Here is a 57,671-nt window from a genome sequence, read left to right as displayed (position 1 = left end):
AGCGCGGCCCTCGCGCGGCGGCCGCTCTGCCGCAGCGCGAGGGGACGCTCCGGCTACAGCGCGAGCAAGGTCGAGAGCTCGAGCTGGTTCGCCGTGTACGTGTCCGCGCCGGTCACCGTGGCGGTGTCCGTCACGTACCGCGTCGCCTCGAGGCCGAGGCGCCAGCGCGAGGTGAGGTTCACGAGCGCGCCGGCGGAGAGCTGGCTGTTCCGGCGGATCGGGCTCGAGGTCGCGCTCGCGGCCGGGAGGGTCGCGTCGCGCGGGTCCTCCCGCCCGGCGCCGAGGAGGAGGGTGTACCCGGGCACGGGCGTCACGGCCGCCTGCGCCCACAGCCCGCGGGTCTCGACGTTCGACACGCGCGCCAGCGCGACGTCCGCGACGACGCCCTTCGCGTTCACGGCGTAGAGGATGTCGAGGTTCTCGCCCGCGAACGCGCCGCCCACGAGCTGCACGTAGGGGAGGTCGAGCTTCAGGTCGAGCGCGAGCGCGCGGCTCTCGGCGGTGACGTCCTTCGCGGCCCGGTCGGCGGTGGCCGCGAAGGAGTACTTCTCGCGCCCGGCGTGGCCAGACACCCCCAGCTCCGCCGTCGCCTTGCCGCCGCGCCGGTACACGCCCGCGACGCGCGCCTCCACGTTCGGCGTCCCCGAGCGCTCCCCCGCCGGCCCCGGCGCGCCGTTCGCCGCGTCGGCGGTGACGCCGGCCCGGTCGAGCGGCGCGAGCGCGCCCAGCTGGTAGACGACGCCGAGCGTCCGCCCCAGATCGCCGGAGACGCGCACCTGCGGCGCGCGGCGGTAGAGGAAGCCCGCGCCCGCGAAGCGCGGCGTGGCGAGGTGTGAGAGGCTCTGCGCGAAGTACGGCCCGCCCACGATCCCCCAGGTCTGGCCGGCGAGCACGGTGAGGTTCGCGAGCTCGGGCCAGGCGGCGGAGACCCACGCGTGCCTGAGCCGCACGAGCGGCAGCGACGGGTCGTCGGACCCGACGGTGTTTCCTCCCATGAAGTCGAGCTCCACGAGCGCCTTCAGCTTCGCGTTCGCGAGGAGCCCGTCGGAGGGGATGCCGACGTTGAGGCGCAGCCGGCTCTGGCGCACCCCCATGCCGAGCGCCGCCTCGCCGTCCGGACCGCCCCGCGCGAAGCGAGGCAGGTCGTTCGCGTTCAGCGGGCCGGAGCTCGCGTAGGTGTTGAGGAGGAGCCAGCCCGAGGTGTCGAGGGTGAGCTTCTGCGGCTCGTCGGGGCGGGCGGCGAGCGGTGAGGCGAGGAGCAGGGCGGCGGCGAGCAGCGGGGCGGGGCGCGTCATGGGTCCTTCTCCGCGGGGCAGGGGAAAGGATCGATGCTAGCGAGTCCCGAGTGGGACTCACAACCCTCCCGGGCTCGACCCGGGAATCACGCAGCGCGTCGAGTGGGGAGTGAAGTTCGGGCTGCGGTCCTTCGGGGTGATCCACGCGTGGTCTCGGTACCCACGTCACCGGACCGCTAGAGTGACGCGCGGTGTCAGCTCGCGTCGAGCCGGCGTGCTCGACGAAAAGACTCGGTCTCGCTCCCGTCATCGTGCGCGACGCGCCCGAAGACGGGTGTCGAACAAGGAGGGGATCCCGTGACGAAGACCCACCTGCGACGCACCTCCCTCATCGCCGCGGTCGCGCTCGCGCTCTCTGCTCCGCCGAGCGGCGCCCGCGCCTCCGGCTTCCAGCTGGTGGAGCAGAACGGGAGCGGGCTCGGGAACGCCTACGCCGGCCAGGCCGCGGCGGCGGAGGACGCGAGCACCATCTTCTTCAACCCCGCCGGCCTGACCCGGGTGCCGGGCCTGCAGCTCGTGGCGGCGCTGGACTTCGTCCGCCCTTCTCCCGACTTCACGGACAGCGGGAGCACGCGGGCCACGCCGCTGCAGCCTTCGCTGGGCGGCAACGGCGGCGACGGCGGCTCCCTGTCGCTCGTCCCGAGCGGCTACGTCTCGTTCGAGACCGTCCCCGGCCTCATCTGGACGGGCCTCGGCGTGAGCGTCCCGTTCGGCCTCGAGACAAACTGGGACTCGGGGTGGGTGGGCCGCTTCCACGCCCTCAAGTCCTCGGTCGAGACCATCAACCTCAACCCCACGGTGGCGTGGAAGATCGCGCCGTGGCTGTCGGTCGGCGCCGGCGCGAACTACCAGCGGCTCGACGCCGAGCTGACGAACGCCGTGAACTACAGCGCCGCCGCCTTCGCGGCCGGCGGCGCCGCGGCGCTCGCCGCGGTCGCGGCCTCCGGCTGCGGCACCGCCGCGGGCGGCTGCGAGGGCGTCGCCAAGGTCTCGGGCGACACCTGGACCTGGGGCTGGAACGCCGGCGCGATGCTGGAGCTGCCGACGCAGACGCGCGTCGGGGTCTCGTACCGCTCGACGATGAAGCACCACGTGAAGGGAGACGTCTCCTTCAGCAACCGGCCGGCGCTGCTCGCCACCGGGCTGCCGAACGGCCCCGTCAAGACGACCATCGAGATGCCGGACACGGTCTCGGTGGCGGTCGCGCAGAAGGTCCTCCCCGCGCTCGAGCTGCTCGCCGACTTCACCTGGACGGGCTGGTCCTCGATCACGGACCTCTCCATCTACAGAAAGAGCGGCGCGCCGCTCTCGAGCACGCCCCTCGAGTTCGACGACAGCTGGCGCGTCGGGCTCGGCGCGAACTACCAGGCGACCCAGATGCTGAAGGTCCGGCTCGGCACCGCCTTCGACAAGACGCCGGTCCAGGACGAGTTCCGCACGCCGCGTCTGCCCGACGAGGATCGCTGGTGGGCGGCGGCCGGCCTCCAGTGGGCGTTCTCGAGGCAGGCGGCCATCGACGTCGGCGGCGCGTACCTGTTCATCAAGGAGGCGAGCAGCAACCTCCCGAACGTCGACCCGAACCCGCCGACGGGCTTCCAGCCCTCGCCGCGCGGCGCTCTCGTCGGCTCGTACGACGCCAACGTCTGGATTGCGAGCGCGCAGGCGCGTTACTCATTCTGACCGCTCCTCTTGGGTGGCGCGCGTCCTGTCGAAGGGCGCGCGCCACTCGATCACGTGAGCGTCGGAGCCGCTCGCGCTCAGGTCTTTCCTCGCGACCGAGGGCCGAGAGCTCCCGTGCGCGCGCCGCCTCGCGTTCGCGCCGAGGATGACGCGGCGCGCCGGGCGCTCTTTCTTGACTTCACGTAGGCTGACGCGCAAATCGGTCCATTTGTCCCCGTAGCTTTCTCTACTCCCCGTCCGCGTCACGAGGAGACATCGATGTTCCATCGCCGCGCCACGATTCTGGCCGCCGCGGTTCTGGCGGCCGCCTGCACGCAGTCGGTCGAGCAGAACGGACCGCCCGACGTGCTGGTCTTCGCGTCCTTCTCTCCCCCCGCCATCCCGCTTCCCAACGACCTCGCCCTCCAGAGCGCCCCCACGCTGCCGGCAGGGCTCCAGAAGGAGCTGCTCCAGTCGTTCGTGGTGAAAGGCGGCTTCCCGAGCGACCAGGAGGTCGCGATCACCGTCCCGTTCCACACCTCCACCCGGAACGTCGACGACGGGACCTACTCGCGCTCCGCGACCCCCCCGAGCCTGGACCTCAAGACGGTGAACGAGAGCACCGTCGCGGTGCTGAAGATCACCGCCGGCGCCGCCGAGCGGATCCCCGTCGAGGTGGGCGGGTACGCGAACGGCGTGCTCGCCCTCCGCAAGGTCGCGGACGCCGCCGGCAGCCGCCGCTGGGCGCCGGGGCGCTACGTCGCCGCGCTGCGCGGCGGTGAGCACGGCGTGAAGACGACCGACGGCCGCGCCGTGGCGGCCGACACGGCCATCGCCCTCGTCGCCCAGGGGGTCGACCTCACGAGCCACGAGAACCAGCCGCCCGGGCTCACGCCGGCGCAGGTGCAGCAGCTCAGCTCGCTCCAGGCGCTCTACGCGGGCTCCGTGGGGTGGAAGCCCGTCGAGACGCAGACGCCCTCCGGCCTCACCGTCCTGTGGCAGGCGTCGAGCGTGCCGGGCCAGCTCTCCGCGTTCGCCGCGGTGGACACGGTCTTCCCCCACCAGGAGCTCGCGAGCGTCCAGACCTTCGGGACGCAGCCCTCGACGGCGAGCCCGCTGACCGACAGCGGCTCGGGCCAGATCCCCTTCCCGTCCGACTTCCTCCTCGACCCCGCCTCCGGCAAGGTGCGCAACAACCCCGCCTTCGGGCCCGCTGCGGCCGGCCTCGCCACCCTCGACGGCTTCTCGACGACGGGCATGATGCTCGTCCCGCTGACGGCGCCGGTGAAGGCCGCGACCGTGAACGCGAACAGCGTCCTCGTCTTCGAGCTGCCCGCCGGCGGGACCCCCCGCCGCATGCGCGACGTCGCCGCCGCGCTCGGCGCCGGGGCGCCCGGCTCGGCGGAGTACCTCACGCAGCCGCCCGCGCTGAACCGCGACGTGCAGGGGACGAGCGTCACGACGACGCTCGGGCTCCAGCCCGGAATTCCGGTCCCCACGCCGACGCCCGCCGGGATCGTCTACGTCCCGCCGCTCAAGCAGAAGACCCGCTACGCCGTCATCGTCACCGATCGCGTCAAGGACACGCAGGACGCGGCCCTCGTGCGCAGCACGCTCGCCGAGATCGTGTTCGGGTTCCAGAACCCCCTCGTCGTGGACGGCAAGTCGCAGATCCCCGGCGTGAGCGACGCTGACGCCGGCGGCCTGCAGGCGCTCCGGACCGGGCTCGCGCCGCTGCTCGACAACCTCGGCGCGCTCTCCGGCGACGCCTCGCTCACCCGCGACCACGTCGTCCTCGCCTACACGGTCACCACCCAGACCGTGACCGACGTGAGCGTCAAGCTCTCCGCGGCGCCGTACGATCCGAACGGCGACGGCAACATGGCGGACAACGCCGCGTTCACCACGGTGGCGGCGGCGCCCCTCGACCTCGCGAGCTTCGGCATCACGGCCGCGCAGCAGGCGGCGCTGTTCCCGAGCGTGGCCGCGTTCCTCGACGCCCGCTTCGTGAGCCTCGACGCCATCAACCCGGCGAACGGCGCGCTGAATCCCGACCCGAGCGCGTGGACGCCCGTCCAGCTCTCGGCGACGGTGGCCGTGCCGAAGTGCGGCGCGCCGCCCTGCGTCGCGCCCCTCGTCGTGTGGCACCACGGGCTGAACGGCGGGCGGCTGCAGATGCTGGGCGTCGCCGAGTCCCTGGCCGCGAAGGGCTTCGTGGTCATCGCCACGGACGCGCCCTACCACGGCGATCGCGCCTTCTGCTCGCAGAACTCCGACTGCACGACCGACGGCACCGCCGACGGCGTGTGCACGCCCGACGCCGCGCGCGCCGGCCAGGGTGACGCGGTCGCGCCGGGCACCTGCACGACGGGGCACCTGCGTCTCGGCAACGACTTCACCACCGAGGCCTCCGGGAACTACTTCATCTCGGGCAACTTCTTCCGCATCCGGGACGGCATCCGGCAGGACCTCTTCGACCACGCCGCCCTCATCCTCGCCGCCGCCCGGCCACCGCCCGGAAGCGGCTTCCCGCAGCCGCAGGTGAACGCGCTCGCGGCCGCGCTCGCGGGCCACGGCGTCGGGATCGACCCGACGCGCGTCTACCTCGAGGGCCTCTCGCTCGGCGGGATCAACGGCACGGAGATCGCCGCCACGAACCCGCGCGTCTCGCGCGCGGTGCTCTCCTCGCCGGGCGGCACGCTCACCGACATCTTCACGAACGCTCCGGCGTTCAAGGCGGCGGTCGATCAGCTCTTCCTCTCGCTCGGCATCGACCGCTCGAAGATCGCGACCGATCCGGCGGTGGCGGCCCGCTACGTCCAGACGCTCATCCTGGCGAAGTGGATCCTCGACCCGGCCGACCCGATCAACTACGCCCAGCACGTCCAGACGAAGCTCCCGAGCCCGCTCGCCGCGCTCGGGCCGCTCGCCTCCTCGACCACGGCCACCTTCGGTCAGCTCTCGAAGTGCGACCCGGTGGTGCCGAACCGGACCACGGTCGTCGGCGGCGTCCCGCTCGCCTACGGGGACCTGCTCCTCGACCTCGGGGCCATCGACGCGACCCTCTACGACAGCCGCTCCGCCGCGGGCGGCTGCGTCGACCACGGGGTCATCCTCGACACCTTCGCGCCGCTCTTCGGCGGCACGTCCATCGGCGGTCCGGTGCGCGAGGACGCGGCCCGGTTCCTGCTCGACCGCACCCTTCCCGCTCCCGCCGTGACGCTCGACTGACGAGGAGACGCCACCCATGCGCAAGACGATCCTGACGGCCCTCCTCCTCGTCCCGTCGCTCGTGCTCGCGAGCGGCTACGAGGTCATCAACGTCAACCCGCGCGACCTCGCGCTCTCCTCGTCGGCCGTCGGCGCCCAGGTCGACGCCGGCGCCGCGTTCATCAACCCCGCCGCGCTCTCCAAGCTCGACGGGCCCGCCGTCTCGGTGGCGGGCTCGTTCCTCGACATCTGGACCGACTGGACCGCGCCGGCGGGGAGCACGAGCCTCACCGGCAGCTCCACGACGCGCTTCGAGCCGGTCACGCCCGTCAACGTCTACGCGGGCTTCGGCACGAAGCTCGCCGGGCGCGGCCTCGGCGTCGGCGTGGGCTTCGGGAGCCCGTTCGGCGGCAACCAGTTCTGGAAGGACGACTGGCAGGGGCGCGCGCGCATCATCGAGGTGCAGCGGCGCTTCTTCGGCACCTACCTCACCGCCGGCTACGAGGTCATCCCGCAGGTGCGGGTCGGCGGCGGGCTCGTCTGGTACTACGGGTTCGAGTACCTGAAGCAGGGCATCCAGCCCTTCCCGGACGCCTACGGCGAGCTCGACACCAAGGGCGGCGCGCTCACCTACGACGTCTCCGCCGAGATCCAGCCTCTGCTGTCCGTCCCGCTCACCATCGGCGTGGACTACAAGCACAAGGCGCACGCGACGCTGAAGGGCGACGGCAACTTCGAGGTGCCGCCGGCCCTCGAGGGCCCGGAGACGCAGGACCAGGGCGTCACGCACGACGTCACGATCCCGAACCTCCTCAACCTCGGCGTGGGCTACCGCGTGGCGAAGCCGCTCCTCGTCACGCTGCAGTGGTCCTGGTCGCGCTGGGTCGTGTACCGCGACGACACCTTCGTGGGCGACAAGGGGCTCACCCTCTCCGTGCCCCGCGACTACCGCAACGGCAACGTCATCCGCGGCGGCGTGGAGTGGGAGGTGAGCCCCACGCTCGCCCTCCGGCTCGGGCTCATGCGCGATCAGTCGGGCCTCCGCAAGACCACCTACTCGCCGACGCTCCCCGACTCGAACACGACGGGCGCCTCGACCGGCCTCACCTGGGCGTTCGGCAACCGCGGGCTGGCGGCGAACGCGGCGTTCTTCTACGGCCGGCGCGACAAGGTCACGCCGGAGGGGACGACCGCCTTCCCGGGCACGTTCCAGACCGACGTGGTCATCGTGTCCGCGGGCCTGTCGTGGAACACCAACCTGCACCTCGCGGGGCAGACGGCGCCGATGCCCTAGGGCGGCTCGAGGCTCGGCCGAAGACGAAGGGCGGCGGTGGGGACACCGTCGCCCTTCGCTTTTGCAGGTGAGTCGCGGCTAGGCCTGCTCCGGCTCCTCGTTGTAGCGGCGCGCGGCGCGATCGCCGAGCGCGGTCAGGATCGACCGCGCGAGGCCGCGGCGAAAGAGCTCGCCCGGCAGCGCGATCGCCTCGCGGGCGCCCGGCTCGGCCGGCGGGAGGAGCCGGTTCACGACCCCCAGCGTCCGGACCACGGTGCCGGGGAAGAGCGCGTGGGCGATCCGGAGCGCCTTCGCGGGCACGCCCACCACGACGAAGCGCTCGTCGTTCTCGATCGCCCGCACGATCCGGCGCGCGGCGCGATCGGCGCTCGAGGTCAAGAGCGGGAGCGACGCAGCGAGCGTGAACAGGCTCGCCTCCGCGTAGCGCTTCCCCTTCACGAGCGCGTGGCCGAAGGAGCCGGTGCGCATGAGCCCGGGGACGACGGTCACGACCCGCACCCCGTGGCGGATCGACTCCGCCGCGAGCGCCTCCGACCAGCCGCGCAGCGCGAACTTGGCCGCGTCGTAGGGCGCGAGGTGGGGGAGCCCCACCGCGGCGCCGATGGAGGTGACGTTCACGATCGTGCCGCGGCGCCGCTCCCGCATCCCGGGCAGCACCGCCTCGGCGGCGTGGAGCGCGCCCCAGAACATCACGTCCATCGCACGGCGGTAGTCCTCGGTCTTCATCGTCTCGACGGGGCCGACCTGGATGATGCCGGCGTTGTTCACGAGCACGTCGATGGGGCCGAGGTTCTGCTCCACGTCGGCCACGAGCCCCTGGATCCCGTCCTCGTCGGTGACGTCGCAGGGGAGCGCGGTGACGTCGATCCCCTCGGCCGCCAGGCCGCCCCGGGCGCGCTCGAGCTCCTCCTCGTCCCGGGCGCAGATGACGACGCGCATGCCGCGCCGCCCCAGCTCGCGCGCGACGAGGAAGCCGAGCCCTCGCGAGCCGCCGGTGACGAACGCGATCTTCCCGGGCAGCCGGACGCGCCCGATGCGCCGCGAGAGGGCGAGCGCCGTGGCGCCGCCCAGGATGGCCAGCGCGGTCCAGGTCTCGAGTCGCCGCACGTGGAATCTCCTCGGTCCGGCGGAAGCATGCGCACGGCGGGGCGGGGCGGCCGTCATCCCGCCGCCGGAATTGCCGGCCCGCGCGCACGTCGGACAGGCGGCCACCGGGGCCCCCGGTCGAGCGGCGCCGTCCGGCGGGCGGCGATGGCGGAAGCGGGATAGCGTCTGTGGGTGACGCTCGAGCACCTCGTCCGCGCGCCGGCGCCCGCCCGCTCCCACCCGCCGCTCCTGCTCCTCCTGCACGGGCTCGGCTCGGACGAGCGGGACCTCTTCGCGCTCGCGCCGTGGCTCGACCGCCGCTTCCTCGTCGTGTCGGCGCGGGCGCCCTATGCCATGACGCCCTCCGGCTTCGCCTGGTACGTGCTCGACCGGAGCGCGACGCCCACCACGCTCGATCCGGCCGAGGTCGAGGCGAGCCGCGAGGCGCTCGCGGAGGCCGTCCCCGAGCTGTGCGGGGCCTACGGCGCGGATCCGGCGCGGGTGTTCTTGTTCGGGTTCTCGCAGGGCGCGGTGATGAGCTACGCGCTCGCCCTCGCGCGCCCCGAGCTCGTGCGCGGCCTCGTGGCTCACTCCGGCCGCGTGCTGCCGCAGAGCCTCTCCCGCGCCGCGCCCGCGCCCGCGCTCGCTCGGCTCGAGGCGCTCGTGCTGCACGGCAGGGACGACGCAGTCATCCCCGTGGAGCGCGGCCGCGAGGCGAGGGCGCTCCTCGCGCCGCTCCTCGGGACGCGCGTCGAGTACCGGGAGTATCCGATCGGCCACACGATCTCCGAGGAGAGCCTCGCAGACGCGAACGCCTGGCTCGCCGCCCGCGCGGGCGAGTGACGGCGCGGGCCGCCGGAGGGAGGGGCCGCCGGATCGACAGGCAGGCCCGCCCGTGCTCTCCTCCGCGCGTGCCTGCGCTCCCGGCGGCCCTCCGCTCCCGCGACTTCAGGAACCTCCTCTTCGGCCAGGTCGTCTCGACCACGGGCACGCAGATGCAGCACGTCGCCATCGTCTGGCAGCTCTACGTGCTCACCCGCTCGCCGCTCGCGCTCGGGCTCCTCGGCTTCTTCCGCGTCGCTCCGGTCATCGCCTTCGCGCTCGGCGGCGGGGTCGTGGCGGACGCGGTCGACCGCCGCCGGCTCATGCTCGTCACCCAGACGCTGCTCGCCTCGGTGTCCGTCACGCTCGCGGTGACGAGCCACCTCGGCCTCGCGACGCCCGGCCTCCTCTACGGCCTCGTGGCGGTCGGCGCGGCGGCCATCGCCTTCGACAACCCGGCGCGGCAGGCGCTCGTGCCGCTCCTCGTGCCGCCCGAGCACCTCTCCGGCGCGCTCTCGCTCGCGTTCACGGGCTGGCAGGTGGCGAACGTCGTGGGCCCCGCGCTCGGGGGCGTGCTCCTCGCCTGGGGCGGCGTGGTCACGCTGTACGCGCTCGACGCGGCCTCGTTCCTCGCCGTGATCGGCGCGCTCCTCGTCATGCGCCACCGCGCGCCGCCGCGCGCGACTCCGCTCGGGCTCGGCGCCGTGAAGGAGGGCCTCGCCTTCCTGCGCCGCGCCCCGGTCATCCGCACGACGATGCTGCTCGACTTCTTCGCGACGTTCTTCGGCGGCTCGATGCTGCTCATGCCCATCTTCGCGGACCAGCTCCTCCGCGTCGGCCCTCGCGGCCTCGGGGTCCTCTACGCCGCGCAGCCCGCCGGCGCGGCCCTCGCGGGCGCGTTCCTCGCCACCCGCTCGCTCCCGCGGCGCGAGGGGCGCGCGGTGCTGTGGGCGGTCGGCGCCTACGGCGGCGCCATCGCGGTGTTCGGCGCCTCGCGCTCCTTCCCGCTCTCGCTCGCTGCGCTGGCGGCGGCGGGCGCCGCCGACACGGTGAGCACCGTCATCCGCCAGACGCTTCGCCAGCTCCTCACCCCGGACGCGCTCCGCGGGCGGATGGGCTCCATCAACATGATCTTCTTCATGGGCGGGCCGCAGCTCGGCGAGGTGGAGGCGGGCGCGGTCGCGCGCGCGTTCGGGCCGCGCCTCTCGGTCGCCTCGGGCGGCCTCCTCTGCATCGCCGCCGCGCTCGTCACCGCGCTCGTGGCACCGGCACTGCGCCGCTACGAGCGCGGCTGAAGTGGCGCGGGCGCTCGGGCCAAGGGGCTGCGGCCCATGGAGCGCCCCACGTCGCGCGTCCGCTGCGCGCTCCCGCGCTTGAGGCCACTCGACGCGGCGCGGCCCGCCGAAGCCCGGCCCCCGGCGCTGCGCCGCCTTAAGGTTCGCGGGGTGCGGGAGACGGTGCGCTACGGCAGCCGGGCGGGGAGGGGCGTGCTCCTCGTGGCGATCCTCGGCTCGGGGCTCGCGTTCCTCGACTCGACCGTGGTGAACGTGATCCTTTCGGTCCTCGGCCGGGAGCTCGGCGCGGGCCTCTCGGCGCTGCAGTGGACGCTCGACGGCTACCTGCTCACCCTCTCCGCGCTCCTCCTCCCCGGCGGCGCCCTCGGCGATCGCTACGGGCGCCGCCGCGTGTTCACCATCGGGCTCGCCTGGTTCGCGGTCGCCTCGCTCCTCTGCGGCGTCGCCCCGAACGCCGGCGCGCTCGTCTTGTTCCGGGCGGTGCAGGGGGTGGGCGCGGCGCTGCTCGTGCCCGGGAGCCTCGCCCTGCTGCGGAGCTGCTTCGCGCCGGAGGAGCAGGGGCGCGCCATCGGGGCCTGGGCGGGCCTCTCCGGCGTGACGACCGCGTTCGGGCCGCTCCTCGGCGGCTGGCTCGCCGAGGCCGTGTCCTGGCGCGCCGTCTTCCTCGTGAACCTCCCGATCGCCGCGCTCGGCATCTGGGCGGCGGTGCGCTTCGTCCCGGAGTCCCGCGCGCCCGTGGCGCGCCGGCTCGACGTCGCGGGCGCGGTCCTCGCCGCCCTCGGGCTCGGCGCGGTCACCTACGCGCTCATCGAGGCGACCGGCGAGGGCGGCGGCGGACGGGTGACGGTGGCTGCGCTCGCGGGATCCCTCGCGCTCGTCGCGTTCGTCCTCGTGGAGCGCCGTCCGTCGGCCATGCTCCCCCTGTCGCTCTTCCGCTCCCTCCAGTTCACCGGGGCGAACGCGGCCACGCTCGCGCTCTACTTCGGGCTCGGCGGCGCGACCTTCCTCCTCATGCTCCAGCTCCAGCGGAGCCTGGGCTGGTCGCCGCTCGCCTCCGGCGCGGCGCTCCTCCCGCTCACCGCCTGCCTCCTCGTGCTCTCGCCGTGGTCGGGCCGGCTCGCGGGGCGCGTCGGGAACCGCCCGCTCATGGCGTCGGGCGCGCTCGTCGCGGGGCTCGGTCTCGCGCTCCTCGCCCGGGCCGTGCCGGGCGTGAGCTACCTCGGGGGCGTCCTCCCGGGCGTGGCGACGCTCGGCGTGGGGCTCGGCCTCGCGGTCGCCCCGCTCACCGCGGCGGCGCTCTCCGCCGTCGAGGCGGAGCGGGCTGGCGTCGCCTCGGGCGTGAACAACGCCGTCGCGCGCGCGGCCGGTCTCCTCGCCGTGGCGGTGCTGCCCCTCGCCGCCGGCATCGCCCCGGCGGACGTCGCCTCCGGCCAGCTCACAGAGGGTTTCCAGCGCGCCATGGCGATCTCCGCGGCCCTCTGCGGCGTGGGCGGCGCGCTCGCCTGGGCCACCGTCGAGCGCGGCCGGGGAGGAGCGCGCCCCCGCGCGCGGCGGGCCGCCGTGGTCCCGCGCGTCGCGGCCGGACGGCCGAGGTGAGCGCCGAGGAGGGCGCGCAGTATCCCGCCCGGCTCGCGCCGGCGCCCGCCCCCCTGTCCGGCGAGGGCCAGCGCCGCCGCACGAGGAGCCGGGCCGCACCCACGGGTCGGTCGATGACGTTCGGTGAAGCCTCCACGGAGGGTGTCGTGTTGTCCTCCGCGCGCGTTATCTCCACCCTTGGCGAGGCTCGAACGCTGGAGGGTTCATGCGCAGGCAGCTCCTCGTGTCGCGCGGCTGGCTGCAGGCCGCGCTGCTCGTCATGCTCGTCGGCTTCGGCATCCTCGGGGTGCTCGCCTACCGGACCTACACGGCGACGCCGCCCATCCCGGAGCGGGTCGTCGGCCCGGCGGGGCGGGTGGTCTTCACGCGGGACGACGTCCTCTCGGGGCAGGAGCTCTTCCTGGGACGGGGCCTCATGTCGTACGGCTCGGTCTTCGGCCACGGCGGCTACCTCGGGCCGGACTTCACCGCCGACTACCTCCGGCGCACCGCCCGCTTCATGGCGCGCCGCAACGGCGAGCCGGAGCGGGCGGGCGGCCCGAAGACCTGGGCCGAGCTGCAGACGAACCGCTACGACCCGGCGAGCGACACGCTCCGCTTCACCGAGGGTCAGGCGCTCGCCTTCGAGCACTACCGCGAAGAGCTCGCGGCGTTCTTCGCCCAGCCGAGCGCGCGGACCGGGCTCGCGCGAGACGTCGTCTCGGGGCCGGAGGACGTCCGGCTGCTCACCGCGTTCTTCGCCTGGAGCGCCTGGGCGGCCGCCGCCCGGCGCCCCGGCCAGGACTATTCGTACACCAACAACTGGCCTCCCGAGCCCCTCGTCCAGAACGTGCCGACCGGCCCGATGGTGGTGTGGAGCGTGCTCTCGCTCATCGCCCTCCTCGCGGGGACCGGGCTCCTCTTCGCCGCCTTCGGCCGCTGGCGGTTCCTCGGCTGGCAGGGGCGCGAGTCGCAGACGCTCACCTTCCGCCGCCCCGAGGAGGTGCCGCTCACGCCCTCGCAGCGCGCGACCGGCTGGTTCTTCCTCGTCATGGCGCTGCTCTTCCTCCTGCAGACGCTGGTGGGCGGGGCGACGCAGCACTACCGCGCCGAGCTCTCGAACTTCTTCGGCGTGGACCTCGCCGCGCTGCTCCCCTTCAACGTCGTGCGGAGCTGGCACCTGCAGCTCGCGATCTTCTGGGTGGCGACGAGCTACCTCGCCGCCGGCATCTTCCTCGCGCCCATGATCGCCGGGCGCGAGCCGCCCGGGCAGCGCGCGCTCGCCTTCGCGCTGCTCGGCGCGCTGGCGGTGGTGGTGGTGGGGAGCATGATCGGCGAGCTCGCCGGGATCCACGGCTGGACGCGGAGCATCTGGTTCGGGAACCAGGGCTTCGAGTACCTGGAGCTCGGCCGCTTCTGGCAGGTGCTGCTCATCCTCGGGCTCTTCGCCTGGGTGGCGATCCTGTTCCGGGCGCTGCGCCCTCGCCTCGCGCGCGAGCACCTCGGCAACATGCCCTGGCTGTTCTTCTTCGCCGCGCTCGCGATCCCCGCTTTCTATGCGGTCGGGCTGCTCGCCCACCCGCGCGGCCACTTCACGGTCACCGACTACTGGCGCTTCTGGGTGGTGCACCTGTGGGTCGAGGACTTCCTCGAGCTCTTCACCACGGTCGTCGTCGCCTACCTGTTCGTGCTGCTCGGGGTGGTCGCCGAGCGGATCGCGCTCCGGCTCATCTACCTCGAGATCATCCTCTACTCGGTGGGGGGCGTGGTCGGCACCATGCACCACGTCTACTTCTCGGGCGAGCCCGCGGAGCACATGGCGCTCGGCGCGTTCTTCTCCGCGGCGGAGGTCATCCCGCTCACCCTCCTCACCTTCGAGGCGTGGAGCTTCCTCTCCCTGGGCCGCGAGCAGCAGGCGGGCGCCGTGCGGTTCCCGCATCGCTGGGCCGTCGCGTTCCTCGCCTCGGTGGGGTTCTGGAACTTCGTCGGCGCCGGGATCTTCGGCTTCCTCATCAACCTGCCCATCGTGAGCTACTACCAGATCGGCACGGCCCTCACCGCGAACCACGGCCACGCGGCGATGATGGGCGTCTACGGCATGCTCGCGGTGGGGCTCGCGCTGTTCGGGCTCCGCTACCTCGTCCCGCCGGAGCGCTGGTCGGACCGGCTCGCGGCGGTGAGCTTCTGGTCGCTCAACGTCGGCCTGGGCTGGATGGTGTTCGCGACGCTCTTCCCCATCGGCGTCCTGCAGCTTCACCGCTCGGTCACGGTGGGCTACTGGGAGGCGCGCGCGCTCGAGTTCCTCACCGCGCGGCCGCTGACGTGGTTCGAGTGGGCGCGCCTCCCCGGCGATGCGCTCTTCATCGTGGGCGGCGTGCTCCCGGTCGTCATCCTCGCCTGGCGCGGCGTGCGCGCCCGGACGCGGCCGCTCCCCGCCGCGCTCCCCGAGAGCCCCCTCTTCACCGACGTCGCGGGGGGCCCGCCCGGCGGCGCGCCCGCGCCGGGGCACCCCGCGCCGGAGCGGCTCTAGCGAGCGACCCGCCTGGGAGGAGGCGACGTGGGGCGAAGACGCACCCCGTCGCCTCCCCGTATGAGAGGGAAGAGCCCGCCCGCTCGCCGGGTTGCCTAGCTGCGTGCCCGCTCGTCCGGTGACCGGCTTCGTCGCCGCCATCCTCGCCATCGTCGTGGCGGTGGGGGTGTACCTGGCGGTCGCGAAGTCGCGTCAGGAGAACGCCGCGCGCGCCGCCGAGTCGACCGACGCGGTGCTCGCCCTCGAGCGGCTGGACGCCGCCGTCCGCGAGGCCGAGAGCAGCCACCGCGGCTATCTGCTCGTGCGCGGCCCCGCCGAGCTCGCCCGGCACGAGCGGGCGGTGGCCGCGATCCGCGTCGAGCTCGCGTCGCTCACCCAGCGGGCGTCACGGGAGCCGCAGCGGCGCGCGCCCACCGACGCGCTCGTCGGGCGGGTCGACGCCGCGCTCGCGGCCATGGCCGAGGAGCGGCGCGCCCACGACGCCGCGCTCCTCACCGGCGCCTCCTGGCACCCCACCACCGACCCTCACCTCCTCGACGACATGGAGCACGCCCGCGGCGAGCTCGTGGCGCTCGAGGTCGGCGCGCTCGAGCAGCGCGAGCGCGCCTGGTCGGGCAAGACCGCCCTCGGCGACGCGGTGTTCCTCGTCGCGAACCTCGCGCTCGCCGCGGTGCTCCTGCTCGCCGCGCGGAGCGTCCGCCAGGCCCTGCGCGCGCACGAGGAGCGCGAGCGCGAGCGGCGCGTCGCCCTCGAGGTGCAGGCGCGGATCCTCGGCATCGTCGGCCACGACCTGCGCACGCCGCTGTCCGCCATCGAGGCCGGCGCGACGCTGCTCTCGCAGCGGACGCTGCCGCCGGCGGAGGCGCGCACGCTCGCCCGCATCCTGTCGAGCTCGCGCCGCATGGCCCGGATGATCGGCGACCTGCTCGACTTCACGCGCGTGCGCGACGCCGGCGGCATCCCGCTCGCCCCGCGCGCGATGGACCTGCGCGAGGTCTGCCGCCCGGTGGTGGACGAGGCGGCGCTCCGGCACGGACCCGACGCGGTCGCGCTCTCCCTCGACGGGAACCTCTCCGGCGCGTGGGACCCCGACCGGCTCCAGCAGGCGATCGCGAACCTCGTCTCGAACGCGCTCCAGTACCAGCCGGCGGGCACGCCGGTGCGCCTGCGCGCCGCCGGCGAGGCCGACGCGGTGCGCGTGGAGGTCGAGAACGACGGCCCGCCCATCCCGCCCGAGGCGACGCGCGCCATCTTCGAGCCGTTCCGGCGCGGCGACGTCCGCCAGGCCGGCGCCGACGGGCTCGGCCTGGGGCTCTTCATCGTCCGGACCATCGTCGAGGCGCACGGCGGCCGGGTGGACGTCGCGTCGGGCCCGGGCCGCCCGACCCGCTTCACCGTCCGGCTGCCGCGCACCGGCGGGCTTCGCCCGGCGGTGTACAGCGCCGGCGCCCGGTGAAGCGGTCCCGCAGAGACGCCGGACGCCTTTCGCCACGCAGCGCCGGGGCGACCTCGGAGACGGCGCTCGCGAGGCCACCGCGGCGGGCGCGAGGGCTCACCCCGCTCGCCGGCGCGTCGGAGCGTGGAGGGACGGTCCGGCCCGCAGCGGACCCGCCCGCGAGTCGGACGCGCGCGGATCGATTTCGAGCACCTCGGCGAGGGGACGGCGGAGCGCCCGCGCGGCGGGGGGTGGCGCGACGGCGAGGCGGAACAGCATCGGCTCTCCCCGGCCCGAGGCCTCCGGGAAGACCGAGGCGAGGCGACCCCGCAGCGCGCGCAGCGTGGCGACCTCCGGCGGCGCGAGGCCCTCGCCGTCGCCGAGCTCGAGCCGCGCGAAGAGGTACGTGAGCGGCGTCATGGGCTGGAACGCGAGCCCGAGGGCAGTCGCCTGGAGCCACACGCGCTGCATGGCGCGGCCGCCCGCGAAGTAGGCCTCGCGCGTGCGGCCCGCCACGGACACGAGCCCCGCGGCGCTCGCCGCCGCCATGGCCTTCGCCGCCGGCTTCTCGAGCGCGCGCCCCCCGCCGAGCCGGCCGACGAGCTCCATGGCGGGCCAGGAGGACATCACGCGGAGACCGGCCAGGTCCGCGCCGGAGAGCTCGAGCGTGGCGACGTCCAGCCCGTCGCCCCTGCGCACCTCGTCGGCGCTCCAGCGCAGCTCGCCCATCATCTCGCGGTGCATGGTGCGGGAGAGGAAGCGGAGCCGGTCCCCGCGCCCCAGCACCTCGCCGAGCTCGCTGAGCCGCTCCGAGTCCTCGACGAGGTGCAGCGCCGCGCCGGAGACGTCCGCCGCGGCGCGGAGGAGCAGGTCGCGCGCCTCCCGGGCGAGCGGCGCGCGCGGGCCGAGCTTCCGGTTCGTGGCGCGGTCCGGGATCGCCGCCGCGAGGGAGAGGACGCTCGCCGGGGCCGGCGCGCGCGAGGCCGCGAAGCGGAGGTCGCACACGAGCGCGGGCTCGCGCGGATCCGGGGCGAGGTCGACCGCCATGTCGAGCCCCATCGCCGCCGAGGCGAGCGCGATGTTCTCCACGGCGGCGCCGAAGGCGAGCCAGCTCGCGAGGTCGCGGTAATCGAGGAAGGACCGGGAGCGGGCGGCGTCGTGGAGGAGGCGGAGGCGCTTGCCGTCCCACGAGAACCGCCACGGCTGGCAGTTCCCGCCCGAGGGCGCGAGCGTGGCGAGCTCCACGAGCGCCCGGATTCGCTGCGTGTCGAGCGCCGCGCCCGCCCGGACCGCCGCCGGGGCGACGGCCGCGGCCGGGGGCGCCGCACGCGCCTCCTCGAGCGTCGCGGCCGGAGCGGGCACAGGCTCCGCCAGGAGGGGCTGCACCGCCCCCGCCCCGTCGCGCACGAGCTCGCCGAGGTCCACGTAGAACCGCCCCGACGACCTGAGCTCGCCGAGCGCGATCCGGCGGGCGGTGTCGGTGACGACCGCCGCGCCGAGCGACACGGCCGAGGCGAGCTGCGGCCAGGTCTTGAGCGTCGCCTTCACCTCGACGAGCGAGGCCGCGAGGCGCGGCGAGATGGACCGCTCGCCGAGGATGCGGAGCACGATCGGCACCTTCTCGGAGGTGTCGAGCCCGCGGAGCTCCTCGGCGTCGAGCGCGCCGACGAGGCCGTGGAGGATGGGACGCTCGGGCTCGAGGTCGAAGCGCTCGACGTCGAGGAGGCCGCGGTCGCTCGTCTCCATGAGCACGGGGATGCGCAGCGCCCGCGCCGCCTCCCGGACCCGCACCTTCACGTAGAGGTCGTCGCACTCCTCCACGAGGAGGTCGAGCGGACGCCCGTCGGGCCGGAGGAACCGGTCCATGTTCGCATCGGTGATCCCGTCCAGGAACGGCCACACGCGCAGGTACGGGTCGAGCTCGGCGATGGCGCGCGCGGTGAGGACCGCCTTCGGGACCCCGAGCTCGTGGACGCCCGCGCGCAGCCGGTTCAAGTTCGAGAGGCTGAGCCGGTCGTGGTCCGCGAGGTAGAGCTCCCCGCCGACCTGCTCCATGGCGAGGGCGATGGCGCTCGCGCTCCCCACCGACAGGCCGACGACCCCGAGCCGGACCGCGCGGAGCCGCTCCTGCTCCTCGGAGGAGATCTTGTTCCGGTTCCGGCTCGAGCGTAGCTCCCGGAACTCGGGCTCCGGGAGCACACGCACCACCCGCCTGGACCACGGGTAGAGGAACCAGGTGCCGTGGTACGCGAGCGGCAGCCCCTGGAGATGGGCGCCCATCCGCTCGGAGAGCGCCTCCGGCCCGAGCTCGAGCGCCGGCTCGCGCGTCTCGAGGAGCTCGACGAGCTGCTCGCGGAGGGTGTCGTGGACCGTGAGGCCTTCCTCCACCACGCGCGCGGCGAGCCGCAGGCGCGCCGCCGGATCGCCGGCGGGGAACGCCTCCGGCCGCCAGGAGTCCGCCTCGGCGCCCGGGCGCAGGACCTCGTCCGGCTCGGGCGGCGGGCCTCCGGCGGCGGGCGCGGGGGGCGGGCGTCCTCGCAGTGAATGCACGCGGTCCAGAAGCTCGAACTGATGGTGGCTGGGCATGCGCTGTGCCTCCCGTTGGGTGTGCGAGCCAGTGTACGGCCGCGGCAGACGATTGGACGCCGTCACCGGGGACGGGACGTGGTAGACGAGGCGCGATGTGCGCGATCCGCAGGGATCTTCCCGACGCGTTCGACGACGTGCTCCTGCTCGTAGCCCCCGACGATGCGCACCGCCGCATGATCCGCGAGCGGCTCGCAGAGGTCAGGGGGAGCCCGCGACCGGGCCAGCCCGGCGCTCACCCGCGGTTCAAGCTCCTCACGGCCTCGAGCGGCGCCGAGTCGCTGAAGCGCGCTGCCGGGGCCACCATCGCCATGGTGAACCTCGAGCTGCCCAAGGGACCGGGGCTCGAGACGATCCGCGAGCTGCGCGAATCCCACGAGCGCCTCGCGATCCTGGCGTACGCGACGGCGGCGGGGGCCTCGGATGCCATGGCCGCCGTGATGGCGGGCGCGGACTTCTTCTTCGACTGCCACGACGAGTCGAGCGCCGCGCTCGGCCACGCCGTGGATCTCGCGGTCGAGCGCCGGCGGCTCACGCACACGATCGAGCAGAACGAGGCGGACGTGGAGGAGGCGCGTGGCAGGCTGGCGCAGCTCGCGGGGGAGCTCGTCGGCACGATGCCCGGGCTGTGGCCGCTCCGCTCGCGCGAGGACGTCCTGCCGTTCCGCGAGGCCGCGCGCCGCTATCTGCTCGCCGCGACCCGCTTCTTCGCCCGCGACCCCCGCGGCCTCGCGAAGGCGCTCGGGGTCTCCTACTTCTCGCTGCGCCGCCTCCTCGCGCGGTACGACGTCCCGTTCCCCGCCGCGCGGTCCCGCAAGTAACGTACACGCACGGTCTGGTGAAGCCGCACGCTGAGTGGTAGTGTGGGATCGTGCCGTTCTCGCAACCCATGTTGCGGTTTCCGCAACTTCAACTCAGGAGCTCCTCATGCCGCGTCTCGCCGACAAGTTCGCCCTGAACCTCAAGAGCGAACGTCTCCGCCGCAAGCTCTCGCAGGAGGCCCTGGCCGGGAAGGCGCGGCTCTCGGTGTCCTACATCTCGATGCTCGAGCGCGGGCAGCGGACGCCGCCGCTCGAGACGCTCGAGAGCCTCGCCAAGGCCCTGGCCGTCTCGCCGACGTCGCTGCTCGAGTAGTCGACCGCTCGCGCGCGGGCGGCGCGACCGCTTCAGCGGTCGACGCGCATCACGAACTCGGGGAAGAGGGCCGTGAGCGAGCTCGCGAGCTTCTTCTGCCACGGGACCGCGGCGCTCCCGAAGAGCGTGACCTGACAGCGCTTCTCGCGCGCGAGCAGCAGCACGTCTGCGAGCGCGCGGATGCCGGAGCTGTTCAGGAACACCACCTGCGAGAGATCGAGGGAGATCGCGGGGAGCTTCGTGAGCGAGGCGACGATGGGCTCGAACGCCCGCGCGTAGGCCTCGGGCGACTCGAGGCGCATCACCCCGCGCAAGAGCCAGGTCCCGGGCGACTGCCCCGCGTCCACCGAGTAGTCCGGGCGTGGCGCCTTCATCGCTGCTCCACCTCCGCCGCGCTCATGGCCACCCGCAGGCAGACCGTGGCTTTCCCTCCGGCGTCGGCGGGCTCCACGGTGGCCCCGACGGTCGCCCGGTAGTCTCGCGCGAGCAGCGCGAGGCCGAGGCCCCGCCGGTCCTGCAGCCGCTGCCGGAACACGGCGGTCGCGTCGTCGTGCGCGAGCACCGGGAGCAGCTCCTTCAGGCTCGCGACGTGCTTGTCGCTCGCCTCGTTCCGGATCTCGAGCAGCACGACCTCGCCGTGATTGCGGATCGAGGCGCGCGCCGGCGTCCGCGCGTCGGCGCTGAACTTGGCGGCGTTCTCGACGAGCTCGTTCATGACGGTCGAGAGGACGCTGCGTGCCGTCTCGCGCCGCTCGAACCCGTACACCATGTAGTCGGCCATGAAGTCGGCGATCATGCCGCATCGTCTCCACTCGGTCACCAGGTCTATCGGCACCACCTCCATCTCGATGGCGCTGAGCGGCTGGGCGGGGGCCTCGTGGAACGCGCCGAGGACGGTGAGGTTGCTCATCGCTCGTCTCCCAGCCACGGGCCGAGCGCGTGCTCGCCCGGAATGCGCAGGTCGCGGAAGGCGGCCGGTACGTCGAGGTGCGGGATGACGAGGTAGCTGTCCATCGGGTTCCGCTCCGACCGGTAGTGTTCGTGGACCTTGTAGTGGGGAAACGGCTTCAGGTGTCGCGTGCGGATCCCGTGCCGCTCGACCAGGCGCTTCATCGATCGCACGACGCAGAAGGTGACGAGCGGCGGTCGCGGGGCGTCGAGCTCTACGAACGCCCGCGCGTGGGCGAACGCGATGAACAGCGGGCCGAGCCCCGAGTTGAGCAGCCGCGGGGCGATGACGAGCTTCGTCAGCTCGCGCCGCTCGGCGGGCTCGTACTCTCCGTCCACGCCCGCCTCGCGCAGCCGGGCGCGGACCTCGTCGTCGTCCACCAGCCCGAAGCGCTCGACGTAGGTGTTCCGCACGTACAGCCCGGACACGGCCGCGAGCTCGTCGCGGACGAACCCCATCAGGAAGCGGTGCGGCCAGGGCTCGATCTTCCGGTCGAGGTCGTAGGTGTCGCTCGAGAACACCACGCCGTAGCGGCGGTGGTACACCTCGCCCACGAGCTGCCTGCAGCGCAGCACGTCGGCGGAGCGCGCGGCGATCTCGAGCCTCAGCTTCACGCCAGCGCTCCCTCGGGGCGCGCGCGCAGCATGAAGAACGCCACGTCGTCGGCGTAGCGCCGGCCCGTGAAGTCGTCGAGCTGCTCCACCAGCCGCCGGCGAATCTCGGACAGCGGCTCGGCGCCGCACGCGGACAAGAGCTCGCCCACGCGCTCGGCGCCGAACAGCCCGAGCTCGTGCCGGCCGAGGCGCGGCGCCTCGAACACCCCGTCGGTGGCGACGAACACCAGGTCTCCCGGCCTGAGCTCGAGGGTGGCGTCGCCGATGGTCTCGAGGGCCAGGTCCGGCGTGAAGCCGACGCCCAGCGGGAAGTGCTCGAGGGCGAGCGTCTGCACCTCGCGCGAGCGGGCGCGGTAAACGAGCAGGTCCGCGTGACACCCGCTCACCACGAGCCGCCCGTCCCGGTCGTCGCGCCGCATCGCCACGATCGTCATGTAGCGGCGGTCCTCGAGCTGGGCGAGGTTCCGCCACAGCACCCGGTTCACGAGCTGGTTCAGCTCGCGGGGGGTGATCTCGGGGCGGGCCTCGATGATCGACGAGAGCGCGCTGTGGGCCATGAGCGCGAGCAGCCCCGCGTGGAAGCCGTGGCCGACGACGTCCGCCGCGAAGAACCACTCGCTGCTCCCCGTCTTGAAGTGCTGCAGGTAGTCCCCGCCGACCGAGTCGGCCTGCCGCATGTGGCAGGCGAACTCCAGGCGATCGAGCCGGGCGTCCGTGGGCGCGAGCCGCGCCTGGAGGGTGCGCGCGATCTCGAGCTGGGCGGCGAGGCGCGCCTGGCGCTTCGTGACCATCTCGAGCAGCGCCGCGGGCGCGCTGATCGAGATCGCGAAGATCACCAGGAACGCCAGGGTGAACCCGACCGGCGCGAGCGCCTCCCGCTCGCGCAGGAAGACGAAGTCGAGGTTGTGGACCGAGAAGAGGATGCAGGAGAGCGCGAGCGCGCGCCCCTGCGCGTGGAGCGTGGACCAGCGGTCGCGGAAGACCTTGAAGCCGACCGCCACGGTGGGCGCGGCGACCGCGAGCGCTGTGGGCGCCGAGACGAGGACGAACGATCCTCCCGCCGCCGCGACGAGGGCCGAGGCGGCGAGTCCCGCCGCCAGCAGCAGGACGAGCCTGCGCCACGGCACCGTCACCTCGGCCACCGCGGCGAGGAGCTGGGCGAACGCCGCGTTGTTGATGAAGACCGAGGCGAAGCCGATGGTGACGATGAGGTGGTTGTGGGTGAGCGCGCTCTGGAGCAGCGCCGACAGGATGACCGTCGCCCACGCGACGAAGAGCATCCGGAACAGCGCGTCGCGCGTGCTCCGCCACAGCGCCGCCGCGAACACGGCGTTGAGGAGGGCCGCTCCCGCCAGGAGGACGAGGAGGTTCTGCACGACTTCGGAGCGCATTCCGGACTCGCGCAGTATGCCTCACCGACGGCGAACGCGGCAGGGGCTCACACCGGCTCTCGCCGGGCCCGGCGGCGAGGCAGGCGGGCCGACCGCCGCGCGGCGGTCGCCACGCAGGCTCGGCAGGTTCCGGTCGCACGCGGCAGGGAGGCGTCGACTCGTGGTCCGCGTGCGCAGCGCGCTCGCGGCAGCTCGCGCGATCCGCCGCGAGGGACGCCGCACCAACGGTCAAGGCCGGGAGGAGCCCACGCGTGCGACTCGCGCCGGGCAGAGCACGGCCTCACGCTCGTGCGTCTTCCACCAGGCTGCGCGCCGATCGCAGTCGCCCGAAAAGACTCACACTCGTCGTCAACGCCTGATCGCCTGTCTCGTGCGGTGAAGTTTCGCGCCCTGACGAACGAACCCTCGCGGGCTGATCCCGAATTCGGGTGAGGCGCTCTCCGGCAGAGTGGTCTGTCATCCGACCCCACTACAGCCATCCGAGCAGGCGCATGGAGGGGTACACGATGAGGCTACGCGTCGCGCTGTGTCTTTCGCTGCTGGCGGTCGTCTCCTGCGGTCGGCGAGCCGAGCCCGAGCGCTCCCACGAGGTCACCCGTCCTGTGGAGGGGGCCGTCCAGGTGAACGGCTACGCGCTCGACGTGAAGGGGAAGCCGCCCGCGCTCCCGGCCGAGCTCACGGCCGAGGAGGAGCGGGACCTCCCCGCCGTGGCCGGGATGACGCTCGACCCCGCCGCCGAGGTCGTAGAGGTCTCCGCTCCGGCCGCGTCGCCGGCCTCGCGCGGCGATCGCCACGCGGCCGCCGCCGCGAAGCGGAGGAAGTGGATCGTCCAGCTGGACGGCCCCATCCACGAGGCCGACAAGGCGCGGCTCGCCGCGGCCGGGGCGCGGATCGGCGACTACCTCCCCGGATTCGCCTTCGTCGTCTCGATGGACGACGACACGCGCGCGGGCGTCGCGAAGCTCTCGAAGGTCCGCGGAGTCGCGCGCTTCCAGCCGGCGTACAAGCTCTCCCGCGCGCTCAAGGACGAGCATGGCGCGGTCCGCAAGGACCTCGCGAAGTCCCTGCGGCTCCGCGTGCGCGTCGACGCCGCCGACGGTCTGCCGGCCCTCCTGTCCGAGGTCCTGCGTCAGAAGGGAACCGTGGTGCGGGTCGCCAGGGACGTCGCGCAGGTCGAGGTCCCGCCCGGCCTCATCGCCCAGCTCGCGCGGCTCGAGGAGGTCCTCTGGATCGAGGAGGCGCTGCCGGTGCAGCTCCTCAACGACACGTCGCGCTGGGTGATCCAGTCGTACGTCCCCGGCTCGACGCCGGTCTTCGGCGCCGGGCTCGACGGCGCGGGGCAGATCGTCGGCGTCGGCGACACCGGGCTCGACATGGACATGTGCTTCTTCCGCGACCCGAGCGGCGCGGCCGTCGGCCCCGCGCACCGCAAGGTCGCCGGCTACGTGGCGTCGGCGGACGCCTGGGACGGGAACTTCGGCCACGGCACGCACGTCTCCGGCACCGTGGCGGGGGACCAGCGGCCGGTCACGGGGCTCTCTACCGCAGGCGGCATGGCCCCGAACGCCCGGCTGTTCATGACGGATCTCACGCCGGGTGAAGCCAACTACCTCCTCGTGCCCGAGGACCTCGCCGATCTGTACGTCCGTCCCTACGACGCGGGCGCCCGCATCCACACGAACAGCTGGGGCTCCGGCGCGAACTGGTACGACGGGCTAGCGTGGAGCACCGACCGGTTCATGTGGGAGCACAAGGACCTCCTCGTCCTCTTCGCCAACGGGAACGCCGGTCCGACCGACCTCCGCGTCGGCTCCCCCGCCACCGCGAAGAACATCGTCAGCGTCGGCGCGACCGAGAACGGCGACCAGGCCGAGAACGTCGCCTACTTCTCGAGCAACGGCCCGGCCTGGGACGGCCGGCTCAAGCCGACCCTCACCGCGCCCGGCGTGAACATCGTCTCGGCCGACTCGGACGGCCTCCCCGACACCAACAACTGCGGCACCATCGCCTATAGCGGCACGTCGATGGCGACGCCCACCACGGCGGGCGCCGCCGCGCTCGTGCGCCAGTACTACGTGGACGGCTACTGGCCGTCGGGGCTGGCGAGCCCCGCCGACGCCTTCCTTCCCTCCGCGGCCCTCGTCAAGGCGACCCTCGTCAACAGCGCCCAGTCGATGAGCGGCCTCTACACGCGCGGTCCCATCCCCACCATCGCCCAGGGCTGGGGGCGCATCAACCTGTCGAACACCCTGCGCTTCGCGGGAGACTCGAGGTTCCTCGACGTGGCCGACGTCCAGCCGGGCGTCGCGACCGGCGACACCTTCACGAAGTCGCTCTTCGCGATCGGCGGCGCCCCGCTCAAGGTGACGCTCGTCTGGACGGACTACCCCGGCGCGCAGTACGCCGACGTCGAGCTCGTGAACGACCTCGACCTCGAGGTCGTCGCCCCGGACGGCGCGACGTACGCGGGGAACGCCTTCTCGGGCGGGGTCTCGGTCACTGGCGGCACGGCCGATCGGCTCAACGTGGAGGAGCAGTTCTATCTGCCCGATGCGGCCAGGGGCATCTACACGGTGCGGGTGAGGGGCTTCAACGTTCCGTCCGGCCCGCAGCCGTTCGCGCTGGTCGTCAGCGGGGCCGGCGGGATCTCCTCGCGGGGCTTCATCGGCCTGGACCGGGCGCGCTATGGCGCGACCACCCGCATCGAGGTGAAGGTCGGCGATCGCGACCTGAACGTCCGCCCGGACGTGTCCGACGAGGCGTACGTGACCGTCCGCAGCGACGCCGACCCCGCCGGCGAGTTCGTGTGGCTCACCGAGACCGGGCCGGACACCTCCATCTTCATGGGCACGCTGCCGACCGGCCCTGCCCCGGGGGTCGCCCATGACGGCATCCTCGCCGTGACCGAGGGCGGAACCCTCACCGCGACGTACGACGACGAGGACGACGGGACCGGCGCCCCCGCGACCACGAGCGCGACCGCCGTCGGCGATCTCACCCCGCCCGTCATCACGGGCGTCTCGGTGGCGGCGCTCGACCAGGGCAGCGCGAAGATCGCCTGGACGACGAGCGAGCCGGCCTCCGCGACGGTGCTCTACGGGAAGACACAGGCCCTCGGCGGCACGGCCGCGCTCCACTGGCTCGCGACCTCTCACGGGGTGGCCCTCGGCGCCCTCGAGGAGGGGGCGACCTACTTCTTCGCGGTGCAGTCCACCGACGAGGGCGGGAACGTCGCCGTCGACGACGGGGGCGGCACGCCGCGCACGTTCACGACTCCCGTCCTGCCGCCCGTGCTCGGCGTCTACTCCTCGCGGGGCGAGGTGACGCCGGAGGTGGAGACCGTCGTCTTCGGCACGGCCGTGGATCCCTCGGGCGTGGCGTCGCTCACCGTGAACGGCGCCGCCGTTCCGATCCGCGCCGCCGACGGCTACTTCGAGACCCTCGTCCCGCTCGCGCTCGGTGACAACTTCATCACCGTGGTGGCGACCGACGGGCGCGGACAATCGGCCACGACCACGCTCCTCGTCACCCGAAAGCCGCTCCCGGACCTCACCGTCACGTCCGTCACGACCCCTGACGTCGCGGGCCTCGGCATGGCGTTCCCCGTCACCTCGCAGGTCTGCAACATCGGCGGCGAGCTCACCGCCGAGTACTTCAGCGTCGTCTGGTTCGTCTCCGAGGACGACGTGCTCGGGCCGGGCGACGTCGCGCTCGGCTCCGCGAAACGCGTTTACTCTCAGCAAGGGTGCACCAACCTCGCGTACACGATCTCCGCGAACTGGGAGGGCTTCCTCGGTCGCCCTTACCACGTGGGCGTGGTCGCGTTCGCGAGCGACAGCGAGGCCAACGACGACAACAACTACAAGCTGGCGTCGAACGTGACCACGTTCGAGCCGCCCGACCTGACCGTGACGTCGATGTCCGCCCCCGAGCGCCTGGGGACCTCCACCCCGTTCTCGCTCACGACCAACGTCGCGAACCCGGGACGCGGAAAGGCCATCAACGTCATCGTGAACGTGTACCTGTCGACGGACGACACGATCACCACCGCCGACCGCATGCTGGGATGGCAGCAGGTCTATTTCCTCGATGGCGGCGCCTCCGCGAGCGTGACCACCTCCCTGTCGCTCCCGAGCGATCTCCCCGCGGGCTCCTACCGCCTCGGCGCGATCGTCGACGTGGTCGGCTACGTCCAGGAGTCGAACGAGGACAACAACGTGTTCGTCGGTCCACGCGTCGTCGTGGACGGCCCGGATCTCGAGGTCACGTCCGTGAGCGGCCCCGCGACGGTGCTCACCGGCGGGACCTTCACCGTGGAGGACACGGTCACCGCGCGCCCGACCGGCGGCGGCACCGGGCCGTTCAAGGTCGGCCTGTACCTCTCCGACGATCCCGTCGTCACCACCGCCGACCTGAAGATCGGCGAGCGCACCGTCCCCTCCCTCGCCTCCGGCGCCTCCTCGTCGGGGGCCACGGTGATGACCCTCCCCGTCACCTGGGCCGGCGGCGCCTACTACGTCGGGGCCATCGCGGACGTGGCGAGCGAGGTCCTGGAGCTCGACGAGGCGAACAACGCGGCCGCGGGGGGCGCGCTCACCGTGATCGGCCCCGATCTCGTGGCCACCTCCGTCTCCGCGCCCGCGTCCGGCGTCGTCGGCGAGACCCTCACCGTTTTCGACACGATCGCGGCGAGCGCCGCGGGCGGCGCGACGCCGCCGTTCGACGTGGGCTTCTACCTCTCCACCGACCCCGTGATCACGCCGTCGGACCTGCTCCTCGGCTGGCGCTCCGCCGCCGCGCTCGCGCCGGGCGCCTCGAGCTCCGCCTCGACGCCGGTCACCCTGCCGCTCGGGCTCGCGCCCGGCACGTACTACGTGGGCGTCATCGCCGATGACTTCACGTACTGCTTCGAGGACTACCTGTACAACTCCTACTGCTACGGCGGCGACGTCGCGAAGGAGCCCGACGGGACGAACAACGCTCGCGCGAGCGGGCCCATCGTCGTCGGCGGTACGGACCTCGTCCTCACCGAGGTGAGCGCGCCGGCCACCGCCGGCACGGGCCTGCCGCTCGTCGTCCACGACGCCGTCGCGGCGGTCGGCGGGGGGACGGGGGCGTTCAAGGTCGGCTACTACCTCTCGACGGACCCGACGATCACCACGGCGGATCGGTTCCTCGGCTACCGCGCGCTCGGCGGCCTCGCGCCGGGCGCCACGAGCAGCGCCGACACGAGCGTGACGGTGCCTGCGGGGCTCGCGCCGGGGACGTACTACGTGGGCGCGATCGCCGACTACGAGGGCCGCGTCGCGGAGGCGAGCGAGACGAACAACGCCCGCGCCGGCAACACCGTCGCCGTGGCCGGACCCGACCTCACCGTCTCCGCGCTGGCGGCGCCGCAGAGCGTCGGGACGGCGACCCCGTTCTCGGTCACGGCGACCGTCGCGAACCTCGGCTCCGGAGCGAGCCCAGCGACGATGGTGTCGATCTACCTCTCCACCGATCCCGTCATCACGACCTCCGACCTGCGGCTCGGCTACGGCACCTTCGCGATGCCGGCGCCGGGCGAGACGAGCTCGGCGACGCTCACGGTGAGCGTCCCGAGCTCCGTCGCCCAGGCGACCTACTACCTCGGCGCCATCCTCGACCCGTACGACCAGGTCAAGGAGGAGAGCGAGACGAACAACGCCTCCGCGGGCGCCGCCCTCACCCTCGTCCGTCCCGACCTCGCGCCGATCGCGGTCTCCGGGCCACCGGCCGCTCTCACCGGCGAGACCATCACCGTCAGCTACACGCTCTCGGCGCTCCCGACGGGCGCGGGCGCGACGAGCCCGCCGCTCGGGCTCTACCTGTCGAGTGACCTGTTCATCACGCCGCAGGACCTCTCGATCGGGACCGCGTACCCCGGCGACCTCGCGTCAGGCGCGTCGCGCTCGGGCACGGTCACGCTGACGATCCCGGCGGGCATCGCGGGCGGCACCTATCAGCTCGGCGCGTTCGCCGATCCGTACGGCACCACGCCCGAGAGCGACGAGGGGAACAACGGCCTCGCCGGCGGCACCATCGCGATCACCGGGCCCGACCTCGTGGCGACCGCGGTGTCCGGCCCGGCCTCCGCGGTGCGGGGGACCAGCATCCCGGTCGCGAACACGGTGGCCGCGAGCGCCGCGGGCGGCGCCGCCCCCGCGTTCCTCGTTGGCGTGTACCTCTCCTCCGATGCCAGCATCACCGCGTCGGATCTGCTGCTCGGGTACCGCAGCGTCGCTGGGCTCCAGCCGGGCGCGAGCTCGTCCGACACCACCCTCGTGGCGATCCCGCCGACGCTGGCGCCGGGGACGTACTACCTCGGCGTCCTCGCGGACGACTTCACCGTCTGCGAGTTCAACTGGTCCACTGATCAGTACGAGTGCCAGGGCGACCAGGCGAAGGAGCCCGACGGGGCGAACAACGCCCTCGCGGGCGGGGCGATCGTGATCAGCGCGCCCTAGCGGCCTTCGCGGCCCCGGCCACGCCGCTGGCCGGGGCCGGGGCCGGGGCAACCGCGGAGCCCGCGAGGAGCGCGGGTCGAGACGGCCGAGTGTCGCCACCCGGACGGCGCCGGCGAGGCGCGCCCCGCGAATCCCTCATCGCGAGGGCTCCTGGATGGCCACGGCGTGCGCCCCCGGAAGCGTGTTGTCGTCCCGCTCTCCGCATGAAAGCCTGCGACCCATGGTGCGGGGGTTCTCTCTCCGCGCTCTGCTTCGCTGCGGGGGTCCAATGCGCGCTTTCGCCGCCGGTCTTCTGTTCTTCTTCGCCGTCCCCCCGCTCGCGCAGGCGTCCGCACCGCAGCGGCCGGCGCCGGCGTCCACGGCGCCCACGGCGCCCACGGACGGCGCGCCGGCTGCGCCCGCGCCACAGCGGCTCTCGGCCGACGGCCCGAAGACGACCGTGGGCGGCAACCCGTTCCTGGCGCCTGCCGGCTGGTCGCTCGTGGTGCGCGGTCCGGCGACCGTCCTCGAAGCGCCCGAGGGAGACTCGTGGCTGGCGCTGGTCGACGTCGCGGCGTCGGATGCCGAAGCCGCGGTCGCGGCAGCCTGGAAGGCGTACAGGCCCGGCGCGCGGTGGCCGCTCAAGGTGGCGGCCGATCTTCCCGACAAGGACGGCTGGTCGAGGCGCCGCGACTTCGCCTACCAGACGTCGCCGAACGAGCGCCGGGTCGTGTTCGCGAGCGCCCGCTTCTCTGCGGGCGGCTGGACGGTGGTGATCGGCGACCTCTCGCAGCCGGTCGCCGAGAAGCGGCGCGGGCAGATCGTCCTGGTGCTCGGGCGGCTCCTACCGAAGGGCTATGCCCGCGAGAGCTTCGCGGGGAAGAAGGCCGAACCCATCGACGCCCCACGCCTGGCCGAGCTCCGCCGCTTCGTGGAGCGCGCCATGCAGGCGATGAAGGTGCCGGGGGTGGGGCTCGGCATCGTGCAGGGCGGCAAGGTCGTCTTCGCCGGCGGCCTCGGCGTCCGAAAGCTGGGCGACACGGCGCCGGTCGACGGCGACACCCTCTTCATGATCGCCTCGAACACCAAGGCGCTCACCACGCTGCTCCTCGCGAAGGAGGTGGACGAGAAGCGGCTCACCTGGGCGACACCGGTCACGTCGGTGCTCCCCGGCTTCGCGCTGGGCGACGCCGACACGAGCCGCCGGGTGCTGATCAAGCACCTCGTCTGCGCCTGCACCGGGATGCCCCGGCAGGACATGGAGTGGCTCCTCGAGTTCGGCGACCTCACGCCCGCGAAGGCCCTCGCGGAGCTCGCCACCATGCAGCCCACCAGCCGCTTCGGCGAGCTGTTCCAGTACTCGAACCCCCTGGCGGCTGCGGCCGGGTTCACTGCGGGACACGTCCTGTTTCCGGGCATGGAGCTCGGTGCGGCCTACGACCGGGCCATGCAGGAGCAGGTCTTCGGGCCGCTCGGGATGACCGCCACCACGTTCGATTTCCGGCGCGCGCTGGCCGGGGCCCACGCCGACGCGCACGCGCCGGACGTGGACGGGAGGCCCGCGCAGGCGGTCATGGACGTGAACCGGTCGATCATCCCGCTCCGCCCGGCCGGCGCCGCCTGGAGCAGCGTGCGCGACCTCCTGCGCTACGTGCAGATGGAGCTCGACGAGGGGACGCTGCCGGGCGGCGCGCCCTACGTCGGGAAGGGTCCGCTCCTCGACCGGCGGACGCCGCAGGTGACGATCGGGAAGGACGTGACCTACGGGATGGGGCTCGCGGTGGACACCACCTACGGCGTCCCGGTGGTGCACCACGGGGGCGACATGATCGGCTACCACAGCGACATGATCTGGCTGCCCGGGCAGGCGGTGGGCGCGGTGATCCTGACCAACGGCGATCCCGGTTGGGCGCTCCGGGACGTGTTCCGCCGCAAGCTCCTGGAAGTGCTCTTCGACGGCAGACCCGAGGCCGACGCTCAGGCGACGGCCGCGGCGAAGACGTTCTTCGACGAGCTCGCCGCCGAGCGGAAGCTCCTCACCGTGCCCGCCGACACGGTGGAGAGTGCCCGCCTCGCCCGGCGCTACGCGAGCCCGGCGCTCGGTAGCATCGCGGTGATCCGCAGCGGCGCCGCCACCGTCTTCGACTTCGGCGAGTGGCGGAGCGAGGTGGCCTCGCGCCGGAATCCGGACGGCACCCTCTCGTTCCTGACGACCGCGCCCGGGGTGCAGGGGCTCGAGTTCGTGGTCGGACGGGGCGCCGGCGGGAAACGGGCGCTCACGGTGCGTGACGCGCAGCACGAGTACCCGTTCATCGAGGAGTAGTGAAGGGTCGGCGGCGGCCGCGCTGGGCGCCCACGCGGCACCCGGACGCGCGCCACGTCACGTCCCCGCCTGTCAGCGTCAGCGCCTTGTCGCGTCCCGTGCCGCGCCCTGGATCGTCTCGTAGACCGTGCGTGCGTTCGGGAGGAGCTCGAGCTGCGTCCCGAGGTGGCGGGCCGCACCGGGCCATCCCTGCATGCCGCCGAGCGCTGCCGCGATGCTCGAACCGCCACCGAACGAGATGGTCCCGACACCCGCCCGCCCCTCGCTGAGTGAGACCGGAGGAAGCGTCGTGAGACGCAGGGTGAGCACCGACGGCCGGAGCCCGCCCGACACGATGAACACGCGCTCGCTCGTGACCGCGTATGCGGTCCTCGAGCGTCGCCACGCGTCGAAGAAGAACCGGCCGGCGATCAGGTAGAGCCCGACGGCAACGAACGGGATGCCCCAGAGCAGGAACAAGAGAGGCGCGCCCTGATGGATCACCGTCGTCTCCCAGACGATGGCGAAGCCACCCCAGAGCAGGCTGAAGGGAATCCCGAACGCGTCGGAGGCACGAAGCCGCACGCCGGCGAGCGGGCGGCCGTACCAGAGCACTCGCTCGTTTCCCGAGAGCTCCCGGGCGAGCTCAGCGGGCAGCTGCGACCGCTGCCCCGAAACGTGCGTCGACGTGTACCGCGGCATGTGAGCGTCCTCTCGCGTCCGGGCCGAGCAGGGCATGAGCGCCTGTCGCGAAGGCTCAGGTGCCGCCGAGTGTACCGGCTCGTATCGGCCGGAAGCGACCGCGTTCAAGCGGTTCGTTCCCGGGCGTGGTGCGCGTCCACGTCTTCGTGACCTCCTTCACCGGACGAAGCGTGAACCTGTCCGTAGCAGGCCCGGATGCCGACGCGGAGTGCCTGCGGCTCGCGGGCACTCGCGAGGCCGGCAACATCTCGCTGCTCATCAGGGGACGGGGAACGGCACCTTCTTGAACTCCGGCCCGCTCCCGAGCTGCCCCCAGAAGTTGGCACCCCAGCCCCAGCGCGTCCCGTCGGCCGTCACCGCCACGGTGAAGTCCCGGCCCGCCGTCACGGAGACGAACCCGGTGCCGATCTGGATCGGGCTGAGCCGGTCCATGGCCGTCCCGTCTCCGAGCTGCCCGGTGTCGTTCTTGCCCCAGGCCCAGAGCGTCCCGTCAGTTTTGAAGGCCAGCGTGTGCTGGACGCCCGCCGTGACCGACGCGAATCCTGTGCCGATGAGCACGGGGCTGCTCCGGTTAAGCGTCGTGCCGTCGCCGAGCTGGCCGTGCAAGTTGGAGCCCCAGGCCCAGAGCGAGCCGTCGACCTTGAGTGCCTGCGTGTGCCCACCACCAGCCGCAACCGCCGCGAAGCCCGACCCGATCTGCACCGGGGAGGCTCGGTGATCGAGGGCGGAGCCGTCGCCGAGCTGGCCGTACAAGTTCGCGCCCCAGGCCCAGAGCGTTCCATCGGCCTTGAGGGCCACGGTGTGGGCGTCCCCCGCGGCCGCCGCCGCGAACCCGGGCCCGATCAGGACGGGGAGGGATCGGTTCTCCGTCGTCCCGTCCCCGACCTGGCCCGCCAGGTTCTCACCCCACGCCCATAGCGATCCATCGCTCCTGATCGCCACGGAGTGCGTCGCGCCCGCCGATGCCGCTGCATACCCGGGACCGACGAGCACCGCCGGGCTTTTCTCGTACACGGTCCCGTCCCCGAGCTGGCCGTAATGGTTCGCGCCGGCGGCCCAGAGTGTCCCGTCCGCTCGCAGAAAGAGCGCGTGCTCTTCACCGCACGCGACGGAGCGGATGCCGCTCACGAGCACCTGCCGCGGCGTGACCACCGGCGTGACTCCTGTCCCGGCGCTCAGTAAAGCCCCGAGGTTGTCCCCCCAGCCCCACAGGGTCCCGTCGGTCTTCATGCCAAAGCCGTTCCCCCAGCCTGCGGACACCCAGTCGAAGCCTGTGCCGAGGGGAGCGGGGTCGAAGACCTCCCACGCAGCGGGGACGCCCAGCTGACCGATGCCGTTCCAGCCCCAGCTCCAGAGCGTGCCGTCCGTCCGCAGCGCCACGCTGTGTTGTTCGCCCACCGCCACCGCGGCGTAGCCCGCGCCGACCTGGATGGGCCGGAACGCCGTCGTCCACCGCCCGTCACCGAGCTGTCCGTACACGTTCGCGCCCCAGGCCCAGAGCGTTCCGTCGGTCCGGATGGCCAGGGAGTGGTGAGGGCCGGCCGCGGCCGAGGCGAAGCCGGCTCCGATGCGCACCGGCGTGCTCCGCCGCGTCAGCGAGCCGTCGCCCAGCTGCCCTTCGTAGTTGTCCCCCCAGGCCCAGAGCGAGCCGTCCGTCTTCACGGCCAGCGTGTGCGCGCCGCTCACCGAGACCGCAGCAAACCCCTCGCCGATCTTCACCGGCAAGGATCGCTGGATGGTGGTGCCGTCCCCCAACTGGCCATCCGCGTTGTACCCCCACGCCCAGAGGGTCCCGTCCAGCTTGATCGCCGCCGTGACGCCGCCGGCCGCGGAAACCGAGGCAAAGCCGGTCCCGATCTGCGCCGGGGCCGTCCGGTGAGGGAGGAAGCCATCGCCGAGTTGCCCGATGGAGTCGTCGCCCCATGTCCAGAGCGAGCCGTCCTGCTTGATGGCGGCGGTGTGCAGGGCGCCCGCTGCGACCGACGTAAACCCGCCGCCGATCAGCGCCGGCGACAGCCGCGGCACCATCGTCCCATCGCCGAGCTTGCCGCTCGTGTTGTCCCCCCAGGCCCAGAGCGTCCCGTCCGTCTTGATGGCCGCCACGTGTGAATGGCTGACCGCCACCGTGGCGAAGCCAGTGCCGATCTGGACCGGCGAGCCACGAAGGACCTTCGTGCCATCGCCGAGTTGCCCGTACTCGTTCGACCCCCACGCCCAAAGCGTCCCATCGCGGCGAATCCCGACAGTGAAGTTTCCCGCGGCGGCGATGCTCATCCAGACCGAACGTGCCGGACCGACGGCGGGATCGACGGGGGAGCCGCCGGTCGGATTCCCCGACGCACAGGCTCCGATCGCGATCGTGAGGCTCAGCCAGGCGAATGCGAGCAGCGAGCGCTTCTGACTCATCGCACCTCCCGAGCACGCGCTCGTAACGCACTAAGTGTGCGCGACCACCGTCAGTGTATGCCGGATCGGCGATCGAGTCACCAGCGCGGCCGCGCCTCGGGCTGTGCGCCGATCCCGTTGCCTTCAATGATGGCGGTGGCTTGCCTCACGCGGAGCCATGGAGACTGCGCGTGGGGTCGCGCTAGCGGAGGGTCGGGTACCTTCCGCGCCCGAGGCGCGCGTGGCGTAAAGGCGCTTGGTCGTCCGCGGGCTGCGCTGCCCCACAATGCCGCGAGGGCGCCGGGTCCGCGCCGGAGTGGATCGCCCAGGTCGCGACCGAGTGCCTGAGCAAACCAGCTCGCGGCTTTGCTCGCGCTGTCGAGGAAGGCGGGGCTGGACCTCTCGCAGATGCGGCAGGAGGTGCGCAACCGTTTCGGGACGCAGATCGAGTTCATCACGAAGAGCCAGGTCAACGAGCTACCTGCGCAACCTGGCTCCCCGCGGCCGGCGCGCCCCCGGAGCTCATCGCTCCCGTCCCCGGATACGCCGACAGCCGGATGGTGGAGCGTGTCTACGGCAGGCCGCCGCTCGAAGATCTGCGCCGCCGGCTCGGCGACGCCCTCGGCGAGGACTGCATCACCGGTGCATCAGCGCCCAGCGGATCAGCGATGATTCGATGGACTCCGTGGAACGCGCGGCTGACGCCTCGGTGATGGAAGAGGAGACGCCCACGGAGGCCGGAATCAGAAGGCCCACCAGACCTCGCGGTCGGGTGGGCCAGATGCACGAGCAGAGATGGGAGTGCCTGGGGGCGGAATCGAACCACCGACACGGGGATTTTCAGTCCCCTGCTCTAGGGCCTCAAGACCGCAACTTCACATAGTTTCCCCTCGTGCCCGGCGTCCCGGGTAGCGAATCGGTAGCGGTGTGCTTACCGACCGTGTGCTTCAATGGCCCCGAGAGTGCCTCGCGCAGGTTCGTTACTCGCACTGGAGGGGGCCCTTGCCAGGCAGAGCCATCCGTATCTTCCTCGTCGACGGAACTCCCAACGGGCTCAAGACGGCCGAGATCGGGCTGTCCACGTGTAAGGCGCTGGTTGCTTCTCGATCCGCTCTGGTCGCGCTGAGCGGGCGAGAGGAGAGTCGGCGCACCGGAGTCTACGTCCTCGTGGGAACCGACCCCGAGATCCCAGGCCGCACGGCCGTGTACGTCGGCGAGGGAGACGACGTACTCGCGCGTATCGCGAAGCACGACCAAGGCAAGGACTTCTGGGATCGCGTCGTCATCGTCGTCAGCAAGGACGAGAACCTCACGAAGGCTCACGTTCGCTATCTCGAAGCGCGGCTCGTGGGAATCGCGCAGAGCGCAAAACGCTGCACGGTGTTCAACTCGACAACGCCAAACGGGGGGCGCTTACCCGAGGCCGACACCGCCGAGATGGAAGACTTTCTGGAGCACGTTCAGCTGCTCATGAGCACGCTCGGGATTCAAGCGTTCGAGTCGGTGCTCGGTCCACACGGACTGAATCACCAGCGCAGTGCGGCAACGTTCCGCGTAACCGGCGGCGGTTACGATGCTACTGCCGACCTGGTGGACAACGAGATCGTTGTCCGGAAGGGCAGCGTCGCGCGCAAGAAGGAAGCACCGTCGCTGCAAGCGTCTTCAAGAGCTGTCCGAAAGGGACTTCTGGCATCAGGGGTGCTCAAGGAGGGACCGGACGGCTACGTGTTCACACAGGACTACGCATTCGGGTCCGCAAGCGGCTCAGCGCAAGCCATCACGGGCGCGAACATCAACGGGCGAGTCGTCTGGAGAACCGCTGATGGCACTACGTTCGAGGAATGGGAGCAGCAGCGCGTCAAGACGACGCGCTGAAGCAACCGATTCAGCTCCGTGAGCGGCGGGGGCGACGTCCACGTCGGCGAGTCACCGTTGACCTCGGCGCGGGAGCTCCTATCGCGACAAGTGGCGGCGTGTCACCCACTCGGTAGAACTCGAATCCGCCGCCGCCGCTCCACCCGACGGCCGCCGAAACCCCGCCGCCTTCGCCCTCAACGACTGCTCGCAGCCGCGTCGCGCAGTGCGTGACGGCATGGCCGCCTTCTTCGATGCCGATGTACCGTCTGCCCATCTTATGGGCGACTGCGGCGGTTGTACCCGAACCGAGGTAGGCGTCGAGCACCATGTCGCCGGGCCGCGTGGCGATGTGGAGCACTCTCGCGATGAGCTCCTCCGGTTTTGGCGTATCGAACACCGGGGCGTCCGCGAACAGGCTGAGCAGATGCTTCTTCGCGGAGTCGTTCGTTCCCACGTCCGTAGCGAACCAAAGCGTCTCGGGGGTGAGACCGGGCGACTCGGCGAGGAACCGCTTCAGTCGCGGCGCTCCGTTGCCGTCGCGGCCGAACCAGACGTTGTTAGCTCGGATCTCCCTGTCCATCCGGTCCTTCGTGTACACCCAGCACCGTCCCTTGGGCGGGGCGTGGCGGCGACCGTTCGGCGCCACCAGGACGTAGAACTGCGAGTCCGTCCCATGTCCTCCCTGCACGTTCGCTGAGACGGACTGCCACGACCCGCGCGGATCGCCATCGGGGTTCTTGTAGCGGCCGAGCACCTCTGGCGTCGCGGGGAGCCGGTTGCGCGACAGCCTGAAGCGTTTCACGTCTCGCGCATACACCAGCAGGTACTCATGGTTGTTGGAGAACACCTTCCGGTTCTCGCGCGTCGTTCGCTGTTGCCAGATGACGGTGCTGACGAAGTTCTCGCGTCCGAAGATTCGGTCTGCCGCAACCTTCAGGTAGTGAACTTCGCGGTCATCAATGGAGATCCAGATGCTGCCGTCCTCCGTGAGCAGCGGCGCCATCAGCTCCAACCGTTCGACGATCCCGCCCATCCAGTCGTCGTGTGACAACGCATCCGAGTAGTGGAAGTACCGCTCCTGGTTGTTGTACGGCGGGTCGATGTAGATGCACCGCACCGCGCCCTTCAGCGATGCACCCAGGTGCGCAAGAACTCTCGCGTTCTCTCCGTGGATGATGCGGTTTCCGCCGCAGTCCTCGCCGAACGAGAACTCGCGGACGAGCCGAAGTTCATCCGGAGTGGCGCTTAGCTCGCGAGCTGTCGAGTAGGGCTTCACGTCCGCTCCTCTTCTCAAGACCGCCGCCGGCGACGCGGGGCCTTCTCCATCCAACCCTCACGCTCCACGTCGCGCAGCTTCGCGCGCAGGAGTTCCTCGGCGACCTCTGCCGCGTTCTTTCCGAACCGACCCGTCGTCGCCAGGACGTCGAGCGCCTCGACGACCCATGGAGTCGTTCTGATCGTCACAGGCTGCGTCTCGACGGAGTTACGAGGCCTGGCCATAAGTAGATCCTTGCTAGAAGCTAGTTATCGCATGCGGGACGGACACTCGCCACCGGCCGGGCGGGTGCGCCGGCGCCCACCGAACTGTCCGCCGCCCGTAGCGGAGGCGGCCGGTGCAGGGCCCATGCCGAACCGACTCACGTGCGCTGCCGTGCTCTCGTCGACGCCGCCCGGCCGTTCTTCGACCGCTGGCCGACTGGCGGACGGCCGCGAAGGCGGGTGAGCCGCGTCGGGGCGCTGCTGTATGCTGGCGTCGCGCCTCTAGCGTGCGGTCATCGACAGCGTAGGACGAAAGGCTTGGGCACACCTTGAGGCGTCATGGATCCGCACCAACCGCCCAGCTACCGCTTCTGGAAGGCGACGCACCTCCGGAGCAGTGCCCGCCAATCGCGTACTCGTTTCGGCCGATCCACTACCTCGGGAGCAAGCTCCGCCTATCCGGAGTGATTCTCGACGCCATCAACGAGGTCGCGACGCGCTCCGGGCCTGTCGTCGACCTGTTCGCTGGTTCGGGTACGATCTCTCTGGCACTCTCGCGCGAGCGCGAAGTGATCGCCGTAGACATCCAGGAGTATTCGCGCGTTGTTTGTTCGGCGATGCTTCGTCCAGTCGCCGAGCGGCGCGCGGACGTCGTCGAGCGTGCGAAGGGCTCCCGTCGCTACGAAGCACTCCAGCACTCCGTCGAGCCGCTTGTTCGGTACGAACGCGCGTGCGCCACGGCAGCGGATTCCGGAGATCTAGAACCGCTCTGCGAATTCATCGAGAGGGCGTCGCTGTTCGCGTTCATCACCAGCCAACATTCCGAGCTGTCCAAGCACTTGAAGTCTGCGCTGTCCGAATCTGCGCGCCGACTCGCAACCGCAGGACTCGACAGCGATGTTGGCTCGCTTATCACCCGCTACTTCGGCGGATCCTACTTCTCGTTTGCTCAGGCTGCGGAACTCGATGCGCTGCTCGACGTCGTCCACGGTTTCTCAGGACACGTCCGAGACTACTACCTCGCCATCGCGCTCAGCACCGCGAGCGAGGTCGTAAACACTGTCGGGAAGCAGTTCGCTCAGCCCATTCGGCCGAGGGATTCACGAGGGCGCCCGAAGCGTCACCTTGCACGGCAGGTCGCCCGAGATCGATCTCGAAGCGCGTTCGATGCGTTCGCCTTGTGGGCGGAACGTTACGAGTCGCTTCCTGTCGGCTCTCGTCGACACCAGGTCGCGCGCCTCGACTACCGCGAGTTCTTGAACAAGTGCTCGCGGGACGTGGGCGCGATCTACGCGGATCCGCCTTACACGCGCGACCACTACAGCCGCTACTACCATGTGCTTGAAACGATGTGCCTTCGGGACAACCCCGAGGTGTCGACGATGCGCCTCGGTCGAGAAGAGATGCTGAGCCGGGGCCTCTATCGGAAGGAGCGCCACCAGTCGCCCTTCTGCATCAAGTCGCAGGCACCGGGCGCGTTTCAGGAGCTCTTCAGTGGTGTGGCCGAGCTAGGGGCTCCCCTCGTCTTGTCGTACTCACCGTACCGCGCCGACGAGAAAGCTCGCCCCCGCCTGATGACGGTCGAGGAGATCGTCGCGTTAGCCCAGAAGACCTTCCGCGACGTTCAAGTACGGTCAGTTGGCAAGTACGCCCACAACAAGTTCAACAACCAAGAACTGAACACGAAGGTGTTCTACGACTCCGAAGTGCTGATCGTCTGTCAGCACCCGTGACTACAAGGGCGTGCCGGGCCACTCGGCCCTGAGATCCGTCGCAGACAGGGTGACGCGCCGCATGAAGCGCGGAGGACCCGCCCAACGCTTCGACAGGATCGCGTCGACGTACTTGTACGTGGGATCCCCTGGCATCACGACCTGGTAGCGGAACTGCCTTCTTCCGGTACGGACGAACACCGAGATCGGCGGGGCCGCCGCCGGGTACGGGACGTTAGGGGCCGCTGCCAGCTCGATCCGGTAGTTCTTGCTCTTCACGCTGACGCTCTGCCGTTGTTCCGCTGGCTCCACGTTGCCGGCAGCATCGATGTGGTACAGGACGACGCTGCGCTTCGTCCCCGGCTTCAGATGGAAGAAGCCCGTGAAGTGCTTCAGGTCGAAGTTCGCCTGCTGCCAACGCGTGCCTGCGGCCGGGATCTCCGCAACGAGGACCTGATCGGCCGCCCCGGTCGACGCCTTATTCGCCATAGCCGAGTCCTCGGCGTCTGGCGCTCGGATGATCCGGCTCTTGTTCTTCTTCGCGCGGTTGCGAACATCCGGGTCATCGAGATCGCGCAGGTCTTTCGCGTGGAGCGCCGTCCATTGTGCCCATTGCGTTTGGACCGTCTTCGCGCCCATCGCGTCGAGATCCACGATGGTGAACGCTTCCCAGTTGCCGAACAGGCCACCCGGCGTCAGGTTGCCGGAGCCCACGATGGCCCGACCGTGTTTAGCGTTCGTGAACCAGCAGAACTTCGGGTGGAACGTGATGGCCCGCGAGTGGAAGAACGCGCGGACGTTCAGGCTCGGGTAGTCGGCGGCGCGCTTCTTCAGGAGATCGAGTGCCTTCTCGTTGGTAATGGAATCGACGCCGACGACGAGATCGAACGGGGCGTGCTTCACGAACTCGGCGAACGCCTCGTTTCCGAAGAGCATCTGAACCCCGGCCGGCGATGCGAAGGCGAAGATGCCACCGCCCATCGTGGCGTTCTCCGTCGCCTCCGCGATCTCCTCCAACACGGTCGGGGAGCCGTCGTCTCCGGGGTCCTGAAGAAGGATGAACAGGTCCACACTGGCCTCACCGGGATGTTTGGGACCCATATCCCACACGAACTCGGCATTCGCCAGATCAGATGCCGCAGGGATCTCGCGCGCTCACGGCGGCAGGGCTAAGAACGAGGGCCTCAGGCCACTCGTTCAGCGTCGCGGTCGTGCATGCACGTCAGCAGCGCGACTCGACGAAGCGCGCCCTCGGCTTACGCCGCTGCTTCGACACCTCGATACCAGAGTGGGCGGCGAGCCCTTCGCCGAGGCGACGCAGTCGTTGAAACGCCGTAGTGACGGAGAGGTCCCGCCTGACCGCGACCTGCTGGAGCGACATGCCGACGAGCCGATCCGCAAGCATGGAACGGTCGTCATGGCTGAGCGTCGCGAGCCAGGCGCCCAGGTCGAGGGCGGAGTCGAGCTTCTCAGTTGGATTCTCGGTGAGGGCAGCCGCCCATGCGACCTGTAGCCCGACGTCACCCTCACGCGGCCAGGCGCCGTCCTCGTCCTCGAATCCGTCGATGTGGAACACCTCGGTACGCCCGTCGGTGTAGTTCGCGCGGTGAAGAGCGTCTCGGCGCGGCTGCCCGCCCTTCACAAACTGGCGGCGAATCTCGACAGCTCGAAGCCGGACGGCGTGGACGAGCAGTGCGTCGTCTAGCCGGACTCCCTGCTCCGCCTTCCGCAGCGCCATCTCGAACACCATGCCGATCCCCTCCGCGAGGCGGTCGTCGGCATCGTTGCCGGTGAGGTGCCGCCGCACGGGCTCGAAGGCGCGCCTCGCCATCAACCCGGCGAACTGCTGCTGGACCTGCTCGAACATCCTGGACTCCGGGCGCGCGGGGTCCACGAGGCCCAAGGCTCCCCGGCGCGCGAACATCCGCGCCGGTGGCCGGCGTGATGATGGTGATCTTGACGGTGACGACGGGCGAGGCGATCTCGCGAGCCGTACAGCCAGGACGGCCGGACTTCCCTGGAAAGCCTGACCACATCCTTATCCCACCGCCGCTGTCGCTCTTGCTGCGGGCGACGGAGGAGGTGGGTGACAGCGCGGCCCGCTCCCCACGGAACCCCAGAAACTTTCGTGAGACCGGGGGGGTGGCCCCTCCTTTCAAGAGGCCCACCCGCCACCGGCCCTGTTGCCGTGGCAGCACCGGAACGCCACCACCAGAAGAACTTTTGCCGGGCCGGCGAGACCCCCTCGTGCGAGGACCCGGCACTGTCCACACTGTCTCCCTGAACCCGAGCCGATTCGCGATTCGGGTAACCCTAAGCGAGGGCGAGGAATGGCTCCGCCGGACGACGGCCGCGCGGCGGAGTCGTGACGGCGTCCCGCTGCAGATGGATCGGTTACGCCCGAACGACCCGCAGCTCGACCGGAGCGGCGCGTTCAGACGAACCCGACGCGGCAGCCGCCTGCGCCGCCGCCTTCACCTTCGCGAGGAGGTCGAGCTGTCTGGACATGCTCGCCTCCAGGATGCGCCGGTGGCGCTCGAACTGCTTGTCCCCGTCGTCGGCGAGCAGGGTGTCGGTGCTGATGGCGCTGCGCGCCTTTTCCACGGCGGCGTCGAGGGCCGGGGCGACAGTGCGGAGAGCGGTGGCGAGAACGGTCGCCGACGTGCCCAGGGCCGTGAACGTGGCCGTGACCTGCTCCTCGGTGTCAGCCTCCTTCGCAAGCGCCTTCTCTGCCGACAGGAACAACGCCGCGTGCGCCTGGGGCCACATCTCCACGGGAAGGAGCTCGCGCACTTCGTCGAGCATCGCGATGACGCCGCGCAAGCCACCGAGGAACGCGGCCAGCGCCATCGTCGGGACAGGGAGCTTCGACGTCGTGACGAGCTCACCGACCGTGTCGAGTGCCGTCAGGAGCTGCTGTGCCTTCGACCGCATCGCCCACTCCGGCGTGTTCTCCACAAGCGAGTCGAGGACAGCGAGCGCGCGGCGCTCCTCGATGCGGCTCACGCGGCGCAAGCGCCAGGCCTGGTCAGCGATGAGCAGAACGATCTGTCTCTCGGCAGGCGTGACGGGAACGAGCGACTCGACCCATTCGCCAACGTGCCGCTGGTACTCGGCGACGTCCTCGGTCGCGAGCAGCAGCCGTGTCGCGTTGAGGGCGTGGACCGTTCGGTTCATCGAGGACCGGACCCGCCCCTCCGCCGAGCGCGGCCCCTTGCTGCGGCTGCCGTTGATGCGCGATGCCGCGCGCTGCGATTCGGTGCGCGGCTTGGTCGCGGTGGTGCTCTCGACGGACACCGACGGCTCCCTCAGCAGCACACGGTTGCGACTCGACCGGGAGCCTGCGCCGGAGCGGTCGGGTATCCCGCCTCTGCCAGCGCAGCCCAAGCGGCCTGGCACACGTTGCGCGCAGCGTCGGTCGCATCGCCGCCGTCTTCGAACGGGTCCGACGCCGCCGCGTACAGCTCGTCGACCACGTCGGCGAAGTCGGCGGCGAACAACGTGGTGAATCTGCGGCAGCCGGCGGCGAGCGAGTCCCACGAGCACCGCTCAGCCACGGCTGCGCGCAACAGGCGCTCCGCCTCGCGGGTAAACATGTCGATGTCTTCGCGTGGCTGGGAGGTGAGGTGTCCGAGTTCCCGCACCTCGGCGACGAGATCGCGCACGGCGTAATCGAGCTCGGCCTGCGATGGTGCAGCGACGGCATGGGGCCCGTGCATCTCTCGCGCGTGACGCCGCAGCCTGTTTACCGCAACGAGCGTCCCGTAGCCGAACGCCACAACGCCGAGGTCTGGCCGGGCCTGGAAGAAGGCGAGCCACCCGGCCGGTGCGTGCTCGCGATGCTGTGCCTGGTCCACGCGCGTCGTTGCCATGAACCCATTCTCCCGCCCGCTGAACTGGGTGGGAAGGAGAACGGTCGTGTCACTCCTCGCCGCGCGACGAGCGGCGAGCAGACGACGGGCGAACGCCGCGTCGGCGGACTCGCCCGGCGGGCGCAGGGGGCAGCGGGGGAGGAGGCGCACAGCCCGCGCTGAGCTCGGTCGCGCTCCTGATCAGCGCGGCGCGGCCTGCGCGAAGCCGCTCGGCGGCCCTTGTGCTGCCCTGCACGGCGCCGACGTCATGGAGCACGTCGAGCGCGAACAAACTCAGGTTCATGAGGTCGGAGAACCCGTACTTCGTGCGACTCGGTGGCGCCGCCGAGAACAGGCCCCGTTTCCGCATGATCTTCGAGCTCACGGGCGAGAGCCGTTTGTAGACGCCCCGCTTCGTCGTGCCGGTCCTGGCTGCGAACGCAGCGACGGCTGCGTCGACGGCGCCGCCCTTCCCCTTGATCTCGTCGCCCAGCACGACGAGGTCGTTCAGCGTGTCGTCGTCCAGAGTGAAGCCGAGCTTCTCGCCGCGCTCGGCAAGCGCGTGACGAACGGCGTCCACGTCGTTGAGGTCGCCGGCCTCGACGAGCCGGTACACCGGGACGACCACGTCGAAGAGCAGCGATGCGTCGTGGGACTTCTCCCGCCGGCCGCGCAGGCGCGCGTCGTGACGCGCGAGCAGGTCGACCACCTTCGAGAATACGGAGGCGCTCGCCTTGTCGTTCGCGCCGCGCTCCTCGGCGAACGCGAGGTTCAACATCATGAAGACCGCCCGGTGAGCCCGCGAGACGTCCTTGTTCGACATGGGCGTGATGGTGGTGAAGCACGTGAAGGTCCGCAAGGGCGTAGCGTGCATCGCTTCTGAACCGCGCGACGCCGACCCGTTCAGAAGACCGCCGCGAGCGTGACGACCATCGTGTGCGCGCACGGCCATGACGGCCGCCACACGAAGGAGACACCATGGCGGAATCGAAGTTCCTCACATACGCGGAGGTCGCGCGGCGCCTCCAACTCCCCGTCGGCTCGCTCTACGGCAAGGTCCGGCGCGGCGAGATCCCGCACCTGCGGTTCGGTCCGCGCACGATCCGGTTCGACGCCGATGAGATCGAGCGGTGGGTGAAGGCGCGTCAGGTGGAGGCCCACGCTTGCTAGGCGAGCAGCGGCCGCCGGAGGCGTGGCAGCTCAGCCGGCGGCCGCAGGGAACTACACCATGAACACCAGCAATCTAGTCCATCAGGCAACCGCAAGCATCGCGCTCGCGTGGGCGCTCTTTTACGCCTCGCTAAAGCTCGCCGTGTTCCCGGTACACTTCATCACGGATGACGGCTCGTGCTCATGCGGCGACGCGCAATGCAACCGCGCCGGCAAGCACCCGATGACGTCGAATGGGTTCAAAGACGCCACCACCGACGCGAGCATGGTTCGCTACTACTTCGAGGGGGAGCCCGACGCGAACGTCGGCGTGAGGTCTGGCAGCGAGTCGGGCATCGTCGTGGTCGACGTTGACGTGAAGAGCGGCGGGCCGGCTTCGCTTGCTGCGCTCGTAGCACAGCACGGCGCGCTGCCGGTCACTCCCACCGTCAGGACCGGCGGCGGTGGCGCGCACTACTACTTCCGGCACCCAGGCCGGGACGTGGTCGTCCCCAACCGGCAGGCGATGCGCCCAGGCATCGACCTGCGTGGCGACGGCGGGTACTTCATCGCTCCGCCCTCGAACCATGTCCAGGGGGAGTACGCCTTCGAGCCGGGGCGGCGGCTCGACGAGGTCGCGCTCGCGTCGATGCCCTCGTGGCTCATCGAGATGGCGTGCAGGCCGAACGGCGTCGTCGTGCTGCCTCCCGTCACCGGCGGCGTGGACGTGCCGGTCATCAGCTCCGGCGAGCGGAACGCGACGCTCTTCGCGCTGGCGAGCGCGATGCGCGGCAAGGGCATGAGCCGTTCCGGGATTGAAGCAGCACTCCGCGCCGAGAACGCCGCTCGCTGTCAGCCGGCGCTCACCGATAGCGAGGTCGCGCACATCGTCGCGAGCGTCATGAAGTACCCGCCCGGCGCGGTCCCGCGCAGCCGGATGCATTCCGCACCCCTACGGGAGGAAGTTGTGCGGCAGACGAGGGCGCAGTTCGAGTCGGCCGCCGACCCGAAGGTTTCGACGGAGGCGGTGAGCTTCCTAGTGCGCGGACTCGTGGCCGAGCGGAGCATCACCCTCATCACCGGGAAGCCGAAGGTGAGCGGGAAGTCGACGCTCGTCGCGCACATGGTGGCGAAGGTCATCGACGGCCAGCACTTCCTCGGGCTCCAAGTCCAGAAGACGCCGGTGGTGGTCCTCACTGAGGAGCGGACCACGTTCGTGGAGCTGCTGCGGCGCAGCGGCCTCATGGGACGAGACGACGTTCGGTTCCTGCGCTGGGACCCGTCGCGCGACGCCACGTTCGCGGAGCAGATGCTCGCGGCCAAGGGCGTCGCGACTGAGATCGGCGCGAAGCTCATCGTGGTCGACACCCTCGCCCAGTTCGTGGGGCTGCGAGGCGACTCAGAGAACGACCCCGGCTCGGCGCTGGAGAGCTTGAAGCCGATCCAGGACGCGGCAAAGGACGGCTTCGCGGTCGTCGTGGTCCACCACGAGAAGAAGTCTGGCGGCGGGGTGGGAGACAGCAGCCGGGGATCCACCGCGTTCACCGGCGCGGTCGACGTCATCTTGTCGGTCGCGCGGCCGGAGGGGCAGACCTCGCCGAAGGTCCGGGTCATCAACAGCCTGTCGCGCTACCCCGCCACGCCCGACGTCCTGTTCGTGGAGCTGACTGACCACGGCTACGAGCGACGAGAGGAGGCCAGCGTCGTCACCGCCGCAGTGGAGAAGGTGCTGCTCGAAGGGGCACCTGACGAGGAGGCGGGCGCCGCCGCCATCCTGACGCTGATCTCGGGCACGACGTTCAAGGAGTCCACTGCACGCAAGGCGGCGAACCAGCTCGTGGCGGACGGCAAGCTGCGCCGCAAAGGCGAGGGCAAGAAGGGCGATCCCCACCTCTACTGGCGGCCCGATTCCTGCCACACGACTCCCTCTCCTGAGGGTGCGGCATCATCCAACAGCGCCGCCCCGACCTCCACTCCGCCCTTCGCGCACTGACAGCAACGGGCGCTCGCGTCTCGGGATAAGGGGATGGCCTCCACGCTCACTCCGCACGACGACGGTCGGCACCCGATGGTGCTCGGCTCGTCGTCGTGCGGCGGGGCGCTCGCGTGAGGCCGCTCCTGACCGTGGCGCAGGTCGCAGCCGCGCTCGGCGTCCACCGCAGCGTCGCGTATCGCGAGGTGAAGGCGCACATGGTCCACGTCATCATCGGCGCCGGCGCGCTCCGCGTCCCGCAGGAGGCCCTCGACAACTACATAAAGATGAAGACGAAGGAGCCCGCATGCCCAGGAAGCGCAGGGGTGACCGCCTCTACCGGAAGACGAAGGACGGCGCGTACTACGGCTGGTTCTACGATCCCGGCACCGGGGACCGAATCACCGTCTGTACGAAGACCCACGACCGCGAACTCGCCCGCACGTTCCTCGCCAAGGTCGAGCGCGACGCCTACGCGGCCCACGCTGCGGGTCGTCCAGCCCCGCACCGCGCCTCGACCGGCCACACCGTCGCCCACGCCCTCGACTACATCCTGACGAGCGGCCTGAACCACGTCTCACCCGCGACGCTCGACTGCTACGCGACGAAGGCTGGTCACGCGCTGCGCCTGCTAGGCGGGCTCGACGTCAACCGGGTCTCGATGAAGGACGTGCAGGGCTACATCGAGACGCGCAAGGCCGAGGGTGCGCACTCGAACACGGTGTACAAGGAGCTCGTCGTCTTGCGGCTCGCGCTCCAGCAGGCGCACGACCTCAAGCTCATGCGCGACGACCCGCGCGCCCTCTTCCCGAAGTTCTCCGCCGGCTACGTGCCGCGCGACCGCTACCTGACGCGCGAGGAGGCCGCCGCGCTCATGCGCGAGCTCGGCGCGCACCGCCTCCCGTGGGTCCTCGTTGCCATCACCACCTCAGGCCGGCTCTCGGAAGTGGAGCGGCTGCGCTGGGAGTTGAACGTCGACCTCGTCAACGGCTGGCTCTTGCTCCCCGGCACCAAGACGACGCTCGCCCGGCGCAAGGTGAAGATGCCGAAGGTGCTCCTCGACTACCTGCGCGAGCACCAGCGCGAGCGCGGCCCCGTCGTCGAGCCCTGGCCTAACGTCCGGCGCGACCTCGCCGTCGCCTGCTGCCGCGCGGGCATCCCGAGGGTGAGCCCGAACGACCTGCGGCGCACGTTCGCCTCCTGGCTGCTCCAGGCCGGCGAGACGAGCTTCGTCGTCGCGAAGATGATGGGCCACTCGACCACGAAGATGGTCGACACCATCTACGGCCAGCTCGGCGACAAGACGTTCGAGGCCGCCGCCGAGAAGTTCCCGGAGATCATCCTGCCGGAACTCCAAGAAGCGGGTAGCGCATCGGTAGCAGAACCGGCGCCGTCCGAGAGGACCCGGAGAACCCAGAGACACTCACCCGACTCGACCGCGACCCGCGCGTTCCCGCCCAAGATCAGTAAGGCCCACCAGACCTTGCGATCTGGTGGGCCCGAGGTGCCGGACGAGGTGTGTGTGCCTGGGGGCGGAATCGAACCACCGACACGGGGATTTTCAGTCCCCTGCTCTACCGACTGAGCTACCCAGGCGAACGGTCCGCGACGGGCCGGGGGGCCCACCGCGGGGAGCGTTCTACGATCGACCGGGGCCGGAAGGCAAATCGAAAACGCGGCCGCCGCCGGAGGGCCTGAGACGGCGGCGCGCGCCTACTCGGAGCGATCGGCTCGGGCGGCGGGCGACGGCTCGTCCAGCGGCCCGCCGCGCGCGGCGACCCGCGAGTTGTGCAGCGACGAGCGCGCCTGGCGCAGCGCGGGCGGCGGCGGCGCCATCCGCCGGGCGATGTCCTCGGCGTGCTGCTCGAGCGAGGCGCAGGCGATGGCCGTCACGCCCTCGTGCCGCTCGCGCATCTCCCGCCAGAAGCGGACCCGCGCCTGGTTCACCACGAGCCGGTCCTCGAGGTGATCGAAGGTCGCCTCGAGCTCCCGGCGCTCGGCGGCGAGCCGCGCGCGGTGGACCTCGAGCTCCCTCGACGGCCCGCAGGCGCCCGCGAGGGCGACGGCGGCGAGAAGCGCGAGCGTTCTCAAGCGGACCTCCCTCCAAGGGCCACCGGGCGTCGCGCCTCGGTCCGCAGGAACGTCTCCATGTCGGCGCCGGACCACATCCTCCGCGCGAGACGGCCCCGGGTGTGAGCCACGGGCGGAAGCCCGCTTCGCCGCGGCGGAAAAACCGCACGGGCCGTGCCGGGCGGGTCCCTCCCGGTTGGAGCGCGCCCCGGAATCGACGAGGCCCGCGCCGGGCGCGCACGGGCGCGACCGGGGGAACCATTCGTTTGGCGTGAAACGAACGAAGCGGCTGGGGACGCGGCCCGCCGCGCGGCCTAGACCTTCGGGATCGCCTTCAACACGGCGCGCCCGTCCTTCACCTCGACCTTGAAGTCGACGGACCTCGCCTTGAAGCGCGTCATGAGCTCCGGGACCTGCTTCGCGACGCTCCTCGCGACCGCCTCGTAGGTGAGGCGCGAGACGTCCTCGTTGCACTGCTTCTTCGCGGCGACGTAGGCCTCGTAGAGCGCCCGGAGCTGCGCCTCGCCGACGCCGCCGGGCGCCGGGGTCCGCGCCGGGGCCGGCTGCCGCGTGCGGGCGGGCACCGCGGGCGGGCTCGCGGCCGCGGCGGGTTCGACGGGCGCCGGGCCCGATCCTTCGGCGGCCGCCTTCCCGCTCGCCTCCTGCGCGCGCTCGGCCTTGGCGCGAGCGTGCAGCCGCGCCTTGAAGAGATCGCGCTTGTAGGTCCCCTCCTCGCGCTCGCGCGCGCTGCGCATCCAGAGCCGCTCGTACGACAGGTAGCGCGCGTGGAGCGCCTGGATGCGGAAGCGCAGCCCGGCGTTCCGCGTGAACGCGCCCTTCACCCGCGCCACGTTGCGCTTCAGCTCCTCGCGCCAGCGCACCGGCTCGCGCCGCTCGATGCCGAGGAAGTACTGCTCGTAGCGGGCCTTGAGGGTCTCGAGCTCCTCCTCGAGCCCCTGCACCGCCTCGGCGAGCTCGTCCTTGCCGCGGCGCGACCTCGAGAGCGGATCCTCGGCGCCCAGCGCGCCCTTCGCGAGCGGAGCACCGGGACGTGCGGGCGGCTTCGGCGGGACGGGCACGCGCGGAGTCTATCGGCCGCGCGCGGAGGCGATCAACGTTCCCGCTACTGCGCGCCCGCCGCGGCGATCGCGGGGCGCTCCTTGCGCGCACCCACCCACACCGCGACGCCCACCGCGAGGATCACGAACGACGTCCACTGGCCGGCGCCGAGGCCCAGGTAGACGCCGCGCTCCACGTCGCCGCGGAAGAGCTCGACGACCGTGCGCAGCACCGCGTAGGCGAGGAGCCAGCTCGCGAGCACCTGGCCGTGAAAGCGCTTGCGGGGCCGGATGACGAGGGCGAGGAGGAGGAACAGGGCGAGCTCGCCGAACGCCTCGTAGAGCTGGGTTGGGTGGAGCGGGAGCGTCGTCGCCCAGCCGGCGGCGAGGTAGTGCGCCGGCTCCGGGCGCTCGAGGAACGTCTTGTAGGCGAGCGACTCCGGCGGGAAGCGCACCGCCCAGGGCAGCGACGGATCCGCGAGCCCGCCCCAGCAGCACCCCGCGCAGAAGCAGCCGAGCCGGCCGAGGAAGTGGCCGAAGGCGACCGAGGTGATGAGCGTGTCGGCGTGGGCGAGGAACGGCATCCGGTGCCGGCGCATGTAGATCGCGGCCGCGAGCGCCGCGCCGATGAAGCCGCCGTAGAAGACGAGGCCGCCCTCCCAGATCGCGAGGACACGCGGGATCCGCCCGAGGGGCGTCGCGACGAAGGCGCTGCCTGAGCCGAAGTACGTGCCGGCGTTCACGAGGATGAAGTAGACGCGGCTCCCGGCGAGCGCGGCGACGAGCACCCAGAACGCGAGGTCGGCGAGCCGCTCGGCGTCCTGGCCGACCCGGCGCGCCTCGCGCTGCGCGAGCCAGATGCCGATGACGAACGCCGCGGCGATGAGGAGGCCGTAGGCGTGGACGGGCAGCCGGAGCTCCCGGTCGAGCAGCCCCGCGCGCCAGAGGGCGAGCACCGCGGCGGCGAGCGCGAGGCTCGAGAGCCCGTCCGCGCGGAAGGCCTGGCCGACCGAGAGCGGCTCGTCCGCGCGCCGCGCCGCGCGGAGCCGCGACGCCGCGCGTCCGACGACCGAGATGACCAGCACCGCCAGCGCCACGAGCTTGCCGAGGCCCGCGGGGACGACGAGGTGGAGGAGGATGGGGTGCATTCGGATCCCTTCGGCGCGGGCCCGCGCCGGCGGCCCGCGCGCGGACGCACCGCCGGCGCTAGGCGCCCGTGGACGCGCGCCGGTCGCCCTCGGAAGCGGCGCCGCTCGCCTGGGCCGCCTTGCCGGAGCCGGGGTGGAGGACCAGCATCGCCACGCCCACCACGATGAGCGAGTCGGCGACGTTGAAGGTCGGCCAGCGGATGTCCGGCCGGTTCCACCAGTACCACTCGACGAAGTCGATCACGTAGCCGCGGGCGAGCCGGTCGAGGAAGTTCCCCACCGCGCCGGAGAGCACGAGCGCGAGCGCGACCTGGAGGTAGCGCTGCTCGGGACGCAGCCTGCGGAAGTAGTAGAGGATGAAGGCCACTGCGCCGAGCGAGACGAGCGTGAAGAAGCCGTTGCGGAAGCGCTCCGAGTGCCCGCGGAAGAGCCCCCAGGCGGCGCCCGGGTTCTCCACGTAGTTCATGCGCCAGACCGGCCGCCACACGTAGTACGGCTCGGTCGAGATCTCCTCGAGGTGCTCGTGCTCGAGGAACCCCGCCACCCGCTCCCCGAGCGACTGCGCGCCGGTCCGGTCGAACAGGGTGGTGAGCCGCTCGACGGCCAGGTACTTCGTCCACTGGTCCACCGCGACGAGCGAGACGAAGAGGAGGGCGAGGAGCGCCCACTTGGAGAACGGCCGGCTCGCGCTCATCGCAGGGCGCCCGCGCACTTGCCGCAGAGGGTGGGGTGGGCCGGGTCGATGCCGCGATCGTCGGCGTAGATCCAGCACCGCTCGCACTTCTCGCCCGGCGCGCGCTCGACCTCGACGGCCGCGGGGCCGTCGGCGAGGGTCACCCGCGAGACGATGAGCAGCGTCGGCAGCTCGGCCTTCGCCTCCTCGAGGAGGGCGCGCGTCTCGCCCTCGGCGCGGATCGTCACGGCGGCCTCCAGGCTCTTCCCGATGAGCCCCGCCCGCCGCGCCTCCTCGAGCTTCTTCTGCACGGAGGCGCGGACCTCGAAGAGCTTCCCGTAGCGGGCCTCCAGCGCCTCCGCGTCCGCGGGGCGCGCGCGGGTGGGGAGCCCGGCGAGGAACACGCTCTCGGCGGGCTTGCCCGGCAGGTGCCCCCACGCCTCGCTCGCGGTGAACGACAGCACCGGCGCGAGGAGCCGCAGCACGTCCTGGCAGACGAGCCAGAGCGCGGTCTGCGCCGAGCGCCGGGGCTTGCCGTCCTTCTTCCAGGTGTAGAGCCGGTCCTTGATGATGTCGAAGTAGAGGGCGGACAGGTCCACCGCGCAGAGCTGCATCGTCGCGTGGTAGGCGAGGTGGAACTCGTACTCCTCGTACGCCGCCTTCACCTTCTCGTCCCAGGCGGCGAGCTTCGCGAGCGCCCAGCGGTCGAGCGGCTCGAGCTCCTCGAGCGGCACCGCGTCGCGGGCCGGGTCGAAGCCGTCGAGCGCGCCGAGCATGTAGCGCACCGTGTTGCGGATCTTGGTGTAGCCCTCGGCGAGGCCGGCCACGATCTCGGCGGAGATGCGCACGTCGTCGCGGTAGTCGGCGGCCGACACCCACAGGCGCAGGATGTCCGCGCCGTACCTCTTGATGATCTCCTCGGGCGCGACGGTGTTCCCGAGGCTCTTCGACATGGCCTTGCCCTGGCCGTCGAGCACGAAGCCGTGGGTGAGCACCCCGCGGTAGGGGGCCTGGCCGCGGATGGCGACCGAGGTGAGGAGCGAGGAGTGGAACCAGCCGCGGTGCTGGTCGGAGCCCTCGAGGTAGAGGTCCACCGGCACGCCGAAGCCGCGCTTCGCGGCCACCGCCGCCCAGGAGACGCCCGAGTCCCACCACACGTCGAGGATGTCCTGCTCGCGGCGGAACTCGGCCTTGCCGCACTTCGGGCAGGCCTCGCCCTGCGTGAAGTCGGCCGGGGCGTGGCGGTACCAGGCCTCGATGCCCTCCGCCTCGAACGCCTGCGCGACCCGCTCCATCACCGGCGGCGAGACGAGCGGCTCGGCGCAGCCCTCGCAGTAGAAGACCGGGATCGGCACGCCCCAGGTGCGCTGCCGGGACAGGCACCAGTCCGGGCGGTTCTCGATCATCCCGTAGATGCGCTCGCGCCCCCAGCGCGGGATCCACTGCACGCGGTCGATAGCGTCGAGCGCCTTCTTGCGCAGCCCGTCGTGCTCGAGGGAGAGGAACCACTGGTCGGTGGCGCGGAAGACCACCGGGTTGTGGCAGCGCCAGCAGTGCGGGTAGCTGTGGCGGAGGGAGGCCTTGGGGTCGGAGAGGAGGTGCCCCGAGGCCTGCAGGTCCGCCACGATCTCCGCGTTCGCCTCGAAGATCTTCTTGCCCGCGTACTTGCCGGCCTCCGCCGTGAAGCGGCCGGCGCCGTCCACCGGGTTCAGGACTTCGAGCCCGTAGGCGAGGCCGACCTGGTAGTCCTCGGCGCCGTGGCCGGGCGCGGTGTGCACGAGCCCGGTGCCGGCCTCGAGGGTCACGTGCTCGCCGAGGATCACCGGCGACTCGCGGCCCATGAACGGGTGGCGGTAGGTGAGCCCCTCGAGCGCCTTGCCGTCGAGGTAGGCGAGGATCCGCTCGGGGTGGACGAGGTGCGCGCTCGGCACGAGCCCGCCCCCGCCGGTCGCGGCGGCGTGCGCGTCGGGGGAGTGCGCGACGGGCACGTCCTTCACCGCGAGCTCTTCCGGCGCGCAGTCGGCGAGGAAGCGGGTGAGGAGGTCCTTCGCGACGACGAGCACCTGCCCGCGCAGCTCGTAGGCGACGTAGGTGAACTCGGGGTGCGCCGCGACCGCCAGGTTGGCGGGGAGCGTCCAGGGGGTGGTGGTCCAGATGACGAGGCGCGCCTTCTTCCCGGCGAGCTTCGCGTCGGGGAGCGGGGAGACGAGGTCGAAGGCCACGTAGATCGAGGGCGAGGTGTGGTCCTCGTACTCGACCTCCGCCTCGGCGAGCGCGGTGCGATCGGTGACGCACCAGTAGACCGGCTTCTTGCCGCGGAAGAGGAACCCCTTCTCCGCGGCGCGCGCCAGCGTCCGGACGATCTCCGCCTCGTACCCCTTCGACATGGTGGTGTACGGGTCGTCCCAGCGGCCGAAGACGCCGAGCCGCTTGAACGACTCGCGCTGCCGCTCGATCCACTTCTGGGCGTAGGCGCGGCACGCCTCGATGATCTGGGCGCGGTCCATGTCGCGCTTCTTCGGCCCGAGCTCCTTGTCCACCTTGAGCTCGATGGGGAGCCCGTGGCAGTCCCAGCCCGGCACGTAGTCCGCCACCTCGCCCTTGAGGTTGCGGTACTTCACCACCACGTCCTTCAGGATCTTGTTGAGCGCGTGGCCGATGTGGATGTCGCCGTTCGCGTAGGGCGGCCCATCGTGGAGCACGAAGCGCTTCGCGCCCGGCCGCTCCGCGTTCGAGGCGACGAGGCGCTGGAAGATCGTCTGCTCCTCCCAGCCGCGCAGGATCTCGGGCTCCCGCTGCGGCAGGTTCGCCTTCATCGGGAACGCGGTCTTCGGGAGGTTGACGGTGTCCTTGTAGTCCACGGCATTTTCCTCTGGGAAACCAGGGGTTCTAGCAGCGCGGCGGGAGTTTCTCAACGAACCGCTGCGCGCGGGCGCTCCATTGCGGGCCGGACGACGCGCCGCTAACCTTCCCCGCCTCATGCCGCCCCCCCGCAGGAACGGAACGCGACCCCGCGCGCGCCGCCGTCGCGCGACTGCTCCAGGCGAGGGGCTCGGCGTCGCGATCCTCTCGCGCAACGCGAAGCTCTACTCGACGCGGAGGCTCGTGGAGGCCGCGACCGCGCTCGGCCACGCGCCGCGCGTGCTCGACACCCTCCGCTGCAACATGGTGCTCGGCCGCGACCGTCCGCGGATCTTCTACGGCGGCGAGGAGGTCCTCGCGACCGACCTCCACGTGGTCATCCCGCGCATCGGCGCCTCCATCACCGGCTACGGCCTCTCGGTGGTGAACCAGTTCGACATGATGGGCGTGCCGGTCCTCAACAACGCCATCCCCATCGCCCGCTCGCGCGACAAGCTCCGCGCGCTGCAGCTCCTCTCGCGCTTCGGCATCGACATCCCGCGCACGGTGATGTGCCGCTACCGCGACGAGGTCCCCCAGGCGGTGGAGATGGTGGGCGGCCTGCCCTGCATCATCAAGCTCATCCAGGGGACGCAGGGCGTGGGCGTCATGATCGCCCACACCTCCGCCGAGGTGGAGGGCATGCTCGACACGCTCTGGACGCTCGGCCAGGAGATCCTCCTGCAGGAGCTCGTGGCCGAGTCGCGCGGCAAGGACGTGCGGGCGCTCGTCGTGGGCGATCACGTGGTGGCCGCCATGCGGCGCACCGCGCGCGCGGGCGAGTTCCGCTCCAACATCCACCGCGGCGGCGTGGCCGAGGCGGTCGCGCTCGAGCGCGAGTTCGCCGAGGTGGCGGTGAAGGCCGCGCGCGTGATGGGGCTCGAGGTCGCCGGCGTCGACATGCTGGAGGCGCGCACCGGCCCGAAGATCATGGAGGTCAACTCCTCGCCCGGCTTCGAGGGGCTGGAGGCCGCCACCGGCGTGGACATCGCCACGGCCTACGTGTCGCACGCCGTCGAGTACGGCCACGCCCGCCACTCCGGCTACGTGGGCGGCCACCTCGTGTGAGTGGAGGTGGGGAGCGGCCAGGCGAGCAGGCCAGCCCGCGGACGCCCCTTCAACAAACGGATCGCGGCATCTAGAATCCGCGCAACCGTGCCACCTCGAACCCCGCCCGTCGAGCCCATCCCGCTCGTCCTGTACGAGGATCCGCTCTCTCCCTGGTGCCTCGTCGCCGAGAAGCGCATCGCCGCCGCGCTCGCCGACCTCGAGCGCACCTACGAGCCGCTCCGCCACGAGCCGTTCCCGCTGCGCCTCGAGCCGCGCGCGATGTCGCGGACCGAGCGTGAACGGCTCGCCCGCGCCGCGCGGCGCGCCGCGAAGGAGCCCGAGGCGCAGGGCATCACGCCCGACCTGTGGCTCTCGCAGGATCCGCCGCTCTCGTCCATCCCGCCCCTCGCCGCGCTCGCCGCCGCGCGGCTCCAGGGCGCCGGGAGCGAGGAGGCGCTCCGCACCGCGCTCCGCCAGGCGGCCCTCTTCCGCGGGGTGAACGTGTCGCGCCGGGACGTCCTCTACGAGCTCGCCGGGTGCGCCGGCCTCGACGTCTCGCGCTTCGCCTGCGCGCTCGCGACCCCCTCGACCGAGCGGCGCGTGCGCGCTCGCTACGAGGAGGCGGTGGACCGCGGCGTCGAGGTCGCGCCCGCCCTCGTCGTGGGCGAGGAGTGGCTCGTCGCCGGACCGCGCTCCGCCGACGAGTACCGCGAGATCCTGGAGCGGTACGCGCGGGTGCGCCACGGCCTCCCGCTGGCGCGCGTCATTCACTGAGCGTTCCGCCGAGTGTGCCCGCGCCCGTGCGCGGCGGGCACGCCCACATCCCCCGCAGCCGCGGCGCGCCGCGCTCCCGCACGCTTTTCCGGTCGCGGGCTCGCCCGGCACGCGCGTTGCGACTACGCTCGCCGCGGGGTGCGCGAGGCGCCCCGGTGAATGCCGACGCCCGCCGCGCGTCGATCGAGCGAGCCCTCGCGAAGGAGTTCCCCGATGAAGCGCCTCCTCCTCGCCGCCACCTTCGCCGCCCTCGCCACCGGGTGCGTCGTCGACACCGCGGCGAGCCGGCCGGTCTACTCACCTCCGCCCCCTCCTGCGCCCATGCCCGCGCCCGCGCCGCCCCGCGTCGCGGTGGTCTGGTACGAGGGCCAGCACTTCGTGCCCGACGCGTTCGGCGGCGGCTGGTGCTACGAGGAGGGACCGCACCGGCACGACTACGCCCCCGACCGCCTCGACGAGTACGACGTCTACGACGGCGCCTACTCCTACCGCGGCCCGTACGTGTTCTCGTACTACGGCGGGCACCCGGTGCCCGGTCGCGGCTGGTGCTACATGCGCGGGCCGCACAACCACGAGTACTACCCGCCGAGCGGGCCGGACTTCGCGTGGAACCGCGGTCGCGGCTTCGTGTTCCGCGGCGCGTGGCGCCCGAACCGCCCGCCGCCGCCGAGCTACTGGCCGGTGGTCGCGCCCGCCCGGCGTCCGGCGCCGCGTCCGGCCTACGACGATCGCCGCCCGGCCTATCCCGGCTACGACGACCGGCGCCCGGCTCCCGCGCCGCAGCCCGGCTACCCGGCGCCGCGTCCCGCCCCCTATCCCGCGCCTTCGTACCCGGCCCCGCGCCCCGCGCCGCTGCCCGCGCCGGCCCCCGCCCCGGCGCCGAGCTATCCGCCGTACCCGCAGCCGGACCGCCCCGGCCACTCCGAGGACGCCCCCGGTCACGGCAACCTCCCGCCCGGCCACGGCGGGACGCCGCCCGGGCATGCCTCCCCGGCACCGGCTCCCTACCCGCAGCCGCCGGCTCCCGCGCCCTATCCGACGCAGGACCGACCCGGCCGCTCCGACGACGCCCCCGGCCACGGCAACCTCCCGCCCGGCCACGCCGCGCCGGCCTACCCGCAGGCGCCGGCTCCGGCTCCGACCCCGCCGGCGGGCCGGCCGGGCCGCGGCGACGACGATCGCGACCACGGCTCGACGCCCGGCCGCGCCGCCTCTCCCGCGCAGGCGCCGTCCTCGCCCGGCAACAGTG

General features: G+C 71.9%; 41 protein-coding genes, 1 tRNA gene and 1 pseudogene. 20 read left to right on the top strand and 23 right to left on the bottom strand.

From position 1 onward, the window contains the following. Nucleotides 1-53 precede the first annotated feature (53 nt). Nucleotides 54-1,295 (bottom strand): hypothetical protein, encoded by a 1,242-nt coding sequence (locus tag MNZ29_RS06670; protein WP_242334010.1) that lies wholly within the window; start codon nt 1,293-1,295, stop codon nt 54-56. A 297-nt stretch (nt 1,296-1,592) separates the two neighbouring features. On the opposite strand from MNZ29_RS06670, the gene MNZ29_RS06665 reads away from it, so the two are divergent. The 3 genes from MNZ29_RS06665 (at nt 1,593) to MNZ29_RS06655 (ending at nt 7,458) form a co-directional block, all read left to right on the top strand. Further along, nucleotides 1,593-2,975, top strand: coding sequence for an OmpP1/FadL family transporter (locus MNZ29_RS06665; RefSeq protein ID WP_242334013.1), 1,383 nt, complete (start codon nt 1,593-1,595; stop codon nt 2,973-2,975). A gap of 258 nt (nt 2,976-3,233) precedes the next feature. Continuing rightward, the gene (locus tag MNZ29_RS06660) at nt 3,234-6,185 is read left to right on the top strand and encodes a S9 family peptidase (protein ID WP_242353987.1); all 2,952 of its coding nucleotides are present in this window, start codon (nt 3,234-3,236) and stop codon (nt 6,183-6,185) included. Between the two features lie 16 nt (nt 6,186-6,201). Further along, on the top strand, nt 6,202-7,458 hold the full coding sequence (locus tag MNZ29_RS06655) for an OmpP1/FadL family transporter (protein WP_242353985.1): 1,257 nt from the start codon (nt 6,202-6,204) through the stop codon (nt 7,456-7,458). 78 nt (nt 7,459-7,536) lie between these two features. Here MNZ29_RS06655 and MNZ29_RS06650 read toward each other — a convergent pair whose 3' ends face one another. Further along, nucleotides 7,537-8,565, bottom strand: a complete 1,029-nt coding sequence (locus tag MNZ29_RS06650) for an SDR family oxidoreductase (RefSeq protein ID WP_242334021.1) — start codon at nt 8,563-8,565, stop codon at nt 7,537-7,539. Nucleotides 8,566-8,736: 171 nt separating this feature from the next. On the opposite strand from MNZ29_RS06650, the gene MNZ29_RS06645 reads away from it, so the two are divergent. The 5 genes from MNZ29_RS06645 to MNZ29_RS06625 all read left to right on the top strand — a co-directional run bounded on the left by MNZ29_RS06645 (nt 8,737) and on the right by MNZ29_RS06625 (nt 16,222). After that, a complete protein-coding gene (locus tag MNZ29_RS06645; protein ID WP_242334024.1) occupies nt 8,737-9,387 on the top strand; it encodes an alpha/beta hydrolase in 651 nt (216 codons plus the stop codon). Between the two features lie 68 nt (nt 9,388-9,455). Beyond that, on the top strand, nt 9,456-10,661 hold the full coding sequence (locus tag MNZ29_RS06640; protein WP_242334027.1) for an MFS transporter: 1,206 nt from the start codon (nt 9,456-9,458) through the stop codon (nt 10,659-10,661). Nucleotides 10,662-10,811: 150 nt separating this feature from the next. Beyond that, entirely contained in the window at nt 10,812-12,257 is a 1,446-nt protein-coding gene (locus tag MNZ29_RS06635) for a DHA2 family efflux MFS transporter permease subunit (protein WP_242353971.1), read from the top strand. A gap of 205 nt (nt 12,258-12,462) precedes the next feature. Then, complete coding sequence (locus MNZ29_RS06630) at nt 12,463-14,766, top strand: nitric-oxide reductase large subunit (RefSeq protein ID WP_242334034.1); 2,304 nt, start codon at nt 12,463-12,465, stop codon at nt 14,764-14,766. Nucleotides 14,767-14,869: 103 nt separating this feature from the next. After that, on the top strand, nt 14,870-16,222 hold the full coding sequence (locus MNZ29_RS06625) for an ATP-binding protein (protein ID WP_242353959.1): 1,353 nt from the start codon (nt 14,870-14,872) through the stop codon (nt 16,220-16,222). A 96-nt stretch (nt 16,223-16,318) separates the two neighbouring features. Here MNZ29_RS06625 and MNZ29_RS06620 read toward each other — a convergent pair whose 3' ends face one another. Beyond that, a complete protein-coding gene (locus MNZ29_RS06620; RefSeq protein WP_242334039.1) occupies nt 16,319-18,787 on the bottom strand; it encodes an Rv1355c family protein in 2,469 nt (822 codons plus the stop codon). A gap of 95 nt (nt 18,788-18,882) precedes the next feature. On the opposite strand from MNZ29_RS06620, the gene MNZ29_RS06615 reads away from it, so the two are divergent. Together MNZ29_RS06615 and MNZ29_RS06610 are read left to right on the top strand one after the other, a co-directional pair. Beyond that, the gene (locus MNZ29_RS06615) at nt 18,883-19,608 is read left to right on the top strand and encodes a response regulator (RefSeq protein ID WP_242353957.1); all 726 of its coding nucleotides are present in this window, start codon (nt 18,883-18,885) and stop codon (nt 19,606-19,608) included. A gap of 106 nt (nt 19,609-19,714) precedes the next feature. Further along, nucleotides 19,715-19,921 (top strand): helix-turn-helix domain-containing protein, encoded by a 207-nt coding sequence (locus tag MNZ29_RS06610; RefSeq protein ID WP_242334044.1) that lies wholly within the window; start codon nt 19,715-19,717, stop codon nt 19,919-19,921. A 32-nt stretch (nt 19,922-19,953) separates the two neighbouring features. Here the strand turns inward: MNZ29_RS06610 and MNZ29_RS06605 are convergent, their stop codons facing one another. The 4 genes from MNZ29_RS06605 to MNZ29_RS06590 are packed head-to-tail and all read right to left on the bottom strand — an operon-like array spanning nt 19,954 to nt 22,875. After that, a complete protein-coding gene (locus MNZ29_RS06605) occupies nt 19,954-20,295 on the bottom strand; it encodes an STAS domain-containing protein (protein ID WP_242334047.1) in 342 nt (113 codons plus the stop codon). Next, complete coding sequence (locus MNZ29_RS06600) at nt 20,292-20,831, bottom strand: hypothetical protein (RefSeq protein ID WP_242353946.1); 540 nt, start codon at nt 20,829-20,831, stop codon at nt 20,292-20,294. Before MNZ29_RS06600 ends, MNZ29_RS06605 begins: the two co-directional genes overlap by 4 nt. Continuing rightward, on the bottom strand, nt 20,828-21,484 hold the full coding sequence (locus MNZ29_RS06595; protein ID WP_242334053.1) for a hypothetical protein: 657 nt from the start codon (nt 21,482-21,484) through the stop codon (nt 20,828-20,830). Before MNZ29_RS06595 ends, MNZ29_RS06600 begins: the two co-directional genes overlap by 4 nt. Beyond that, nucleotides 21,481-22,875: a PP2C family protein-serine/threonine phosphatase gene (locus MNZ29_RS06590; protein WP_242353944.1), complete on the bottom strand. Its 1,395-nt coding sequence runs from the start codon at nt 22,873-22,875 to the stop codon at nt 21,481-21,483. Before MNZ29_RS06590 ends, MNZ29_RS06595 begins: the two co-directional genes overlap by 4 nt. A gap of 506 nt (nt 22,876-23,381) precedes the next feature. Here MNZ29_RS06590 and MNZ29_RS06585 point away from each other — a divergent pair. Both MNZ29_RS06585 and MNZ29_RS06580 read left to right on the top strand, forming a co-directional pair. Further along, the gene (locus MNZ29_RS06585; RefSeq protein WP_242353934.1) at nt 23,382-29,360 is read left to right on the top strand and encodes a CARDB domain-containing protein; all 5,979 of its coding nucleotides are present in this window, start codon (nt 23,382-23,384) and stop codon (nt 29,358-29,360) included. A 268-nt stretch (nt 29,361-29,628) separates the two neighbouring features. Continuing rightward, the gene (locus MNZ29_RS06580; RefSeq protein WP_242353932.1) at nt 29,629-31,662 is read left to right on the top strand and encodes a serine hydrolase; all 2,034 of its coding nucleotides are present in this window, start codon (nt 29,629-29,631) and stop codon (nt 31,660-31,662) included. Nucleotides 31,663-31,740: 78 nt separating this feature from the next. On the opposite strand, the gene MNZ29_RS06575 is transcribed toward MNZ29_RS06580, so the two are convergent. Both MNZ29_RS06575 and MNZ29_RS06570 read right to left on the bottom strand, forming a co-directional pair. Further along, nucleotides 31,741-32,343, bottom strand: a complete 603-nt coding sequence (locus tag MNZ29_RS06575; protein WP_242353930.1) for a hypothetical protein — start codon at nt 32,341-32,343, stop codon at nt 31,741-31,743. 258 nt (nt 32,344-32,601) lie between these two features. Further along, entirely contained in the window at nt 32,602-34,749 is a 2,148-nt protein-coding gene (locus MNZ29_RS06570) for a chromosome condensation regulator (protein ID WP_242353928.1), read from the bottom strand. A 981-nt stretch (nt 34,750-35,730) separates the two neighbouring features. Here MNZ29_RS06570 and MNZ29_RS06565 point away from each other — a divergent pair. Beyond that, nucleotides 35,731-36,603, top strand: a complete 873-nt coding sequence (locus MNZ29_RS06565; RefSeq protein ID WP_242353926.1) for a GIY-YIG nuclease family protein — start codon at nt 35,731-35,733, stop codon at nt 36,601-36,603. A gap of 10 nt (nt 36,604-36,613) precedes the next feature. On the opposite strand, the gene MNZ29_RS06560 is transcribed toward MNZ29_RS06565, so the two are convergent. Beyond that, a complete protein-coding gene (locus MNZ29_RS06560; RefSeq protein WP_242353924.1) occupies nt 36,614-37,861 on the bottom strand; it encodes a site-specific DNA-methyltransferase in 1,248 nt (415 codons plus the stop codon). Nucleotides 37,862-37,875: 14 nt separating this feature from the next. Next, nucleotides 37,876-38,085 carry a hypothetical protein gene (locus tag MNZ29_RS06555; RefSeq protein WP_242353922.1) on the bottom strand — a complete coding sequence of 70 codons (210 nt, stop codon included), beginning with the start codon at nt 38,083-38,085 and terminating at the stop codon, nt 37,876-37,878. 308 nt (nt 38,086-38,393) lie between these two features. On the opposite strand from MNZ29_RS06555, the gene MNZ29_RS06550 reads away from it, so the two are divergent. Further along, nucleotides 38,394-39,797 (top strand): DNA adenine methylase, encoded by a 1,404-nt coding sequence (locus MNZ29_RS06550; protein ID WP_277957227.1) that lies wholly within the window; start codon nt 38,394-38,396, stop codon nt 39,795-39,797. Here the strand turns inward: MNZ29_RS06550 and MNZ29_RS06545 are convergent, their stop codons facing one another. The 5 genes from MNZ29_RS06545 to MNZ29_RS06525 form a co-directional block, all read right to left on the bottom strand. Further along, a complete protein-coding gene (locus MNZ29_RS06545) occupies nt 39,798-40,847 on the bottom strand; it encodes a phospholipase D family protein (RefSeq protein ID WP_242353907.1) in 1,050 nt (349 codons plus the stop codon). It lies immediately after the preceding gene. A 151-nt stretch (nt 40,848-40,998) separates the two neighbouring features. After that, complete coding sequence (locus tag MNZ29_RS06540) at nt 40,999-41,643, bottom strand: hypothetical protein (RefSeq protein WP_242353905.1); 645 nt, start codon at nt 41,641-41,643, stop codon at nt 40,999-41,001. A 527-nt stretch (nt 41,644-42,170) separates the two neighbouring features. Further along, on the bottom strand, nt 42,171-43,073 hold the full coding sequence (locus MNZ29_RS06535; RefSeq protein WP_242353873.1) for a hypothetical protein: 903 nt from the start codon (nt 43,071-43,073) through the stop codon (nt 42,171-42,173). A gap of 11 nt (nt 43,074-43,084) precedes the next feature. After that, complete coding sequence (locus tag MNZ29_RS06530; RefSeq protein ID WP_242353871.1) at nt 43,085-43,648, bottom strand: hypothetical protein; 564 nt, start codon at nt 43,646-43,648, stop codon at nt 43,085-43,087. A gap of 49 nt (nt 43,649-43,697) precedes the next feature. Beyond that, on the bottom strand, nt 43,698-44,486 hold the full coding sequence (locus MNZ29_RS06525; RefSeq protein ID WP_242353862.1) for a hypothetical protein: 789 nt from the start codon (nt 44,484-44,486) through the stop codon (nt 43,698-43,700). Between the two features lie 119 nt (nt 44,487-44,605). On the opposite strand from MNZ29_RS06525, the gene MNZ29_RS06520 reads away from it, so the two are divergent. Both MNZ29_RS06520 and MNZ29_RS06515 read left to right on the top strand, forming a co-directional pair. Beyond that, nucleotides 44,606-44,797, top strand: a complete 192-nt coding sequence (locus MNZ29_RS06520; protein ID WP_242353860.1) for an AlpA family transcriptional regulator — start codon at nt 44,606-44,608, stop codon at nt 44,795-44,797. A 22-nt stretch (nt 44,798-44,819) separates the two neighbouring features. After that, on the top strand, nt 44,820-46,769 hold the full coding sequence (locus tag MNZ29_RS06515) for a bifunctional DNA primase/polymerase (RefSeq protein ID WP_242353853.1): 1,950 nt from the start codon (nt 44,820-44,822) through the stop codon (nt 46,767-46,769). 610 nt (nt 46,770-47,379) lie between these two features. On the opposite strand, the gene MNZ29_RS06510 is transcribed toward MNZ29_RS06515, so the two are convergent. Beyond that, a complete protein-coding gene (locus MNZ29_RS06510) occupies nt 47,380-47,643 on the bottom strand; it encodes a hypothetical protein (RefSeq protein WP_242353851.1) in 264 nt (87 codons plus the stop codon). On the opposite strand from MNZ29_RS06510, the pseudogene MNZ29_RS25120 reads away from it, so the two are divergent. Continuing rightward, nucleotides 47,530-47,979 (top strand): annotated as a pseudogene (locus MNZ29_RS25120) (site-specific integrase); the annotation flags it as partial. The gene MNZ29_RS06510 and the pseudogene MNZ29_RS25120 overlap by 114 nt on opposite strands. 292 nt (nt 47,980-48,271) lie before the next feature. On the opposite strand, the gene MNZ29_RS06500 reads toward MNZ29_RS25120, so the two are convergent. The 6 genes from MNZ29_RS06500 to MNZ29_RS06475 form a co-directional block, all read right to left on the bottom strand. Beyond that, a tRNA-Phe gene (locus MNZ29_RS06500) sits at nt 48,272-48,344 on the bottom strand. 117 nt (nt 48,345-48,461) lie between these two features. Then, nucleotides 48,462-48,839 carry a hypothetical protein gene (locus tag MNZ29_RS06495; protein WP_242334084.1) on the bottom strand — a complete coding sequence of 126 codons (378 nt, stop codon included), beginning with the start codon at nt 48,837-48,839 and terminating at the stop codon, nt 48,462-48,464. 293 nt (nt 48,840-49,132) lie between these two features. After that, entirely contained in the window at nt 49,133-49,897 is a 765-nt protein-coding gene (locus MNZ29_RS06490; protein ID WP_242334087.1) for an MXAN_5187 C-terminal domain-containing protein, read from the bottom strand. A gap of 44 nt (nt 49,898-49,941) precedes the next feature. Beyond that, nucleotides 49,942-51,024, bottom strand: a complete 1,083-nt coding sequence (gene lgt, locus MNZ29_RS06485) for a prolipoprotein diacylglyceryl transferase (protein ID WP_242334090.1) — start codon at nt 51,022-51,024, stop codon at nt 49,942-49,944. Between the two features lie 58 nt (nt 51,025-51,082). Then, nucleotides 51,083-51,718 (bottom strand): signal peptidase II, encoded by a 636-nt coding sequence (gene lspA, locus MNZ29_RS06480; protein ID WP_242334093.1) that lies wholly within the window; start codon nt 51,716-51,718, stop codon nt 51,083-51,085. Next, the gene (locus tag MNZ29_RS06475) at nt 51,715-54,558 is read right to left on the bottom strand and encodes an isoleucine--tRNA ligase (RefSeq protein ID WP_242334096.1); all 2,844 of its coding nucleotides are present in this window, start codon (nt 54,556-54,558) and stop codon (nt 51,715-51,717) included. Before MNZ29_RS06475 ends, lspA begins: the two co-directional genes overlap by 4 nt. Before the next feature lie 118 nt (nt 54,559-54,676). Here MNZ29_RS06475 and MNZ29_RS06470 point away from each other — a divergent pair, with 118 nt between their 5' ends. From MNZ29_RS06470 to MNZ29_RS06460, 3 genes are all read left to right on the top strand, one after another. Beyond that, nucleotides 54,677-55,666, top strand: a complete 990-nt coding sequence (locus MNZ29_RS06470) for a RimK family alpha-L-glutamate ligase (RefSeq protein WP_242334099.1) — start codon at nt 54,677-54,679, stop codon at nt 55,664-55,666. An 87-nt stretch (nt 55,667-55,753) separates the two neighbouring features. Further along, on the top strand, nt 55,754-56,422 hold the full coding sequence (locus tag MNZ29_RS06465) for a DsbA family protein (RefSeq protein WP_242334103.1): 669 nt from the start codon (nt 55,754-55,756) through the stop codon (nt 56,420-56,422). A gap of 213 nt (nt 56,423-56,635) precedes the next feature. Beyond that, nucleotides 56,636-57,671 (top strand): hypothetical protein (locus MNZ29_RS06460; RefSeq protein WP_242353839.1); only part of this gene is annotated, 1,036 nt, incomplete at its 3' end.

It is taken from the genome of Anaeromyxobacter sp. SG64 (assembly GCF_022690745.1).
In the GTDB taxonomy this organism is placed as follows: domain Bacteria; phylum Myxococcota; class Myxococcia; order Myxococcales; family Anaeromyxobacteraceae; genus Anaeromyxobacter; species Anaeromyxobacter soli.
This window is presented reverse-complemented; position numbering and strand designations above follow the sequence as displayed.

Coding starts and splice junctions, on each gene's coding strand:
- MNZ29_RS06670 (WP_242334010.1), bottom strand. CDS start 1,295: ATGACGCGCCCCGCCCCGCTGCTCGCCGCCGCCCTGCTCCTCGCCTCA.
- MNZ29_RS06660 (WP_242353987.1), top strand. CDS start 3,234: ATGTTCCATCGCCGCGCCACGATTCTGGCCGCCGCGGTTCTGGCGGCC.
- MNZ29_RS06655 (WP_242353985.1), top strand. CDS start 6,202: ATGCGCAAGACGATCCTGACGGCCCTCCTCCTCGTCCCGTCGCTCGTG.
- MNZ29_RS06630 (WP_242334034.1), top strand. CDS start 12,463: ATGCGCAGGCAGCTCCTCGTGTCGCGCGGCTGGCTGCAGGCCGCGCTG.
- MNZ29_RS06620 (WP_242334039.1), bottom strand. CDS start 18,787: ATGCCCAGCCACCATCAGTTCGAGCTTCTGGACCGCGTGCATTCACTG.
- MNZ29_RS06615 (WP_242353957.1), top strand. CDS start 18,883: ATGTGCGCGATCCGCAGGGATCTTCCCGACGCGTTCGACGACGTGCTC.
- MNZ29_RS06610 (WP_242334044.1), top strand. CDS start 19,715: ATGCCGCGTCTCGCCGACAAGTTCGCCCTGAACCTCAAGAGCGAACGT.
- MNZ29_RS06605 (WP_242334047.1), bottom strand. CDS start 20,295: ATGAAGGCGCCACGCCCGGACTACTCGGTGGACGCGGGGCAGTCGCCC.
- MNZ29_RS06600 (WP_242353946.1), bottom strand. CDS start 20,831: ATGAGCAACCTCACCGTCCTCGGCGCGTTCCACGAGGCCCCCGCCCAG.
- MNZ29_RS06590 (WP_242353944.1), bottom strand. CDS start 22,875: ATGCGCTCCGAAGTCGTGCAGAACCTCCTCGTCCTCCTGGCGGGAGCG.
- MNZ29_RS06585 (WP_242353934.1), top strand. CDS start 23,382: ATGAGGCTACGCGTCGCGCTGTGTCTTTCGCTGCTGGCGGTCGTCTCC.
- MNZ29_RS06580 (WP_242353932.1), top strand. CDS start 29,629: ATGCGCGCTTTCGCCGCCGGTCTTCTGTTCTTCTTCGCCGTCCCCCCG.
- MNZ29_RS06575 (WP_242353930.1), bottom strand. CDS start 32,343: ATGCCGCGGTACACGTCGACGCACGTTTCGGGGCAGCGGTCGCAGCTG.
- MNZ29_RS06570 (WP_242353928.1), bottom strand. CDS start 34,749: ATGAGTCAGAAGCGCTCGCTGCTCGCATTCGCCTGGCTGAGCCTCACG.
- MNZ29_RS06555 (WP_242353922.1), bottom strand. CDS start 38,085: ATGGCCAGGCCTCGTAACTCCGTCGAGACGCAGCCTGTGACGATCAGA.
- MNZ29_RS06540 (WP_242353905.1), bottom strand. CDS start 41,643: ATGTTCGAGCAGGTCCAGCAGCAGTTCGCCGGGTTGATGGCGAGGCGC.
- MNZ29_RS06530 (WP_242353871.1), bottom strand. CDS start 43,648: ATGGCAACGACGCGCGTGGACCAGGCACAGCATCGCGAGCACGCACCG.
- MNZ29_RS06520 (WP_242353860.1), top strand. CDS start 44,606: ATGGCGGAATCGAAGTTCCTCACATACGCGGAGGTCGCGCGGCGCCTC.
- lgt (WP_242334090.1), bottom strand. CDS start 51,024: ATGCACCCCATCCTCCTCCACCTCGTCGTCCCCGCGGGCCTCGGCAAG.
- lspA (WP_242334093.1), bottom strand. CDS start 51,718: ATGAGCGCGAGCCGGCCGTTCTCCAAGTGGGCGCTCCTCGCCCTCCTC.
- MNZ29_RS06470 (WP_242334099.1), top strand. CDS start 54,677: ATGCCGCCCCCCCGCAGGAACGGAACGCGACCCCGCGCGCGCCGCCGT.